This is a genomic window from Citrobacter sp. CK180 (assembly GCF_030333655.1).
In the GTDB taxonomy this organism is placed as follows: domain Bacteria; phylum Pseudomonadota; class Gammaproteobacteria; order Enterobacterales; family Enterobacteriaceae; genus Citrobacter_B; species Citrobacter_B koseri.
The window spans coordinates 1-57,671 of record NZ_JAOWFM010000022.1; the positions used below are offsets into that span (position 1 = coordinate 1).

The 57,671-nt window shown below is 51.9% G+C and carries 53 protein-coding genes and 2 riboswitches (1 of these 55 running past the window's edge); of the genes, 32 read left to right on the forward strand and 21 right to left on the reverse strand.

Annotated elements, in window-relative coordinates:
- The first annotated feature begins 327 nt into the window (after positions 1-327).
- The 6 genes from OGV50_RS00485 to urtE all read left to right on the forward strand — a co-directional run bounded on the left by OGV50_RS00485 (position 328) and on the right by urtE (position 7,163).
- Positions 328-1,431: a cobalamin-independent methionine synthase II family protein gene (locus OGV50_RS00485; RefSeq protein WP_200090605.1), complete on the forward strand. Its 1,104-nt coding sequence runs from the start codon at positions 328-330 to the stop codon at positions 1,429-1,431.
- A gap of 263 nt (positions 1,432-1,694) precedes the next feature.
- Complete coding sequence (urtA, locus tag OGV50_RS00490) at positions 1,695-2,966, forward strand: urea ABC transporter substrate-binding protein (RefSeq protein WP_199972401.1); 1,272 nt, start codon at positions 1,695-1,697, stop codon at positions 2,964-2,966.
- A 44-nt stretch (positions 2,967-3,010) separates the two neighbouring features.
- Positions 3,011-4,585, forward strand: coding sequence for an urea ABC transporter permease subunit UrtB (urtB, locus tag OGV50_RS00495; protein WP_012132434.1), 1,575 nt, complete (start codon positions 3,011-3,013; stop codon positions 4,583-4,585).
- Positions 4,585-5,658: an urea ABC transporter permease subunit UrtC gene (gene urtC, locus OGV50_RS00500; RefSeq protein ID WP_114847917.1), complete on the forward strand. Its 1,074-nt coding sequence runs from the start codon at positions 4,585-4,587 to the stop codon at positions 5,656-5,658. Before urtB ends, urtC begins: the two co-directional genes overlap by 1 nt.
- Positions 5,658-6,455, forward strand: a complete 798-nt coding sequence (gene urtD, locus OGV50_RS00505; protein WP_024130341.1) for an urea ABC transporter ATP-binding protein UrtD — start codon at positions 5,658-5,660, stop codon at positions 6,453-6,455. Before urtC ends, urtD begins: the two co-directional genes overlap by 1 nt.
- Before the next feature lie 9 nt (positions 6,456-6,464).
- Positions 6,465-7,163, forward strand: coding sequence for an urea ABC transporter ATP-binding subunit UrtE (gene urtE, locus OGV50_RS00510; protein WP_012132431.1), 699 nt, complete (start codon positions 6,465-6,467; stop codon positions 7,161-7,163).
- A gap of 46 nt (positions 7,164-7,209) precedes the next feature.
- On the opposite strand, the gene ydeE is transcribed toward urtE, so the two are convergent.
- Positions 7,210-8,397: an efflux MFS transporter YdeE gene (ydeE, locus tag OGV50_RS00515; RefSeq protein ID WP_286488217.1), complete on the reverse strand. Its 1,188-nt coding sequence runs from the start codon at positions 8,395-8,397 to the stop codon at positions 7,210-7,212.
- Between the two features lie 195 nt (positions 8,398-8,592).
- On the opposite strand from ydeE, the gene eamA reads away from it, so the two are divergent.
- The gene (eamA, locus tag OGV50_RS00520) at positions 8,593-9,492 is read left to right on the forward strand and encodes an O-acetylserine/cysteine exporter (RefSeq protein ID WP_047457143.1); all 900 of its coding nucleotides are present in this window, start codon (positions 8,593-8,595) and stop codon (positions 9,490-9,492) included.
- A 32-nt stretch (positions 9,493-9,524) separates the two neighbouring features.
- Here the strand turns inward: eamA and marB are convergent, their stop codons facing one another.
- Genes marB through marR form a run of 3 tightly spaced genes read right to left on the reverse strand, consistent with a single transcriptional unit; the run spans position 9,525 to position 10,610 of the window.
- A complete protein-coding gene (gene marB, locus OGV50_RS00525; RefSeq protein ID WP_110494266.1) occupies positions 9,525-9,743 on the reverse strand; it encodes a multiple antibiotic resistance protein MarB in 219 nt (72 codons plus the stop codon).
- Between the two features lie 30 nt (positions 9,744-9,773).
- A complete protein-coding gene (gene marA / locus OGV50_RS00530; protein WP_024130339.1) occupies positions 9,774-10,157 on the reverse strand; it encodes an MDR efflux pump AcrAB transcriptional activator MarA in 384 nt (127 codons plus the stop codon).
- A gap of 18 nt (positions 10,158-10,175) precedes the next feature.
- Positions 10,176-10,610 (reverse strand): multiple antibiotic resistance transcriptional regulator MarR, encoded by a 435-nt coding sequence (marR, locus tag OGV50_RS00535; RefSeq protein WP_012132424.1) that lies wholly within the window; start codon positions 10,608-10,610, stop codon positions 10,176-10,178.
- Positions 10,611-10,860: 250 nt separating this feature from the next.
- Between marR and OGV50_RS00540 the strand changes: the two genes are divergently transcribed.
- On the forward strand, positions 10,861-11,526 hold the full coding sequence (locus OGV50_RS00540) for a MarC family NAAT transporter (RefSeq protein WP_012132423.1): 666 nt from the start codon (positions 10,861-10,863) through the stop codon (positions 11,524-11,526).
- A gap of 53 nt (positions 11,527-11,579) precedes the next feature.
- Here the strand turns inward: OGV50_RS00540 and OGV50_RS00545 are convergent, their stop codons facing one another.
- The 3 genes from OGV50_RS00545 to ptrR form a co-directional block, all read right to left on the reverse strand.
- Complete coding sequence (locus tag OGV50_RS00545; protein WP_286488218.1) at positions 11,580-12,773, reverse strand: sugar transporter; 1,194 nt, start codon at positions 12,771-12,773, stop codon at positions 11,580-11,582.
- A 164-nt stretch (positions 12,774-12,937) separates the two neighbouring features.
- Entirely contained in the window at positions 12,938-13,882 is a 945-nt protein-coding gene (locus OGV50_RS00550; protein WP_200090607.1) for an L-lactate dehydrogenase, read from the reverse strand.
- 81 nt (positions 13,883-13,963) lie between these two features.
- A complete protein-coding gene (gene ptrR / locus OGV50_RS00555; RefSeq protein ID WP_047457132.1) occupies positions 13,964-14,830 on the reverse strand; it encodes a putrescine utilization regulator PtrR in 867 nt (288 codons plus the stop codon).
- 104 nt (positions 14,831-14,934) lie between these two features.
- Here ptrR and sad point away from each other — a divergent pair, with 104 nt between their 5' ends.
- From sad to OGV50_RS00580, 5 genes are all read left to right on the forward strand, one after another.
- The gene (gene sad, locus OGV50_RS00560; RefSeq protein ID WP_130028371.1) at positions 14,935-16,323 is read left to right on the forward strand and encodes a succinate-semialdehyde dehydrogenase; all 1,389 of its coding nucleotides are present in this window, start codon (positions 14,935-14,937) and stop codon (positions 16,321-16,323) included.
- 102 nt (positions 16,324-16,425) lie between these two features.
- On the forward strand, positions 16,426-18,015 hold the full coding sequence (locus OGV50_RS00565; protein WP_012132417.1) for a methyl-accepting chemotaxis protein: 1,590 nt from the start codon (positions 16,426-16,428) through the stop codon (positions 18,013-18,015).
- 63 nt (positions 18,016-18,078) lie between these two features.
- Positions 18,079-19,005, forward strand: a complete 927-nt coding sequence (gene glsB / locus OGV50_RS00570) for a glutaminase B (RefSeq protein WP_200090608.1) — start codon at positions 18,079-18,081, stop codon at positions 19,003-19,005.
- Positions 19,005-19,364: a DUF4186 domain-containing protein gene (locus tag OGV50_RS00575; protein WP_115609311.1), complete on the forward strand. Its 360-nt coding sequence runs from the start codon at positions 19,005-19,007 to the stop codon at positions 19,362-19,364. Before glsB ends, OGV50_RS00575 begins: the two co-directional genes overlap by 1 nt.
- A gap of 149 nt (positions 19,365-19,513) precedes the next feature.
- A complete protein-coding gene (locus OGV50_RS00580) occupies positions 19,514-20,965 on the forward strand; it encodes a tagaturonate reductase (protein ID WP_200090609.1) in 1,452 nt (483 codons plus the stop codon).
- Positions 20,966-21,124: 159 nt separating this feature from the next.
- Here the strand turns inward: OGV50_RS00580 and OGV50_RS00585 are convergent, their stop codons facing one another.
- Entirely contained in the window at positions 21,125-21,451 is a 327-nt protein-coding gene (locus tag OGV50_RS00585; protein ID WP_198448198.1) for a GFA family protein, read from the reverse strand.
- A 378-nt stretch (positions 21,452-21,829) separates the two neighbouring features.
- Between OGV50_RS00585 and OGV50_RS00590 the strand changes: the two genes are divergently transcribed.
- Positions 21,830-22,168, forward strand: a complete 339-nt coding sequence (locus OGV50_RS00590; protein WP_286488219.1) for a GNAT family N-acetyltransferase — start codon at positions 21,830-21,832, stop codon at positions 22,166-22,168.
- A 35-nt stretch (positions 22,169-22,203) separates the two neighbouring features.
- Here OGV50_RS00590 and OGV50_RS00595 read toward each other — a convergent pair whose 3' ends face one another.
- Positions 22,204-22,917 carry a GNAT family N-acetyltransferase gene (locus tag OGV50_RS00595; RefSeq protein WP_012132412.1) on the reverse strand — a complete coding sequence of 238 codons (714 nt, stop codon included), beginning with the start codon at positions 22,915-22,917 and terminating at the stop codon, positions 22,204-22,206.
- Positions 22,918-23,160: 243 nt separating this feature from the next.
- Here OGV50_RS00595 and OGV50_RS00600 point away from each other — a divergent pair, with 243 nt between their 5' ends.
- The 3 genes from OGV50_RS00600 to OGV50_RS00610 all read left to right on the forward strand — a co-directional run bounded on the left by OGV50_RS00600 (position 23,161) and on the right by OGV50_RS00610 (position 25,381).
- Positions 23,161-23,673 carry a GNAT family N-acetyltransferase gene (locus OGV50_RS00600; RefSeq protein ID WP_286488220.1) on the forward strand — a complete coding sequence of 171 codons (513 nt, stop codon included), beginning with the start codon at positions 23,161-23,163 and terminating at the stop codon, positions 23,671-23,673.
- Positions 23,674-23,945: 272 nt separating this feature from the next.
- The gene (locus OGV50_RS00605; RefSeq protein ID WP_286488221.1) at positions 23,946-24,500 is read left to right on the forward strand and encodes a TIR domain-containing protein; all 555 of its coding nucleotides are present in this window, start codon (positions 23,946-23,948) and stop codon (positions 24,498-24,500) included.
- A gap of 44 nt (positions 24,501-24,544) precedes the next feature.
- A complete protein-coding gene (locus OGV50_RS00610) occupies positions 24,545-25,381 on the forward strand; it encodes a macro domain-containing protein (RefSeq protein ID WP_286488222.1) in 837 nt (278 codons plus the stop codon).
- A 40-nt stretch (positions 25,382-25,421) separates the two neighbouring features.
- On the opposite strand, the gene OGV50_RS00615 is transcribed toward OGV50_RS00610, so the two are convergent.
- The 3 genes from OGV50_RS00615 to OGV50_RS00625 all read right to left on the reverse strand — a co-directional run bounded on the left by OGV50_RS00615 (position 25,422) and on the right by OGV50_RS00625 (position 28,731).
- Complete coding sequence (locus tag OGV50_RS00615) at positions 25,422-26,213, reverse strand: tetratricopeptide repeat protein (RefSeq protein WP_003032641.1); 792 nt, start codon at positions 26,211-26,213, stop codon at positions 25,422-25,424.
- Between the two features lie 58 nt (positions 26,214-26,271).
- The gene (locus tag OGV50_RS00620; RefSeq protein ID WP_231792158.1) at positions 26,272-27,618 is read right to left on the reverse strand and encodes an ISNCY family transposase; all 1,347 of its coding nucleotides are present in this window, start codon (positions 27,616-27,618) and stop codon (positions 26,272-26,274) included.
- A 333-nt stretch (positions 27,619-27,951) separates the two neighbouring features.
- Positions 27,952-28,731 carry an HAD-IIB family hydrolase gene (locus OGV50_RS00625; protein ID WP_200090611.1) on the reverse strand — a complete coding sequence of 260 codons (780 nt, stop codon included), beginning with the start codon at positions 28,729-28,731 and terminating at the stop codon, positions 27,952-27,954.
- A 202-nt stretch (positions 28,732-28,933) separates the two neighbouring features.
- Positions 28,934-29,008: riboswitch (Fluoride riboswitch) on the forward strand.
- 236 nt (positions 29,009-29,244) lie between these two features.
- On the opposite strand from OGV50_RS00625, the gene OGV50_RS00630 reads away from it, so the two are divergent.
- Both OGV50_RS00630 and eno read left to right on the forward strand, forming a co-directional pair.
- Positions 29,245-29,673 carry a universal stress protein gene (locus tag OGV50_RS00630; protein ID WP_012132409.1) on the forward strand — a complete coding sequence of 143 codons (429 nt, stop codon included), beginning with the start codon at positions 29,245-29,247 and terminating at the stop codon, positions 29,671-29,673.
- Positions 29,674-29,688: 15 nt separating this feature from the next.
- A complete protein-coding gene (eno, locus tag OGV50_RS00635) occupies positions 29,689-30,975 on the forward strand; it encodes a phosphopyruvate hydratase (RefSeq protein ID WP_199975779.1) in 1,287 nt (428 codons plus the stop codon).
- Here the strand turns inward: eno and OGV50_RS00640 are convergent.
- Together OGV50_RS00640 and OGV50_RS00645 are read right to left on the reverse strand one after the other, a co-directional pair.
- Entirely contained in the window at positions 30,972-32,507 is a 1,536-nt protein-coding gene (locus OGV50_RS00640) for a MutS-related protein (RefSeq protein ID WP_200090612.1), read from the reverse strand. The genes eno and OGV50_RS00640 overlap by 4 nt on opposite strands.
- Positions 32,504-34,063, reverse strand: a complete 1,560-nt coding sequence (locus tag OGV50_RS00645) for a MutS-related protein (RefSeq protein ID WP_077956899.1) — start codon at positions 34,061-34,063, stop codon at positions 32,504-32,506. The genes OGV50_RS00640 and OGV50_RS00645 overlap by 4 nt, the downstream gene beginning before the upstream one ends.
- 50 nt (positions 34,064-34,113) lie before the next feature.
- Positions 34,114-34,176: riboswitch (Fluoride riboswitch) on the reverse strand.
- A gap of 75 nt (positions 34,177-34,251) precedes the next feature.
- Between OGV50_RS00645 and OGV50_RS00650 the strand changes: the two genes are divergently transcribed.
- The gene (locus OGV50_RS00650; RefSeq protein ID WP_049011696.1) at positions 34,252-35,574 is read left to right on the forward strand and encodes a glycoside hydrolase family 10-like protein; all 1,323 of its coding nucleotides are present in this window, start codon (positions 34,252-34,254) and stop codon (positions 35,572-35,574) included.
- A 38-nt stretch (positions 35,575-35,612) separates the two neighbouring features.
- On the opposite strand, the gene OGV50_RS00655 is transcribed toward OGV50_RS00650, so the two are convergent.
- From OGV50_RS00655 to OGV50_RS00665, 3 genes are all read right to left on the reverse strand, one after another.
- Positions 35,613-36,881: a type II toxin-antitoxin system HipA family toxin gene (locus tag OGV50_RS00655; protein ID WP_049011697.1), complete on the reverse strand. Its 1,269-nt coding sequence runs from the start codon at positions 36,879-36,881 to the stop codon at positions 35,613-35,615.
- Positions 36,874-37,188 carry a helix-turn-helix domain-containing protein gene (locus tag OGV50_RS00660; RefSeq protein WP_047463672.1) on the reverse strand — a complete coding sequence of 105 codons (315 nt, stop codon included), beginning with the start codon at positions 37,186-37,188 and terminating at the stop codon, positions 36,874-36,876. The genes OGV50_RS00655 and OGV50_RS00660 overlap by 8 nt, the downstream gene beginning before the upstream one ends.
- Before the next feature lie 204 nt (positions 37,189-37,392).
- Positions 37,393-39,336 (reverse strand): methyl-accepting chemotaxis protein, encoded by a 1,944-nt coding sequence (locus OGV50_RS00665; RefSeq protein ID WP_012132402.1) that lies wholly within the window; start codon positions 39,334-39,336, stop codon positions 37,393-37,395.
- Between the two features lie 725 nt (positions 39,337-40,061).
- Between OGV50_RS00665 and OGV50_RS00670 the strand changes: the two genes are divergently transcribed.
- From OGV50_RS00670 to OGV50_RS00700, 7 genes are read left to right on the forward strand one after another with little or no spacing between them, the layout of a single operon-like run.
- On the forward strand, positions 40,062-40,928 hold the full coding sequence (locus OGV50_RS00670) for a MurR/RpiR family transcriptional regulator (protein WP_012132399.1): 867 nt from the start codon (positions 40,062-40,064) through the stop codon (positions 40,926-40,928).
- A 14-nt stretch (positions 40,929-40,942) separates the two neighbouring features.
- Positions 40,943-41,530: a D-alanyl-D-alanine dipeptidase gene (gene ddpX / locus OGV50_RS00675; protein ID WP_200090613.1), complete on the forward strand. Its 588-nt coding sequence runs from the start codon at positions 40,943-40,945 to the stop codon at positions 41,528-41,530.
- A gap of 12 nt (positions 41,531-41,542) precedes the next feature.
- Complete coding sequence (locus OGV50_RS00680) at positions 41,543-43,105, forward strand: ABC transporter substrate-binding protein (RefSeq protein WP_200090614.1); 1,563 nt, start codon at positions 41,543-41,545, stop codon at positions 43,103-43,105.
- Between the two features lie 44 nt (positions 43,106-43,149).
- Positions 43,150-44,172, forward strand: a complete 1,023-nt coding sequence (locus OGV50_RS00685; RefSeq protein ID WP_012132396.1) for an ABC transporter permease — start codon at positions 43,150-43,152, stop codon at positions 44,170-44,172.
- The gene (gene ddpC / locus OGV50_RS00690) at positions 44,169-45,065 is read left to right on the forward strand and encodes a D,D-dipeptide ABC transporter permease (RefSeq protein WP_012132395.1); all 897 of its coding nucleotides are present in this window, start codon (positions 44,169-44,171) and stop codon (positions 45,063-45,065) included. Before OGV50_RS00685 ends, ddpC begins: the two co-directional genes overlap by 4 nt.
- Positions 45,062-46,048 carry an ABC transporter ATP-binding protein gene (locus OGV50_RS00695; RefSeq protein ID WP_200090615.1) on the forward strand — a complete coding sequence of 329 codons (987 nt, stop codon included), beginning with the start codon at positions 45,062-45,064 and terminating at the stop codon, positions 46,046-46,048. Before ddpC ends, OGV50_RS00695 begins: the two co-directional genes overlap by 4 nt.
- Complete coding sequence (locus OGV50_RS00700; RefSeq protein ID WP_060816083.1) at positions 46,041-46,985, forward strand: oligopeptide/dipeptide ABC transporter ATP-binding protein; 945 nt, start codon at positions 46,041-46,043, stop codon at positions 46,983-46,985. Before OGV50_RS00695 ends, OGV50_RS00700 begins: the two co-directional genes overlap by 8 nt.
- A 102-nt stretch (positions 46,986-47,087) precedes the next feature.
- On the opposite strand, the gene osmC is transcribed toward OGV50_RS00700, so the two are convergent.
- Positions 47,088-47,519: a peroxiredoxin OsmC gene (gene osmC, locus OGV50_RS00705; RefSeq protein ID WP_200090616.1), complete on the reverse strand. Its 432-nt coding sequence runs from the start codon at positions 47,517-47,519 to the stop codon at positions 47,088-47,090.
- Between the two features lie 169 nt (positions 47,520-47,688).
- Between osmC and sra the strand changes: the two genes are divergently transcribed.
- Together sra and maeA are read left to right on the forward strand one after the other, a co-directional pair.
- Positions 47,689-47,832: a stationary-phase-induced ribosome-associated protein gene (gene sra, locus OGV50_RS00710; protein ID WP_024130331.1), complete on the forward strand. Its 144-nt coding sequence runs from the start codon at positions 47,689-47,691 to the stop codon at positions 47,830-47,832.
- 173 nt (positions 47,833-48,005) lie between these two features.
- The gene (gene maeA, locus OGV50_RS00715) at positions 48,006-49,703 is read left to right on the forward strand and encodes a malate dehydrogenase (protein ID WP_012132390.1); all 1,698 of its coding nucleotides are present in this window, start codon (positions 48,006-48,008) and stop codon (positions 49,701-49,703) included.
- A 137-nt stretch (positions 49,704-49,840) separates the two neighbouring features.
- Here maeA and fdnI read toward each other — a convergent pair whose 3' ends face one another.
- Genes fdnI through fdnG form a run of 3 tightly spaced genes read right to left on the reverse strand, consistent with a single transcriptional unit; the run spans position 49,841 to position 54,435 of the window.
- Positions 49,841-50,497 carry a formate dehydrogenase-N subunit gamma gene (fdnI, locus tag OGV50_RS00720; protein WP_012132388.1) on the reverse strand — a complete coding sequence of 219 codons (657 nt, stop codon included), beginning with the start codon at positions 50,495-50,497 and terminating at the stop codon, positions 49,841-49,843.
- Positions 50,490-51,374, reverse strand: a complete 885-nt coding sequence (fdxH, locus tag OGV50_RS00725; protein ID WP_012132387.1) for a formate dehydrogenase subunit beta — start codon at positions 51,372-51,374, stop codon at positions 50,490-50,492. The genes fdnI and fdxH overlap by 8 nt, the downstream gene beginning before the upstream one ends.
- A gap of 13 nt (positions 51,375-51,387) precedes the next feature.
- A complete protein-coding gene (fdnG, locus tag OGV50_RS00730; protein WP_077956900.1) occupies positions 51,388-54,435 on the reverse strand; it encodes a formate dehydrogenase-N subunit alpha in 3,048 nt (1,015 codons plus the stop codon).
- A gap of 234 nt (positions 54,436-54,669) precedes the next feature.
- Between fdnG and yddG the strand changes: the two genes are divergently transcribed.
- From yddG to OGV50_RS00745, 3 genes are all read left to right on the forward strand, one after another.
- Positions 54,670-55,551 (forward strand): aromatic amino acid efflux DMT transporter YddG, encoded by an 882-nt coding sequence (yddG, locus tag OGV50_RS00735; protein ID WP_200090617.1) that lies wholly within the window; start codon positions 54,670-54,672, stop codon positions 55,549-55,551.
- Between the two features lie 568 nt (positions 55,552-56,119).
- Complete coding sequence (ompC, locus tag OGV50_RS00740) at positions 56,120-57,220, forward strand: porin OmpC (RefSeq protein ID WP_047463657.1); 1,101 nt, start codon at positions 56,120-56,122, stop codon at positions 57,218-57,220.
- Between the two features lie 80 nt (positions 57,221-57,300).
- Positions 57,301-57,671, forward strand: partial view of a GFA family protein gene (locus OGV50_RS00745; RefSeq protein ID WP_024130326.1) — the 5' portion only. 70 nt of this gene lie beyond the right edge of the window; 371 of the gene's 441 nt are visible here — the first part of the coding sequence; its start codon is at positions 57,301-57,303; the stop codon falls past the right edge of the window.

Consider the following 57,671-nt stretch of genomic DNA (forward strand, 5'->3'; position numbering starts at 1 on the left):
AAATCGGCCCAGATCCGCGAAATTTTAATCAGCGAGTCAGCTTGGGAAGAAATGACCTGCTTATTCGCACCTTCCCTAAACAAATGCTGAATTAGGTGATTATTTCAACGTTAACGTCAGGATTTTTCCGGTACGGGATTTCAGACTATGAAAAAGCGTCACAAAACGATGAGGCAATGTGAATTTATTTCAAGGGTGATGAATTTTTCTCGGTTGTCAGTGAGCAGGTTGCATGTCATTTTTAGACGCATAGCCATCCAGAAGTCTAAACTTCAAATAATAAATTATCACGTCAGGCAACTAATGCCGGGTGAATGAGGAGATCACATGCAAAAACAACAGGCCCCGTTTCGCGCAGACATCGTCGGCAGTTTTTTACGCCCGGACACGATCAAACAAGCTCGTTTGCAATTTGCACGCGGTGAAATAACGGCGCAACAATTGCGTGCGGTGGAAGATGACGCTATCCGCACCGTTGTGGAACAGCAGTGTGCCTGCGGGCTGCATGTTGTCACGGATGGCGAGTTTCGCCGCGCCTGGTGGCATTTTGATTTCTTCGATGGACTGCAAGGCGTTGAACGCTATGACGCTGAGAAGGGGATCCAGTTTAATGGCGTGCAGACAAAAGCGCACGGCGTGCGCGTTACCGGAAAACTGGGGTTTGGCGATCACCCTATGCTGGAAGACTTCCGCTATCTGAAAAGCATTAGCGGTGCAGCCGAGCCCAAAATGACCATTCCATCCCCCAGCGTGCTGCATTTCCGTGGCGGGCGCAAAGATATCGATGCTACCGTTTATCCGCATCTGGATGCTTATTTCGATGATTTGGCTACCACCTGGCGCGATGCGATTTATGCTTTTTATGAAGCTGGCTGTCGTTATCTGCAATTGGATGACACCGTCTGGGCTTACTTGTGCTCCGACCAGCAACGTCAGCAGATTCGTGAGCGGGGTGACGATCCTGACGAGCTGGCGCAGATTTATGCCCGCGTGATTAACCGTGCGCTGGAGGATAAACCAGCCGATCTGACGGTCGGGCTGCATGTTTGCAGGGGAAATTTCCGTTCGACGTGGATCTCTGAAGGGGGCTATGAACCGGTGGCGGAAGTGTTGTTCGGCACGGTGAACGTTGATGCGTTTTTCCTGGAATATGATAACGATCGCTCCGGTGATTTCGCGCCGCTGCGCTTTGTTCGGCCCGGACGTCAGCAGGTGGTTCTGGGACTGGTGACCACGAAAAACGGCGAGCTGGAAAACCCGGAAGGGGTGAAAGCCCGCTTGCAGGAGGCAGAGCGCTATGTCGCAAAAGAGCAGATCTGCCTTAGCCCACAGTGCGGATTTGCCTCCACGGAAGAGGGGAATACGCTGACGGAAGCCCAACAATGGGGCAAAGTACGCCTCATCACCGAAATCGCCAGTCAGGTCTGGTAAGTTGCCTCTCTTTGTTACACAGCGTTGCACATTCGTAATGCAACGCTGTTTCATTCTGGATCATTTTCCTCGTTGTATTTCCCGCCTTGTGGTTTCCGATTTTCTTGTTTCAGCCCCGTTGTCGGTTAATAAATTGATATTTATAGACATTTAAAAATCTGGCATCGATTTTGCCTTATCACTTCTGAACATCCTTAATTTGCACCATTTGCCCGTCCGGTTGCACCGGGACTTCCAGCAAGCTTAATTTCAGGAGTGAAACTATGCAGCGTCGTACATTATTAAAAGCCTTTGCACTGTCCGCCTCGGTGGTTGCGATAGGGCTGAGCTTTAGCGTTCAGGCGGCCGATACGATTAAGGTCGGCATCATGCATTCGCTATCCGGCACGATGGCCATTTCGGAAACCCCGCTTAAAGATATGGCGTTGATGACGATTGATGAGATCAATGCTAAAGGCGGCGTGCTGGGCAAAAAGCTGGAACCGGTGGTGGTTGATCCGGCCTCAAACTGGCCGTTGTTTGCAGAGAAAGCGCGTCAGCTGCTGAGCCAGGATAAAGTCGCGGTCGTGTTTGGCTGCTGGACGTCGGTATCGCGTAAATCGGTGTTGCCGGTATTTGAAGAGTTAAACGGGCTGCTGTTTTACCCTGTGCAATACGAAGGGGAAGAGTTATCGCCGAATGTTTTCTATACCGGCGCAGCGCCAAATCAGCAGGCTATTCCGGCTGTCGAGTATCTGATGAGTGAAGACGGCGGCAGCGCGAAACGCTTTTTCCTGCTGGGAACCGATTATGTCTACCCTCGTACCACCAATAAGATCCTTCGCGCCTGGCTGCATGCCAAAGGCGTCGAGGATAAAGATATTGAAGAGGTGTATACCCCGTTCGGACACAGCGATTACCAGACTATCGTCGCCAATATCAAAAAATTCTCTGCGGGCGGCAAAACGGCGGTGGTCTCCACCATTAACGGCGACTCAAATGTTCCGTTCTACAAAGAACTGGCGAATCAGGGGATAAAAGCGACAGACGTGCCGGTCGTGGCATTCTCGGTCGGTGAAGAGGAGTTGCGCGGTATCGATACCAGACCGCTGGTGGGCAACCTGGCGGCGTGGAACTATTTTGAATCTGTCGACAACCCCACTAACCAGAAATTCGTTGCGGATTACCGGGCATACGCCAAAGCGCATAAGCTGCCGAATGCCGACACCGTCGTGACCAACGATCCGATGGAAGCGACCTATGTGGGCCTGCATATGTGGGCGCAGGCAGTAGAAAAAGCCGGTACGACCGACGTCGATAAAGTTCGCGAGGCGATGGCAGGGCAATCCTTCGCTGCGCCGTCTGGCTTTACCCTGACGATGGACGCCACCAACCACCATCTGCATAAACCCGTCATGATCGGCGAAATTGAAGATAACGGCCAGTTCAATGTGGTATGGCAAACCGACGAACCGGTTCGCGCCCAGCCCTGGAGCCCGTTTATCGCCGGTAACGATAAAAAATCAGACCAGCCTGTTAAAACCGCCAGCAACTGATCTTTTGCCCTCCTGCGGGAGGGCACATTCTGGAGAACACTTTCATGAAAGCCATGCGCTTTATTCGGGGTGTGTTGCTAATGACGTGGCTGGTGCCGTGGATCGTGCAGGCAACCGATGCCGATGTGTTTGTTGGCGCCAGCCGGGCGCAACAGGCGACGTTATTAGAACAATGGGCCATCACGCCTGAGGCGCAGCGTTTGCCTTTGTTGAACGCATTAGCGCGTGAGAATGTGCTGACTGATAGCGCAAAGCACGCTTTCATTCGGCAGGGTACGCAGGTTCTGCCGCTCGGCGCTGTCGCCGCGCCCGATGGCGAACTGAAAAAGGTTCGTCTGACTAACCGTCTGCGAAACCTGGTCAGCGGGGCGTTAGCCACGCATCAACTATTAAGTGACAATGTCACGGAAAGAGCCGCTGCCGCCAGCCTGTTACAGCGGGAGGCCACGCCCGCGATGCTGCCGCTTTTACAGCAGCGGCTGGCGCAGGAAACGGAAAGCGAAGTGACATCACGTCTGGAGATTGCGCTGGCTAACCTGCAACTGGTGAGTCCTTCCGCTGACGTCCGGCGTCAGGCGATTGTCTTACTGGGGCAGTCGGGCGACCCGGAAACGCAATCACGCCTGCAACCCTTTACGGATGCTGAACATGAACCGGATGCGCGTGTTCGCGAGGCCGCGACAGAAAGCCTGAACGCAATCGCGCAGCGGATGGTGATTGGCGATCTCCTGGGGCAGGCGTTTATGGGGCTGTCGCTGGGATCGATTCTGCTGCTGGCGGCCCTGGGGCTGGCGATCACCTATGGATTACTGGGCGTAATCAATATGGCGCACGGTGAAATGCTGATGCTTGGCGCGTACAGCACATGGATGGTTCAGCAATTTATGGGGCAGTTCATGCCACAGTGGCTGGCGTTTTATCCCGTTGTGGCGTTGCCGGTTGCCTTCCTGATCGCTGCCGGAACTGGAATGGCGCTGGAGCGCGGCATTATTCGCCATCTTTATGGTCGTCCTCTCGAAACGCTGCTGGCGACCTGGGGGATTAGCCTGATGCTGATCCAACTGGTACGCATGACCTTTGGCGCGCAAAACCTGGAGGTTGCCAACCCTGCGTGGCTTTCTGGCGGGGTGCAGGTCTATGCCAACCTGACGTTGCCCTGGAACCGTATCGTGGTGCTGGGGTTCGCCATGCTGGTGCTGTTTTTCACCTGGCTATTGCTGAATAAAACCCGCCTCGGGATGCGCGTTCGCGCGGTAACGCAGAACCGCAGTATGGCGGCGTGTTGCGGCGTGCCGACGGGGCGCGTGGACATGCTGGCGTTTGGCCTCGGGTCGGGTATCGCCGGATTGGGCGGCGTGGCCTTGTCGCAACTGGGCAACGTCGGGCCGGAACTGGGTCAGGGATACATTATTGATTCATTTTTAGTGGTGGTGCTCGGTGGCGTCGGACAACTGGCGGGAAGCGTGGCAGCCGCATTTGGGTTGGGTATCTTCAATAAGATTCTGGAACCGCAAATGGGCGCGGTGCTGGGCAAAATCGTCATTCTGATTGCGATCGTTCTGTTTATCCAGAAACGGCCTCAGGGATTGTTTGCGCTGAAAGGGAGGGTTATTGATTAATGACCATGCCAATGACATTAACACTGGCGCGTAGAGCGCCGCGTACTGTCCAGGTTTTTGGCCTTTGCCTGCTGGCGGCGCTGCTGATTCTGCCTTTTCTGGCGCTGCTGCCTGCGGAACACCCGCTGGCTGTCCCGGTCTGGGTGTTAACGCTGGCCGGGAAGATCCTCTGTTACGCCATTGTCGCTGTGGCGCTGGATCTGGTGTGGGGTTATGCCGGAATGCTGTCGCTGGGGCACGGTATTTTCTTTGCGCTGGGCGGGTATGCGATGGGAATGTATCTGATGCGTCAGGCTTCTGGCGACGGACTTCCCGCGTTTATGTCTTTCCTCTCCTGGAGTGAATTACCGTGGTTCTGGTGGGGAACGCAGCACTTCGCCTGGGCGATGCTGCTGGTCGTGCTGGTTCCGGGACTGCTGGCGCTGGTGTTCGGCTATTTTGCCTTTCGCTCAAAAATCAAAGGCGTCTATTTTTCCATTATGACCCAGGCGCTGACGTTCGCAGGCATGCTGCTGTTTTTCCGTAACGAAACCGGGTTTGGCGGCAATAACGGGTTTACGGGGTTTACCACGTTGCTGGGCTTTCCTGTTGCGGCGACCTCCACGCGCGTTGCGCTGTTTCTCGCGACCGTCATATTACTGGTGCTGGCGCTGTGGCTGGGGTATCTCCTTGCGCGCAGTAAGTTTGGCCGCGTTCTGACCGCCGTGCGCGATGCGGAAAATCGCCTGATGTTTTGTGGGTACGATCCGCGTGGCTTCAAACTGCTGGTATGGACGCTCTCCGCTGTTCTGTGCGGTCTGGCGGGCGCTCTGTACGTTCCTCAGGTCGGCATCATTAACCCCAGCGAAATGTCGCCGACCAACTCTATTGAAGCGGCCATCTGGGTCGCGCTGGGCGGGCGCGGCACCTTAATTGGCCCGGTGTTTGGCGCAGTGCTGGTGAACGGCGCTAAAAGTCTGTTTACGGTGATTATGCCGGAGTACTGGCAGCTGTTTCTCGGCCTGATCTTTATTGGCGTTACGCTGTTTTTACCGCGCGGCGTCATTGGTCTGTTTCGCAAAGGAGAAAAATGATGCAACCGGATGACGGACTTTTTACCCGCCAGTTGCCGGGGGATCGTTTTCGCGATCAAACAGACCCGGTTCTGCAACTGGAAGGGATCAACGTCAATTTTGACGGCTTCCAGGCGCTGACGGATTTAACCCTGAACATTGGCGTGGGGGAATTGCGCTGCGTTATTGGCCCTAATGGCGCCGGAAAAACCACCTTAATGGATGTGATTACCGGTAAAACCCGGCCGCAAAGCGGACGCGCGATTTACGATCAGTCCACGGACTTAACTTCGCTCGATCCTATCGCGATTGCCCGCCAGGGCATTGGGCGTAAATTTCAGAAACCGACCGTGTTTGAGGCCTTGACGGTGGAGGAGAATCTGGAACTGGCGATGAAAGAGGATAAATCCGTCTGGGCCACGTTAAGAGCGCGCCTCTCGGGCGAACAGCGGGATCGCATTGACGAGATGCTCGGGTTATTGCGTCTGGGCGCGGAGCGTGGGCGTCGCGCCGGGCTGCTTTCGCACGGACAAAAGCAGTTTCTGGAAATCGGTATGCTGCTGGTACAGGAGCCGCACCTGCTGTTACTGGATGAACCTGCGGCGGGAATGACGGACGCGGAAACGGAGTATACCGCCGAGCTGTTCCGCACTCTGGCGGGGAAACACTCGCTGATGGTGGTGGAGCATGACATGGGGTTTGTCGAAACCATTGCCGACCATGTCACCGTTTTGCATCAGGGGCGCGTGCTGGCGGAAGGAAGCCTGCGCGACGTCCAGGCCAATGAACAGGTTATTGAAGTTTACCTCGGGCGATAGGGAGGACGGATGTTACAGGTGAATGAACTGAATCAATATTACGGCGGCAGTCATATCCTGCGCGGGGTAAGTTTTGAGGCCCGCATTGGCGAAGTAACCTGTTTGCTTGGGCGTAACGGGGTGGGAAAAACCACCTTACTGAAGTGTCTGATGGGGTTAATCCCGGCACGCACCGGCAATGTGATCTGGCAGGGGAAGAACATCACCCAGCGTAAACCGCATCAGCGCGTGCGGGCCGGTGTCGCCTATGTGCCGCAAGGGCGGGAGATTTTTCCTCGCCTGACGGTAGAGGAAAACCTGCTGTTGGGGCTGTCGCGTTTTTCCGCCCGCGATGCAAAACAGGTGCCGGATGATATTTACGCGCTTTTTCCGGTGCTTAAAGAGATGAAGCACCGGCGAGGGGGCGATCTTTCCGGGGGGCAACAGCAGCAGCTGGCAATTGGCCGGGCGCTGGCCTGCCGTCCTCAGTTGTTAATTCTGGATGAACCGACTGAAGGGATACAGCCGTCGGTGATCAAAGAGATCGGGCAGGTGATTTCACATCTGGCGCGTCAGGGGGATATGGCGATTTTGCTGGTGGAGCAGTTCTATGATTTTGCTGCCCAACTGGCGGATCACTACTTATTGATGTCGCGGGGAAGCATTATTCAGAGCGGCAGGGGCGAGAATATGGAAGCAGAGGGCGTCCGCGGTCTGGTCGCGATCTGAGTTCCGGGACTGTACCGGACGTTATCCGGCACAGTCTGGCGTGCCGTCAGCACATTGCGGGCTGCCCCCAGGGTCTGGCCCGCATCCCTTTTAGCATCAGCGCCCAGGCAAGAATAATCGCGACGATCAGCACCGCAAACAGGGACCAGGCGGGCAAGGTGGTGAGGATCACGCCGCTGACCAGCGGGTTGGCCGCCGCGCCGAGCCAGCCAAGCGACTGCGCTGAGAAGTAGCTTGCTTTCATCCCCGCCGGAGCAATGTTATCGATCAGCATATATTCGCCCGGGGCGTAAATAACCTCGCCAATGGTAAATATGGCGGCGGAGAGCCCCCAGAGCAGCAGGCTGTTTCCTGAAATCATAAAACCAACCAGCCCAGCCACGAAACAGACTGTGCCGGCCGCCATCGAGGGTCTGATATTTGCGGTCGTTAACCGACGGCCTACGGCATATTGCAGACTAACAACAATCGCCGCGTTGACGGGGAGTACGACAGCAACCACTTTTTCGGCAAAATTACCGTTCGCGACGACCATGACATACTGGGAAATACATGAAGCGAACGCGCCGCTGACAAATGACGCCAGGAAGGCCGACAGGGTAAACCAGAGCAGGGCTTTATCGCGTAACAGCACCGATGGCGACCAGACTGACGCCGTTGTTCCTTCAACGGGCGTCTCTGCGCGCTTCACCCAGGTCTGGATAAACACCAGCGGGAAAGCAGAGCAAATGGCCGCAAGCCAGAACGGCAGGTTGATGCTTTGCATGACCAGCAGGGTGCCAAGCGGCGGCCCGACGGTCCAGCCAATATTGAGCACGGTATAGTTGAGGGAAAATATTTTGCTCCTGGTTGTGGCGGAAAGATTGTCGGCAAACCAGGCTTTCAACACGGTGGCAAAGACGGAGTAGGCGCAGTTTATCAGGGCGAAAAGCAGCACCACCAGCGTGACGCTGTGCACCAGGGGGATGGCGATAAAGCCCAGCAAGAACGCCGAAATTGCCAGAAGCATATAGCGCTTTTTATCGAATTTATCCGCGAGGATGCCGAAACCCAGGCTGAAAATCACGCCGATGGTTAACGCTACCGTCATGGCATAGCCGATCAGATCGACGCTCAGATCGTACTGGCGGTTAAGATAGATCGTCATGAAAGGAAGCGTGGCGCCGCGCCCAATGGTCAATAACAGTGATGAGGCGAGTAAAGCGAGGGTGGAGCGTCTCAGCGTTGTGTTCATTTTCCTGCCCGACAATGCGTTTCATTATATTTATTGGTGATTTAAAGCAATAGCACGGCAAAAGTGTGATGTATACCCGGGATGTTGTTCGAAAGTGCTCGTCCCGCCCTACCTGAATTAATGATCTGTTCCGGGGCGATGATTTCCGTTAACTTAACTTGTTTACAAAAATTTAATATTTGCAGGGGCCGTGGTATGTCGCGTAAAGACGGGTTATTGGCGTTACTGGTCGTGGTGGTGTGGGGGCTTAACTTTGTCGTCATCAAAGTCGGGCTGCACAATATGCCGCCGCTGATGCTGGCGGGATTACGTTTTTTGCTGGTCGCGTTTCCGGCTATCTTCTTCGTTGCGCGCCCGAAAATCCCGCTGTCGCTGTTACTCGGCTACGGCCTGACCATCAGTTTTGGTCAATTCGCGTTTCTCTTTTGTGCGATTAAATTCGGAATGCCTGCCGGGCTGGCGTCACTGGTGCTACAGGCGCAGGCGTTTTTTACCATCGTACTGGGCGCGTTTGCGTTCGGCGAGCGCTTGCAGGGCAAACAGGTGGCCGGTATCGCGCTGGCGGTGTTTGGCGTTCTGCTGCTGATAGAAGCCAGCCTCAATGGGCAACATATTGCGATGCTCGGGTTTATGTTAACGCTGGCGGCGGCGTTCTGCTGGGCGTGCGGGAATATTTTCAATAAGAAGATCATGCAACATGCCACTCGCCCGGCGGTGATGTCGCTGGTGGTCTGGAGTGCGCTGATCCCGATTATTCCCTTCTTTCTGGCCTCTTTGATTCTGGATGGTTCTGCGCAGATGGTTCAGAGCCTGATCGCGATTGATATGACGACGATTTTATCGCTGGTGTATCTGGCGTTTGTCGCCACGATTGTCGGTTACGGGATCTGGGGAACGTTGCTCGGACGCTATGAAACCTGGCGCGTGGCGCCGCTGTCTTTGCTGGTGCCGGTCGTGGGGTTGGCCAGCGCGGCCGTGTTGCTCAATGAGACGCTTACCGGGTTACAGTTTCTTGGCGCGGTGCTGATTATGGCGGGTTTGTACATCAACGTGTTTGGTTTTCGGCTGCGCAAAGCGGCGCAGGTAAGGGGATAAAAAAAGCCCCGCAGTGGCGGGGCAAAAACGAATTACAGGCTGTGTCCGTTGTAATACGGTACGCCTAATTCGTCGGATTTATCGCTTCCCGCACCCATATGATTGAAATCGAATGGCGACTGGTCATGCGCAGACGGCATGACCATCGCATCGCGATTATTTTGTGTTCCAGGTTGTGCGGTTTGCTCCGCAATGCTTGGGCCAGAGACGACAAGCAGCACAGCCAGCATTGCGGAAGACAGAGATTTCATGATTTCCTCGATTACGTCATTAACAGGCGATTAGCAATTACAATGGTTGAGTGGATGCAAATACCGGGATTCGCCATGCATATTGGTAATACGGTACTTATGCGGTGGAACGTCGAAATAGTTTTTAAATGTCCGGGTCAGCGTCTGCTGTGACTCAAAGCCATAACGTTCCGCCAGGTACAGGATCGGCTCGTTACTTTCTTTTAATTTCTGGGCTATTTCAGTCATTTTGCGACTGCGGATGTACTGGCCTAATGAGTGACCGGTCTCTTTTTTAAACATCCGTTGCAGGTGCCATTTGGAGTAACCTGAACGCTCTGACACTTTTTCCAGTGAGAGCGGCGATTCCAGGTTATCTTCGATCCAGTCCAAAATGCTATGAATGGTAATAGCGTCAGTATTGCGTCTGGACATCGTCATACCTCTTTCTGTTTACGGCAGGATTTTCTTAAGCAAAAGCTCAAGTGTTGCCACTTCATCCGCCGTTAAGTTTTTTGTTAGTTCCTGGTGCAGGTCTTGTCCTACTAACTGATGACATTGCTCACAAATTGCCGCGCCGTGTTCGGTGAGTTTCACCAGCACGCCGCGTTTGTCATGTGGATTTGGCAGTCTTTCGATCCAGCCTTTACAGACCAGCCGATCAAGCATGCGCGTCAATGCGCCGAGATCGACAGACAGCACTTTCTTCAGCTCGACCGGGGTAATGCATACCGCGCAACGGATAGAACAGAGCACCTTAAACTGCGATGCGGTGATATCCAGCGGCGACAGATAGTCGTTCAACAGACGATCTTTTTTCTGATTGACCATGTAGATCAAGCGACCCAGCGGGATGATTTCGTTGAATAGGTCACTGGTGCTTTTCACAATGGTTGCCCCGGCAAGTAGTTAGTCACGGCAGATACTATTGCCCAGGCAAATATAAGTCAATCGAATGAATAAGGGGATGCCACGATTTGCTAAAACGCGTCAGTGCAGGGGCTGTATCACAGGGTAATTTATTAATAATAATTACTGGTTATGCTTATTCGGCATAATGAATGCTTAATGGCGAAACGCCGCGTTTTCCCTTTATACTTGCCGCTTACAACGAGCTTGATGGGGAAGAGATGGCATTATGATGGATTTGTTTAAAGCGATAGGGCTTGGGCTGGTTGTCCTGCTGCCTTTGGCGAACCCGCTAACCACGGTGGCGTTGTTTTTAGGCCTGGCCGGTAATATGAACAGCGCGGAGCGTAACCGTCAGTCGCTGATGGCCTCCGTGTATGTGTTCGCCATCATGATGGTTGCGTATTACGCCGGTCAACTGGTGATGAACACCTTTGGAATTTCCATCCCCGGTTTGCGCATTGCGGGTGGGCTGATTGTCGCCTTTATCGGCTTTCGGATGTTGTTCCCGCAGCAGAAGGCGCACGAATCGCCGGAGGCGAAAAGCAAGTCAGAAGAGCTGGAGGATGAGCCTTCTGCCAATATCGCTTTTGTTCCGCTGGCGATGCCGAGCACCGCAGGGCCGGGGACGATCGCGATGATCATCAGTTCGGCCTCTACCGTACGTCACGGCGTCGATTTTCCCGGCTGGGTTATTCTGGTGGCACCACCGCTTATTTTTCTGGCGGTGTCAGTGATTCTGTGGGGTTCTCTGCGCAGTTCAGGGGCGATTATGCGCCTGGTCGGCAAGGGGGGAATTGAAGCTATTTCCCGCCTGATGGGCTTCTTACTGGTCTGTATGGGCGTGCAGTTTATCATTAACGGCGTGCTGGAAATTATTAAGACTTACCATTAAGTCAGGATTCCCCCCGAAAGTCTCAGTAGTATTCAGTCGGGGGGAACTTATCCTCAATGCTGCGGCTGCTCTTCCAGCGAAACAGGCCAGCGGCGAAAGATAATGATCGACCACACCAGCGCCGCCAGGGCTGGCACTGCGCCGACGTAGCCAATAGTGGACATCGACCAGTGTAAACTCACCTGATTCCCCACCAATGCGCCAGCGCCAATGCCAATATTAAAAATGCCTGAGAACAGCGCCATTGCCACATCGGTGGCGTCCGGCGCCAGTGCCAGGACTTTCACCTGCATCCCCAGGCCTATCACCATAATGGCGATGCCCCAGAAAATACTCAGCACGGCAAGATGGCTTTCGCTGTCTGCTGCGGGCAGCAGGAGCATCAGGCAAATCACCAGCAGCATAATGGCAATGCTGATAAGCGGCGAGGCGTACTGATTACCTAGTTTGCCGAATACCACGCTGCCGATAATCCCGGCGCCGCCGAGGATCAGCAGTAATACCGTGGCAAAGTTTGCGCTCAGACCCGCCACCGTTTGTACAAACGGTTCAATATAGCTGTATGCCGTATAGTGTGCGGTGACCACCACGACCGTCAGTAAATAAATACTCATTAGCGCCGGGCGACGGAACAGCAGCGGCAGACTTTTTAGTGACCCAGAATGTTCGCTGGGCAATTTCGGCAGCAGTTTGATCAGGCATACCAGCGTGATTAACGCCCCTATACCAATGGCGAAGAACGTTGTTCGCCAGCCGAAGTATTGACCAACGATACGCCCGATAGGCAGCCCCAGCACCATCGCCAGCGCGGTTCCGGTGGCGATCAGACTCAGTGCCTGCGCACGTTTGCCTGGCGGCGCAAGGCGAATGGCCAGCGAAGCGGTAATAGACCAGAAGACGGCGTGTGCAAACGCGATCCCGATGCGGCTGATTACCAGCACGGTAAAATTCCATGCCAGGAAGGAGAGCACATGGCTGGTAATGAAGAGAACAAACAGGCAGATTAGCAGCTTACGCCGCTCAACCTGACTGGTCAGCAACATAAAGGGCAACGACATCAGCGCCACAACCCAGGCATAGATCGTCAGCATAATCCCGACCTGCGCGGTCGGCATAGCAAAGCTCCGGGCGATGTCCGACAGTAAGCCAACAGGGACAAACTCTGTGGTATTGAAAATAAAAGCGGCAATAGCAAGCGTAACTACCCGTAGCCACGCGACCTTGCGGGAAACAGTGTTTGTTGTCATAAGAGTAAATCGGGTCAGTTGCGAAAAGGCGAGGTCACGATCTTAAAACGTTTGCTGGCGAAAATACAATCGTTTTGTGATGTATGTCTCATTATCGTTGATGAGCCGATTGATGAAACAAACGAAATAGCGTCCGGGTATGGAAATCATCCCGGACACCGTATTCAGGGGAGTTTTGCGATATTCGCTTTGATGACTTCGGCGGAGTATCTGAATTTCGCCAGTTCATCATCGGCTAACTGTAATTCGATAATTTGTTGAACACCGCTTTGAGTCAGCACCGCCGGTACGCCGATGGCGACGCCGTTAACGCCGTATTCCCCCTCCAGTACGCAGGAGATGGCCAGCGCCCGATGGCTTCCGGTGAAGACGTTCCGGCAAATTTCCGCAATGGTTCCGGCAATACCATATTCAGTGCAGCCTTTGCGGTTATAGATTTCAAACCCGTGTTTGCGCACTTTTTCCGCCATCGCCTCGACGTCCAGGATTTTACCCGTACGGCGTTGATAAACATCCGCAATCGGAGAACCGTAGACGGAGGAGTGGGACCAGACCGGGAATTGCGTATCGCCATGCTCTCCCAGAATAAAGGCATCGATGCTTTGCGCGCCGATATCCAGTTCCTGCGCCAGCGCGCGCCGTAAACGGGTGGTGTCCAGCCAGACGCCAGTGCCGATTACCTGGCTGCGCGGCAGGCCTGATAGCGTCCATACCTGCCAGGTAATGATATCGCAAGGATTGGTGGCAATAAGAAAGATGCCGTTAAAGCCGCCATCCATCATTTCCGGCACGATCTTTTGGACGATCCGCGCGGTGTTGTTCAGCTCATCAAGCCGTGTTTGCCCTGGTTTTAATGCGCCGCCGGAAACGGTAATCACGGCGATATCGACATCGGCGCATTCACGCGCCTCCCGGGTGGAAATGGTCATCATCCCCGGCATGTAGGCCGCTGCGTCGGCGAGATCCAAAGCATGGCCTTCCGAACGATCTCTGTTCAAATCGACCAGAATCAGTTCTTCACAAATATTCTGATTGAGCAGAGCGTAAGCTGCTGATGCGCCAACATTACCTGCCCCAATGATCATCACTTTACGCGCTTTGGTGTTCATGACTGTTCCATATCCGTTTTCGTCTTGCGCAGTATAAAACGCTTCTCCCGGCAGGCGTAGCCCCAAACCCATAGGATAATGCTATGGCTGCGAGGACGGATTCAGCAGGGCGATAAACGCGTCCAGTTGACGGGTCATTGCCCCGCGACGCCACACAAGCCAGGTGTCCAGCCATCGCCACTCTTCGCTCAACGGCCAGGCTTCAACCTGATGATGCCCGGGCATACTTTCCAGCATGGTACGAGGGATTAGCGCGATGCCCGCTCCGGCGATAACGCACGCCAGCATGCCGTGGTACGACTCCATTTCATGAATGGTGCCGGGCATCGCGCGATCGGCATGAAACCAGCTTTCAAAGTGACGGCGATAAGAGCAGTTTGCGCGAAAGGCGTAGATATTGCTGCCATTCACGTCTTTTGCCCGCCGTACGGGGGAATGCCCATGAGGGGCGACAATCATCATCTCTTCACGGTATACCGGCATACCTTCAAGACCCGGATGAGTAATCGGGCCATCAACAAACGCTGCGTTAAGTCTGCCTTCCAGAACGCCTTCGAGCATTGTCCCGGAAGGCCCGGTAGAGAGGGCGAACTGAATTTTGGGGTAACGCTGATTGTACCCGGCAAGTGTGGCCGGGATGCGTACCGCAGCGGTGCTTTCCAGCGCGCCGAGTGAAAACAGTCCCTGAGGTTCATCACCGGCGACCACCATTCGCGCTTCATCAACCAGCGCCAGGATCTGCTGGCTGTAGCGCAGAAAGTTATGTCCGGCGGGAGAAAGGCGCAGCCGCTGACTTTCACGAATAAACAGATCCACGCCAAGATCGGCCTCAAGCTGGCGGATTCGCGTAGTGAGGTTCGACGGGACGCGATGCACCTTCGCCGCCGCCTGCGTAATACTGCCGGTTTCGGCCACGGCATTGAACATTTCCAGCTGAGTCAGATCCATAGTTTTCTCTTTTTGTGAACGCAGTGCTTAATATTATTCATTTTTCAGAAAGAGTAAATGCGCCCATTATGCAGGCATATACCGCAACGTAGAGAGACAAACCGATGACGATGACACCTGCTACACATGCGATTTCCGTGGACCCGACAACCGGTGAAACGCTGGCGATGATGCCGTGGGCCAGCGCTGATGATATTGAAAATGCACTTACTCTGGCTGCCCGTGGATTTGAGGAATGGAAACGCACGACGGTGGCATACCGGGCGCAGAAACTTCGCGATATCGGGCAAGCGCTGCGTAACCGTACAGAAGAGATGGCGCACAGTATTTCCCGTGAGATGGGAAAACCGATCCGGCAGGCGCGCGCCGAGGTGGCGAAATCTGCGGCGCTCTGTGACTGGTATGCAGAACATGGCCCCGCGATGCTTAACCCGGAACCGACGCTGGTGGAAAATCAGCAGGCGGTGATTGCATATCGTCCGCTGGGGACAATACTGGCGGTCATGCCGTGGAACTTTCCGCTCTGGCAGGTATTACGTGGGGCGATTCCCATCCTGCTGGCGGGTAACGGCTATTTACTAAAACATGCGCCGAATGTGATCGGTTGCGCTGAACGTATTGCGCAGATCTTCGCCGATGCCGATATTCCGGCGGGCGTTTATGGCTGGGTAAATGCCAGTAACGACGGCGTTAGCCAGATGATTAACGATCCCCGTATTGCCGCCGTGACGGTAACGGGCAGCGTGCGTGCCGGGGCCGCGATTGGCGCGCAGGCCGGGGCTTCGCTGAAAAAATGCGTGCTTGAACTGGGCGGTTCCGATCCGTTTATCGTTCTTAACGATGCCGACCTGGATCTGGCTGTTAAAGCCGCTGTCGCCGGTCGCTATCAAAATACCGGGCAGGTATGCGCGGCGGCGAAGCGCTTTATTGTTGAAGAGGGGATTGCCGGGGAATTTACTGAACGGTTTGTTGCCGCCGCCAGCGCACTGAAAATGGGCGATCCGCTGGCGGAAGAGAACGATCTCGGCCCTATGGCGCGTTTTGATCTACGGGATGAGCTGCATCAGCAAGTGGAGGCATCAATAGCAGAAGGCGCGCGTTTATTACTGGGCGGTGAAAAGCTCGCCGGGGAAGGCAACTATTATGCCGTTACGGTTCTGGGCGATGTGACGCCTGAGATGACGGCGTTTCGTCAGGAGTTGTTTGGGCCCGTGGCGGCGATTACCGTGGCGAAGAACGCCGAACATGCCTTGCATCTGGCTAATGACAGCGACTTTGGGTTGTCGGCGACGCTGTTCACTGCGCGTGATGCACTGGCTCAGGAGATGGCATCGCGCCTGGAATGCGGCGGGGTATTTATCAATGGATACAGCGCCAGCGATCCGCGTGTGGCATTTGGCGGCGTGAAGAAAAGCGGCTTTGGTCGCGAGCTCTCCCATTTTGGCCTGCATGAGTTTTGCAACGTACAAACTGTCTGGAAAAACCGTCTGTGATCATTCCGGCGTCTTCTTGAGGCGCCATGTCACATTACTGCAATAGTTCTGTCATTTTCTCTCCGTACACTCGCGCATAACGCATTGATACAGAAGAATATCATGAACTTAACGCAAATTTTTCGAGGCTTAATTCGTCGTTTCACTCCCCGCCAGTTTGGTCTGTTAACGGGAATATTTTGCATTATCGCGCTGTTTTCTATTTTGCAGGTTGCGTCATCCCTGATGCTGTCGTTTTCCGTGCGAGACGCTCAGCGTAACGAACAACGTAACCAGCAGGCACTGTTGCAACAAACGAAGGTGGATGAGGCGAGGGTAGCGCTGTTGTCCGCAAGCGATCTGCTGAACCGGGCGGGCGTTTACTTTATGCAGGATGCCGCAACGGGATCAGAAGGCAGCTGGCGCCCGTTGATGGATGAAGCTCAGCAGGCGCTGGTACAGTCAAAAACGGCCTGGGATGCCTGGCTTGCAATGGCCCCTCATAAAGACGACGGCCTGATTGAGAGTTATCAGCGTTTTTATAGCGGTATTCAGGAACAGGCGGATGGTCTGAGCCAGACTAACGCCATCGACGCGTTCTTTGCAGTTCCTGTTCAGGCGTTTCAGACAGATTTCAATGAAAACTATGCCCGCTTTCAGCAAGAGAGCGGGCGTCAGACAGAGGGTGGCAGGCAGCAGCTGATTGCCAGCCTGGAAGGGTTGCAGCACCTCTTTTTGTTCATCCCGTTTGTGCTGGTGGTGATTGCCCTGCTGGTCTGGAGCGGCATGTCTCGTTGGGTTATTTCTCCGCTGCGCCGCCTGATCGCCCATATTAATATTCTGGCCGCAGGCGATCTGTCCGAACCGATGCCGAAGGTGAGCGGGTTTAACCGCGAGGTCGCGCAACTCAGTTCACGCATTGATGCGATGCAACAGGGGCTGAGGCAACTGGTGCAGCAGGTGAGCGATGCCACCACCGCAATGGTCGGCAACATCGATCAGCTTGCGCAGAGCAACAAACAGCTTTATCAGCAATCGGCGAAACAGAGCGAAGAGTTAAGTAGTGTCACCTCGCATATCTCGTTTCTGGAAACACATGTCGAGGACAATAGCGGCTTTGCCAGACTGGCTAATCAACGTGCAGCCGAGGCGCGTCAGGTAGCGGCTGGCGGCGATCGTATGATGGAGACCGTTAACCGTTCGATGCAGGCGATTGTTGAGCGATCGTCAGAAATGCGCGGGATCATCTCTCTGATTGACAGCGTCGCGTTCCAGACCAATATCCTGGCGCTGAACGCGGCTATCGAAGCGGCCCATGCCGGAGAACAAGGTCGCGGATTTGCCGTGGTGGCAAAAGAAGTGGGGCTGCTGGCCCGTAAAAGCAGTCAGTCCACGCAGAACATACAGGAACTTATCCACCACTCCTTGCAGGGAATCGAGGAGGGTTCACATGCGGTTAACCGGCTGGAAGAAAATTTACAGCAGGTGATTTCGTTAGTAGACAATCTGGGCATACTGTTGAATGACATCTCTGGCGCCACGTTAAGTCAGGGGGACAGCATCCACCAGATGACGGGGCAGCTACAGGCGCTTAACCGTGCGGCGCAAGAGACCAGCAGCCTGGTGAATACCGCATCGGCGTCATCGCTGCAACTGCATCATGAATCTCATCAGCTTCTGAACGCGGTGGCGCGATTTCGTCTTTCTGCCTGACGCCGCACATTCAGCTCTGTTATACTCGCAGGCCTTTTCAGACCTGCGAGCAAGGAGCACATTGTGGCCAGGGCCATGGACAATTCAATTTTAGAGACCATCCTTCAGCAGGTGCGCCCGTTGATTGGACAGGGGAAAGTGGCTGATTACATCCCTGCGCTGGCTTCTGTCGATGGGTCAAAACTGGGGATCGCCATTTGCACCGTTGACGGGCAATACTATCAGGCTGGCGATGCGCAGGAGCGCTTCTCAATACAATCCATATCAAAGGTGCTGAGTCTGGTGGTGGCGATGCGTCACTACCCGGAAGAGGAAATCTGGCAACGTGTCGGAAAAGATCCCTCCGGGTCGCCATTCAATTCCTTGGTGCAACTGGAACTGGAGCAAGGGATACCGCGTAACCCGTTCATTAATGCCGGCGCGCTGGTGGTCTGCGATATGCTGCAAGGGCGACTGAGTGCGCCGCGCCAGCGTATGCTGGAAGTGGTTCGGGCGCTTAGCGGCGTGTTGGATATTGCGTATGACGTCACGGTTGCCCGTTCTGAATTTGAGCACTCCGCACGCAATGCCGCTATTGCCTGGCTGATGAAGTCATTTGGTAATTTCCAGCATGATGTCACTACCGTTTTGCAAAATTACTTTCACTACTGCGCGTTGAAAATGAGCTGTGCGGAACTGGCGCGTACATTTGTTTTTCTGGCCAGACAGGGGCAGGCGTTTCACCTTGATGAACCGGTTGTCTCGCCGATGCAGGCCCGACAAATCAACGCGCTGATGGCGACCAGTGGAATGTACCAGAACGCAGGCGAATTTGCCTGGCGAGTAGGATTACCTGCCAAGTCAGGCGTCGGCGGCGGGATTGTGGCGATTGTCCCGCACGAAATGGCGATTGCGGTATGGAGCCCTGAACTGGACCCGGCGGGCAACTCCCTGGCGGGTATTGCGGTACTCGAACAACTCACCCAACAATTAGGTCGTTCGGTTTACTGATGAACGCGCTTGATCCACTTTTTTCTCGCCTGTCATGTTCGCCATTTCGCGCGCGGTTTCGTCTTGGCGCAAAAGAAAGGCAGTATTGCTGGGATAAAGGCGCGCAGGTTATTGATCAACATGCCGCCGAGTTTATTGCTAAGCGGCTGGCCCCGGCTTTCCCGCGCAACGATGGTAAACAAACGCCGATGCGCGGTCACCCCGTATTTATTGCCCAACACGCGACGGCGACCTGCTGCCGTGGTTGTCTGGCGAAATGGCACAACATTCCTCAGGGAGAATCGCTGAGTGAAGAACAGCAGCAGTATGTTGTCGCCGTCATTCACCACTGGCTGGTTATCCAGATGAATCAGCCGTAAATCTCCGCGTCGTGAGAGATGTTAAAGCATAAAACAGTTTTGATTAATCGTGACTACTTGATCAAAACAGGGTTTCAATATCATAAAATTTGCTAACCTGTTCTACCAATTCAAACAGGTTGTATGACTAATTAAGAAGGGAACCCATTGTGAAAACTCTAAACCGTCGCGATTTTCCCGGTGCCTGCTATCCTGAGCGCATCATTCAGTTTGGTGAGGGAAACTTCCTGCGCGCCTTTGTTGACTGGCAAGTTGATCTGCTGAATGAACATACCGATTTGAACGCCGGAGTGGTCATTGTTCGCCCGATCAAAAGCACGTTTCCGCCGTCATTGAGTACCCAGGACGGGCTCTATACCACGATTATTCGTGGTTTGAATGAAAAGGGCGAGGCGGTTAGCGACGCGCGTTTGATCCGTTCTGTTAACCGTGAAATCAGTGTCTATGATGATTACGATGAATTCCTGAAACTGGCGCATAACCCGGACATGCGTTTTGTTTTCTCTAATACCACAGAAGCCGGTATTAGCTACCATGCCGGTGACGCATTTGATGACGCGCCCGCGGTCAGCTACCCCGCGAAGCTGACGCGGCTGCTGTTTGAACGTTATACCTGTTTTGACGGCGCGCTTGATAAAGGCTGGATTATCATTCCTTGTGAACTGATTGATTACAATGGCGAGGCGTTGCGCGAGCTGGTACTGCGTTACGCTCAGGAGTGGAACTTGTCCGCTGCGTTTGTGCAGTGGCTGGATCAGGCGAACACCTTTTGTTCCACGCTGGTTGACCGGATTGTGACCGGATATCCGCGTGATGAAGTGACGCAACTTGAAGCGGAACTTGGCTATCACGATGCTTTTCTCGATACTGCGGAGCATTTTTATCTGTTTGTGATTCAGGGGCCAAAAAAGGTAGCGTCTGAGCTGCGTCTTGATAAGTATCCGCTCAACGTGCTGATTGTTGATGACATCAAGCCGTACAAAGAGCGTAAGGTCGCGATCCTGAATGGTGCGCATACGGCGCTGGTGCCCGTTGCGTTCCAGGCCGGGCTGGATACCGTTGGTGAAGCCATGAATGACCGCGACATTTGCGCCTTTGTTGAAAAAGCCATCTATGAAGAGATTATTCCGGTGCTGGATTTACCTCGCGACGAGCTAATGTCGTTCGCCAGTGCGGTGACGGGGCGTTTCCAGAATCCGTATATTAAACACCAGTTGTTGTCGATTGCGTTAAATGGCATGACTAAATTTCGCACCCGTATTTTACCGCAGCTACTGGCAGGGCAGCAGGTCAGCGGCGTTTTACCGGCGCGCCTGACGTTTGCGCTTGCGGCGCTGATCGCATTTTATCGTGGTGAACGTCGCGGCGAGACGTATCCGCTCCAGGATGATGCGCACTGGATTGAGCGCTATCAACAGTGGTGGCATCAACATAGCGACGGTCTTATCAGCACACAGGATTTGGTTCATACCGTGCTGGCCGTGGACGCGCATTGGGAGCAGGATCTGACGCACGTTGCAGGTCTGGTCGAACAGGTTACGACCGACCTGGATGCAATCCTGACGAAAGGGATGCGTGAAGCGGTAAAACCGCTGTGCTAATCATCTGACCCGGCTGCGGCCGGGTTTTGTTTTCATGTTATTTAGTTACAACATACTTTTGAGGGGAAATTAATCGCTGTCTGAAACTTCCGTGCGTTTACCCGTCAGGCAGAAAAGGGAGGGCTGGCGAAACAGGCAGACAGGGTGAGGGCGATGCGCTCAATGCGCATGAAGATCTTCATCCTGAGGCTCGTCAAATACGCCAGTTAACAACGCAACGGTAGGCGCATCATCAATTGCGCCTACTGAACTTCCGCAGTGAGAACAAAATGCCCGACTGGAGATATTCGAAGAGCGCCAGACCGCAGGCTTGTCTCCTTGTCCTGTCCACGTCACATCCTGAGCGTCGAACTCGACCCAACTGACAGAATATGCACCTGTATGTTTTTGGCAAATCGAGCAGGAACAGGTATGTGGATTTTTCGGCGCTACCGCCGAAAAACGGATAAAACCGCACAGACAGCCGCCAGTATAGACTTTGCTCATCGTCATTTCCGTTAAACATTCATTTCCCGACACTATCAGATGATCCCACACTCAACCAGTGATGAATGGCAGAAAGGAGAACAGACGCAGGATCATAATGACAAAGCGGGATCTGTGTTACAACGGAGGCTAAACAGATATCTCAATGGCTGGAAAACCGTGTCTATCTGTCTATTGGAATTTGCCAGCGACAGCGCATTTGTTGCATTTTTCCGTCAACACACGGGATTAACGCCAACGCGTTATCCACAGAAAGTTTTGGACGGAATGAGTGGATAACTCAGTTACAATAGAAGCAACGTAAGCATAATGAGTGGAAAATAATGTCTGCTATCGTCACAGAAAGATTCATTTTGCGCCCTCAAGCCATCACAGATTATGATGTATGGTATCCGATGTATTCAGACCCTAAAATATTTCATCTGGTTAATGCCCCAGGCTTTTCATCGTGGCATTGATGAAAACTTTGAGAACTGTGTCGAGGCATCATGGGTTATTTCACGTTCAGCTCAGGGGGCTGGCGTAGCAAAGGAAGCCGCCGTCGCTGCGCATCAGTGGTTTGTCCATTCGTTTTCACCTTCGAAGACAATTTGTCTTATCGCAAAGAATAACATTCCGTCCATTCGTGTTGCTGAGCATGTGGGCTACCGTATTTATGATGAATGCTTATACAAAGGCGCTGAGTGTTTAAAACTTGAATGCTTATGGGATAAATAAAAGCATGGGCCGTCGTCACGGCCCCGTATTCCTGATTACACTTCAGGCTCCGCCAGATAGTGCCGTAAAGGGTGGATCTGATGTCCACGTTCGTCGAGATTTTCCGTTCTTAGCCAGACAGATATCGCACTGGATATCTTCGGCCACTCGGCGCTAATAATTGAATATGTTGCGATATCCACGCTCCTTGATTTTATGATTTGCTTATCACGTAAGATGCCTTCTTTCCGAAACCCAATTCTTTCAGCAGCATTCATTCCAGCATGATTAAGCGTGTCTGTTTGCCACTCACAACGACGATATTTAAGGACATCAAAAACATACATCAGTAAAAGATAAATTGCTTCCGTGCTTAAAAAGGTGCGTTTTATCGCTGGCGTGAGATGTACATATCCGATTTCCGCAACGCCATTATTCTTGTCTATATTAAAAAGGGCGAGGGTGCCTCGGGCTTTCGCAGATTTATTTTCTATTATGGCATAATATGAAATTCCGCCCTGACTGATGATGCGTTTGATATAGTCAAAGGTTGCTTGCCTTGTCTCGGGGCGTTCATCAGGAAGATAAGTCCAGTCCCGTGGGTCCTCTATGCTATGCCAGCCCTGATAAAGATCATCACAGTGGTAAGTCGCAAGGGGTTGTAAGTGACAGTAACGGCCTGACAACTGGCGCGTGTCAGGTAAAATAAAATCAAGGTTACCCTCAAGATGTCTGCCTACATATTGACCGAAGATATTAAGCTCTTTCATACTCTTCTCCTTAAAATAATAACGACAAGGATTTAAACGAGTAATATCGGTATGTTTATGTGAGTAAGCGACAGGTTCCTTAGTATGTTAACAATAACTGATGGATGTACTCGATGAAAACATTATATATTAACCATAGCATATTTTAATCTTGCTACAGCACTTCTGAGCGCTTTGTGATAAATATCATATTCAGCATTATGTTGTGCGTTAACTTAAATTTAAGCCGTTTCAGGAGAGTGTATGAACTTGACCATACGTTATGCTGTACCTGCCGATACCCCGATATTACAAACACTGGGGAAGTCAAGTTATTACTATCATTTCAAAGAGTTATGGGATTGTCCTGTAGAGCTTCGACAATTTATTGACAGTGAGTACGCGCCGGATCAACTTGAAAATAGTTTAAGTGATCCGTCAGTTACCTGGCTCATTGCGGAAAGCGATAAGCCAGTAGGTTTTGCAAAGATAAGCTGGGACCGTCCAGTTAGCGGTGGTAATCACTCAGGAGCGCTCTTAAACAAACTGTATTTTGCACCCGGAGAAACCGGTAAAGGATATGGCCGAATTCTTTTCGAAAAAGCTATCGAGATAGCAAGGCATAAGGAGCAGCATTTTTTCTGGTTGCAGGTTCTTAAGGGTAACGACAGCGGGCGTCGGTTTTATGAATCCCTGGGGATGCAGCATCTTGCGGATGAGGAATTCACAACGCCTAAGCAAAAAAGCGTGTTACATGTATTTGGAAAATGTATTTAGACATCGCGGGAAGTGCCGGAGATGTGAAACAGAGCCCCAGAATCAACGGAGTCGTGCTGGAGAAAGTGCTTCAGAGACTATAGCGGCCAGCACAAGGATGACTACAAAACCACAGATTCTCCCTTTATCCTCTTTTGTCAATGCAGTTTTAAAGTGTCACCTTGGCCTGCAAGATAGAAAGGGCACTTAAAGCTCATGTTTTGGTTGCGGTTCGACTTGCAAGGAGGTGTATAATTTTCTTGGAATTTTTCTAACTAAGAAGGATTGCAGGAATGAATGGGAATTATTGTGCTTTTTATGTTGCAGAGCCTTTCAATGAAGGTGCTTTGGGTGCTCATGCAACGAAAGACTTTGTCTACTATAACACTTTGAGAATGTGGAAGGGGGCTGATTCCGGATTCCCTTTTAGTAACTCGCACGACACTACATATAATGTTCGTGACGGCAGTAACTGGGAACAAACGTTAATGCCTCGCTTGAGACAGCGTTTGCGGAATTCTAAAAATATAATTTTATTCCTAAGTGAAAGAACTGTAAACTCTCGAGCCTTAAGAGAAGAGATTGATTATGGTATTAATTCATTAGGGTTGCCTGTAATTGTTATTTATCCAGACTATGACACAAAAGAAAGCTTACTAACAAATAACGTGCTTAAGCAATCTGTTAAGAACTTATGGGCTAAAATCCCTACTTGTAGAGATTCCATGCACTTAGTTCCGACTCTGCACATCCCTATGAATAAAGCACTTATTAGAAAATCGCTCGCAGATAGTGATTTTATGGTGAGAACCAAAACTTCTCCGGATATATATAGATACTCTGCATAATAGAACCGAAGCGCCAGTCATGGTGCTTCGCTTAGGAAAATAAAATGGCTAAGGTTAGTCTTTTCGATAAACAAGTTTTCAACGAGTTTAAGGGATATGCATCTCTACTATTTGGTTTTATTTGTGCCGTAGTTATTTTTGTTGATATTCCTGCAAAGCAAAAAATTGCAGCGGGCATAGCTTGTATCCTAGTGCTTTTCGTCGGCTATCTTTGGTTGTGGTTCAGAGCAAATGGCTTGAGGGAAATCAATCTGACTATAGAGGAAAGTACAGTTGTTATTAAAACAGGGGATATCTTTAAGCAGGAAGGTTTGAAAGTTATAGCTTTTAATGAATACTTTGACACTCAAGTTGATGAACGAATCATTGCTCAAGTCAGCCTTAATGGTAAATTCATTAGAGAATACTGTGATTGCTCTGTTAGTGAATTAGATGCATATATAGAAAATTATCGATTTGATTCGGATGAAATAAAAGAAATCAATGCGGATCGGCCTGAAGGTAAAAAACAAAAATTTGAAATTGGTACCATATGCGTCTACCATGATTACATACTTACCGCGCTATCTAAATTCAACAGACACAATGAAGCGTATCTCACCATGCCCGAGTATCTTGGGTTTTTAATAAATTTTTGGGACAAAGTGAATCGTGTTTACGCTCAGAAAAGCGTTTCTGTACCAATCTTTGGGTCCGGGCTCACCAGAATTAAAGGTCATAAAATTATCGATGAGCAAGATCTCCTAAAGATCATGCTTTGGACTTTTAGGATAAGCGAGATGCGATTTAAACACCCTGCGAAATTGACAATAATGATCCATGAAGGGAAGATTGATAAAGTCAATCTTTTAGAATTAAAGACTGCAAGAAATGGCTTGTAGTTAAATTAATGATGGAGGCCTAAGTAATGGCCTTCATCATTTAAATGCGATTGACAATCCATTCAATTGCACCAGAAGTACGAATCCATGGTTTTATATTGCTATTGACATAATCAATGGCCTCGTCCATTCCACCTAACGTAATATATCCACTGTTAGACTTAGGTTGCAATCTGCACTTTGATAACAAGCCGGGAATGTGTTTATTAGAATCAATCGCAGTTCTAGCGATATCATCGGCATCAGGGGATGACTGTCTGTAGGCGAGGAGGGCGCGTGTATACTGGAGATACGGGCGCACATCTTCTGAATAATCATCCAGTAGTAAGGTCAGCTCATCCACCATTTCCAGTTCGAGATAATAACCAGTTAATAAATGGCGAATCCCCTGGTTGTCGTTCGGGTTGAGCTTGAGCATTTCGCGGCAATGAGCCATGGCTGGGTAGAAATTACCGGACTCCCATAAGGCATCAGCCAAAGCTGCTTTTGCTCTCATATATGGACGTGTTTCGACAAATCCCCAGAAACGTCCTGCGAACTCCTGAAAATCCTCGCCAAGAGCAATGCTGGCTGCGTACAAAGCCGTCTCCAGATTCCCAATTTTTGACTCAGGAGGTTCTTGAGATATCTCGCAGTAGAATGAGTATGCGTCAGCACAGAGCGGGGATTTCTTGATAGCTTTTCTGATGAGTTTCAGCACAACGTCCAAGTCATCAGTTTCCCAGGCATCAAACATAAACTCCTGAGCCGCAGCCAGATCCAGATGTAATTGCTCAGAACTGACAGCATTTTTATACAAATCAACGCGTTTTTTAGTCGGGAATTTAATCATCTCAAGTATCCTTTTGGGTGCTCACTGTTCCGGTACTTTGCAGCACTGATGGTCGATTCTATCGCTTTGAACTTGCCACAAACAAGCTCGGGTCTACCAGAACGGGATTGATAGCCCGGAGCTGTTCCTGGACGCGCACCTGAGCCTTACGGCTGGGCGATTTTTTGCTTCGTTCCCGTTTACCTTCGCTTTCCCGCTCATCCTGCTTTACCTGAGCCAGTCTGAGTACTGTCCCGAGACGTTTGTTATCAACAATCTGCCCCTGGTCGACACAGGCCAGCTTATCAAATGCCTGGCACTTAAGGCTCCGGTGCCCATAGTGGAAGGCGAGGGTGCCATCGGGATAATCCAGTACTTTAATTTTTTCACCGGCAAGACGGCTATTTTCTTCTGTTGGGTCCATGAGATAAAGGATCTTATCGTACTGGAAGGTCAGTGATTTCGACACGGTACGAACATCATGCCAGGCAAAGATGTCTCTTAATTCATCGGGGCTTTCCTGCACCGGACGATGTAAATCTTTGGGGAACCTGGCCGGACGTGAGAATCGGCGGTTAAAGTCTGCAATGAAAGTGGCAAGCCAGGCATTTGCTGCCTCAATGCCGGTAATACCTTCCAGACGCATTTCTTTGATCAGTCGATCCTGAAGAGTCTGATTCGCACGTTCCACGCGGCCTTTAGCTTCAGAGCTGTTGGCACAGATAAGCTCGATTGCCAGGTCATAAAGCACACGTCCGAACTGGGTAACAGTGGTATTGCGATTCTCTGGACCACTGACGCGAAATATTGCGTGTTTGTCACTGTACAGTGATACCGGCTTCCCATGCTGCTCAATGTATTCCCGGGTAGCCAGCATGTAGTCAAAGGCTGTTTCTGATTCGCTGAACCGCAAATGCATCAGACGGCCGGTGGCATCATCGATAAAGACCAGCAGGCAGCATTTTGGTGCACGGCCTTCAAACCAGTCATGGTGGGAGCCGTCGATCTGGATCAGTTCCCCCAGGCAATCACGTCGATGCCGGGGTTGATAAACCCGTGACTTGCGTCGGGCATGTGGGATCCAGATTCCGTCAGACGTCATCCAGTTGCGGACGGTCTCGATTGAAAGCCGGATATTATGGCGCTCTCTGAGCTTTTCTGCGGCCAGTGTGGGTCCAAAGTCACTGTAGTTTTCACGTATCAGCGTGAGTACACGCATTTTGAGAGATTCGGTCAGCCGACGGTTGCTGGGTTTACCGCGTTTGCGGCTGACAAGTCCTTCAGCACCTGAAACCCGGTAACGATTAATAAGCCGTTGCGCCTGACGTTCTGAAATGCCAAGCTGTGATGCTGCATCACGACGGCGCAGACGCTTTTCACAAACTGCCTGTATCACCGGTAAACGGTGGATCTCTTTATCTGACATGGTCACCAACATGCGTTGAGTCCCTTAGAATTGCATTCAGTTTAGCTTACTCTAAGGTGACATTTCTATCTGGATAAAAAGTGACATTACTAAATGGTTATAACATCTTTAGTGCGCATAATGTATATTATGTTAAATTGAATTTATGACGCCCAATACAGGCTTACTCCCTTGACTCATAATGCATCCCTCGCCTTTTCTGCACGCCTTCCATCGTGCCCTGTGTGAATTCTGCAAACTGTTGGCGGTTATCCTGCGTCAGATTTCACGTAGCGCACGCATTAAAAACCCGGCCACTGTGACCGGATAAGCCGACGGGACCTGCGTTTTTCACTATCTGGCGGCAATTACCGCATCTGCAATTTCCACAAAACCAGCACCTCCCGGGCCACGGGTAATCCACTGCGGAGGTTTCGGGATTTGATCAAGGTAATCTGATACCGTGCTCACTCCAACCGTATGTTCAAAGAATGAAAACATCGGCGCATCATTCGTCGAGTCGCCGCTATACAATACGGCAGAACGTTCGGCATCAATGTCGAGATCGTAAAAATCCCTGAGCACTCGTCGGGCCATAGATAACTTGTCATATTCTCCAGACCAGCCAAGAATCCAGAGATTGTTTACGGTGGTTGTAGCACCTGCTTGCGTCAATGCGTTAAGTATTAATGAACACTGATGGGCTTCTGGCGGTTTAGCAAAGGCAATGGACGTCATCCTGAAAGGTTGATCGTCGGCAAAATGAGCGGCAGGAATTTCCCTTTTTATCTGTTCCCCAATTTGCGTCAGGCGCTCAGCGACGTCAGGATATTTTTCTGTGCCGTGCCAGAAGAAACGCTCAATGCCATGACAGTCATTTCGCCTTCTGAAAAACACACCGCCATTTTCACCAATGACGCCATCAACTGGCCACATCCGTGCCATCTGGTCGCACCAGCCTGCGGGCGCGGCTGTGACCGGTATCACTTTTACTCCTGCATTCTGCAACCGTTCCAGCGCCATATAGGTTTCAGCCGCAAGGCGCCCCTTGTAAGTCAGCGTTTCATCCATGTCTGTGAGAACAAAACGCACATGTTTAAATGTTGACGAATCTGCGGAACAGATCTCTTTCATAAGCACACTCGAAGACTTGTAGATACAATAACTGTCTATAATTAAACGACTTATGGAATTGTTAAAGTCAAAATCGTACTAAGTTATAATTTTTATTGCGTTATTTCCGCCGCAGATTTCGTTGACTACCCTCTCCTTCTTCGCGATCCATGCGTAACAGACTTACTTCTCATTGATTTCCGCCTGAACCTGCTATACGCTTAGTTCACAAGGTGATGGTGTTCCACCTTTCCCAACCGCCGGTTCGCTCGAATCGGATGATGACGCCTGATATACAACTGTTGCTGTTTTTCTTAGGCATGTATGTCGGGTATCGCTATGAATAGTAAAACAACCACTTCATTACTTCCTGAATCTCATCTTTTTGAAAAGAAAGATGTTATCCATGCCTTTGACTATCACAACATCAGCAACAACGTAGCGCTCACCGGCTCTTGTTATGTCCATCGGCCCGTCTGCAACACATTGTTCATTTGCGATGCTGAACGTTTCTCATTACTTGAGAGGTGGCGTATGCATATGTACAAACACGCATTATTACTGGTCCAGAATGAAATCGATGGTGTGCTGTTGCTGCACCATGCTGAACGTCTGGCAAAAGAAATGGGGACTCAGATCACCCTCGGGCATATCAGTTCTGATTACCGGGAGCTGGATTACACGAGTGATGCTTTAACCCGGGATCGGCAATCACATGAAGTGATCGAGGCCAAAGCGATGCTCAGTCGCCTGGCGGAATCCAGCAGTATTCATGTGCAAGTGAAATCAATTATCAGCATTCAACGTTTCAAAGATGTTGAAGCGGTTATCCAACATGAGGATATCGACCTGGTCATGCTGGGTCATAAGAATCGCCTGTTTGGGGTTTTTTCCTCGTTCTCTTTTGAGTTCATCAATCATCTCTCGGTTGATGTGCTGATTAAACATATATCCACTCCATAAAATAAGGTCATTTCTATGAGCTATGAAATTGAACGTGTGATCGCAAGAGAAATTCTGGACTCCCGAGGTAATCCGACCGTTGAAGTCGAAGTCTCCGCCATCGGCGGCGGTGTTGCGCGCGCGTCAGTCCCTTCCGGTGCCAGTACCGGTTCGCGCGAAGCCATTGAGCTCCGTGATGGAGATAAGTCGCGTTTTGGCGGCAAAGGTGTATTGGGCGCGGTTCAGAGTATCAATACTGAGATCGATAATGCGCTGCGGGGATATGATGTCCGCCGCCAGAAAGATATCGATAACCGCCTGATAACTCTTGATGGTACGGAAAATAAAAGTCGTCTCGGGGCCAATGCTATTCTCGGGGTATCGCTTGCCGTGGCGCGTCTGGCCGCGCAGCTATCAAACATTCCGCTGTATCGTTACCTCGGCGGCGTTGGTGCTAACCTCCTCCCGGTTCCTTGTATGAATATCATCAATGGCGGCGTTCACGCTCGCTGGCAAGGCGCCGATTTTCAGGAGTTCATGATTGCCCCCTGGGGCGCAAGCTCTGTTCGGGAAGCCATTCGCTGGGGTAGCGAGGTGTATCAGAATTTACGTCAGGTCTTACTGGAGAAAGGCTTGTCTACTGGCGTGGGTGATGAAGGTGGATTCGCGCCAGCCGTCTCGTCAAACCGGCAACCGCTGGAATTGATTGTCGAAGCGATCGAAAAAGCCGGTTATAAACCCGGCGAGGATATTGTTATTTGCATGGACCCTGCATCCAGCGAATTTTACTCAGACGGAAAATACACCCTGCGCAGCGAAAATGCGCAATTCAGTGCGGAAGAGATGACGCGCTATTATGAGCGGCTGGTCAACGAATTCCCCATTGTTCTGATCGAAGATGGCCTGGCCGAAGATGACTGGGCTGGCTGGCGAATTCTGAGCGATACGCTTGGCAATAAGATTGAACTGGTGGGTGACGATCTTTTTGTGACTAACGTAAAATATATCCAGCGAGGAATTGATGAAAATCTGGCGAATGCCGCACTGATCAAATTGAACCAGATTGGTACGTTAAGCGAGACAATCGAAGCGGTTCAATTGTGTCATGATCATCACTGGGGCAGCTTTATCTCACACCGTAGCGGAGAAACAATAGACAGTTTCATTGCTGATATGACGGTAGGCTTACGCGCCGGACACCTCAAAACGGGAGCGCCAAGCCGTGGAGAACGCATCGAAAAATACAATCAGCTAATGCGTATTGAAGATGAACTTGGCGATGCCGCCGTTTTCGCCGGTAAATCTGCCTTCAGAAAAGGTTAACGCTCTGAAACCTCTCCCGTATTCCGGTATGCGGGAGAGGCATCAAAAACATCCCGGTACAGATCTTCGCCATAACTGATATCCAGAGGCACGCCTTCTGCTATTTTGTATGTCCTTTCTCCATCGTCGCGTCGTTCGGCGCACAAGTATACCGTGTCCTGGCGATCCTCCTGATAAAACGAACATGCAAATTCCGCAGTATGTGTAACAAAAAAGAGCTTCACGTTGCTTTCTGCCAGTGCGGTTACCACGCCTCTGATGATTTCGGCCCCTTCCCGACTGTTTGTCGCAGAGAACGATTCGTTAAACAGCACCAGGTCATCACGTTGTAGAGCATCAACAATGTCACTCATTCGTCGGAGCTCTTCATCCAGCTTTCCGCTGACCATATGGCTGTCTTCTTCACATTTGTAATGCGTGAATATCTGCCGACAAAGATCTGCGCTATAACATTCAGCAGAAACGAACATCCCTGTCTGCATCATTATCTGCGCCAGCCCGATACTGCGTAAAAACGTGGATTTCCCTCCCTGGTTTGCGCCAGTGATAATAAAAGTATTTTTATTATCTGTTCTTAATGTGTTGCTAACGATTTCCCGATCCGATGTCAGTGCAAGGCAGGGATCAAAGAGTGCCTCAAACACATGATGGCGTTCTCTTTGATATATCGGGACAGGAAAGCACAGCGGAATATTGCGTTTGTTTAAGGCCTGCGCAAGATTAAGGCATGAAATATAAAATCCTAATTCAGTGCGCAGTGACTTTAGAAAATTAAGCAAATGCGCGGTGGATTGCGCCATTGCGTTGGCGATCAATACGAGCCCTTCATCCTTTAAGTCGCTTAATGCCCTGAAGCCATTTTCATCACGCGCGGCTAGCTGTACGGTGTAATGCGCTGGCCTTTTTGTCCAAAGACGCCGAAACCATCCTTTTTGCGGGGGATTGGGCCGCCTGAGTACATAGTCTTTGCCCTGATTACCCTGCCCTAATCGTGCGCTGATTAATACGCCTTTTTTGAAAGTCATCTGCTTCAGATGTCTTTCAATAGTGCTCATATAATCATCGTTTAACTCCTGAACAAGCATCGAGAAAAGACGAACCATCCCCGGAGATTCAACGTGATGGATGTTTTCTTGTGCGATAATTTTTATTTTCTGTAAATAGGTCATCAGGAATTGGGTAAACGAAAGAGACTGATGCAGCACAGCGGAAGGATAATGACCAAAAACGCCGTAGTGAAGTTTTTCTTTTTCCATTTGCAGACATTCAACCACCACGCTATAGAATGTTCTGATAACGTCCTCATTATACAGGCAATCCCGCAGAATAGCCTGCCTGTACTCAATGTCAGGAATGCCCGATAGCAGCACAGAACATGCCTTCCTGACGACGGAATAAAGAAAATCATCTCCATCAGACAACGCATGAAACAACACCGCCAGCTCCAGATCTTTCATGGCAAATTTGATGTTCTCTGGGATATTATCGTCAACGATAAAATCGTTATCTTTATACATCAGATACGCGTTCATCCGTTTAACCTCGTTTTTATCTGCTCATATGTCAGCCCATGCTTTATCACCAGCGTCGTTGACCATGCGATACCATCGGCCGGTTTCCTGGTGATTTTATAGGTTCTTAATGCCGCATTATTATGCTCAACCGTACTCATTAAGCTGACGATGGACGGATCTAATGCCGTAAGCTCGTCGATAAACGTTACGCAGACACAAAGCGCATCGAGCATGACTATTTTCTTGATTACCCGTGTTCCCAGATAAATAGCGTCCCGCGATGTGGTTGACGTAAAAATCTCATTCATGATAATCAAACTGTGTGATGTGGCAGCATCAAGGATCGCTTTTATTCTCACCAGGTCGTCATACAGTTTTCCCCGAAGGTTATAAATATTTTCGCTTTTCTCAAAATGCGTAAAAATAGTGTCTGTCAGAAAGAGCTTTGCCTGCCTGGCAGGGACATAAATGCCCAGCAAGGCAAGAAAATGCAGTTGCCCTATCATGCGGGCAAAGGTGGTTTTCCCGCCCTGGTTGGGGCCCGATATGACGAAAATACGTTCATGCTTCTGGAAGCTGAAATCATTGCAGACAACCTTCTCCTTTTTCTCAAGGATGACCTCTGAAAGCGCGAGATCGAAAGCCGCAACAACCGAAATAGCTTTTTTATCTCGTTGTATCTCCGGGATACAAAACGGCAGCCCTTTCTGCCGAAATTTTTCAATGTATTCCACAACAGCCAGATAAAACTGCACTTCACGTTCAAAAAGATCCAGCGTGTTATCTCTGTAGCGCCTGTTGGCATCTATAAACACATCAAGTTGATGAAACTCGGCGGGAAATAGTCTGGCAACACAATCCAGAACTTGTGCTTCAATATGGTTCATCCCGAAGCTGTGATGTCTACTCTCCACCTCGACATTCACATCATGCTGCTTAAACTTTGAGAACACATCGAGGATCTCATCGCTATAGTTTTTCTCCTGGTGATACAGTTCAACAATAATGGTGTCGCCTTTAATTTTCAGACCGTACTGAACCGCCTCCAGACTTTTTCTTATCATAGTGGCGGTTGAATATAACCCGGTAAAATTTTCACTCTCGATATACTGACGAAGATAATGCCTGAAATTAATCATACCGTCGGAAGACAAAGACAGCGGCGCTATACGCTCATACAGCGCCGTAACGGCCTGGCAATACAACAAAATGCACTCAAGCTCCCAGCGCCGCTGTTGATAGAAGTAAAACCGGTTTGTTTTTTCTTCTGAAATCTCCCTGATATTCTTCATCTCTGCGGAATATGCCATTAGCGCCTTATAGAGCGCATGTATTGTCACATCCTGAATAATTTCCTGTCGATAGAGGATATCCTCCAGACATTCGAGCGGTGAATAAAAGAAAGCGCTGATGCCGTACTCTTCCCGCCCCTGAACAATGCGATCGACGATTTTATCAAGATTCAGATCGACAAAATATGCAGGAGCACGATCGCCCGAAGGGGGTGTATGACGACGACCAGAGGCATACAAAACGGTAATAAATTGCAGCGATGTTGTTGAGGTACGGCGCATAATGACTCCTACACAATACACGTTGACTTGTCCACGCGGGGTAACGTCCAGAATGTGCAGGCATCATCAGCCAGAGGGCGGTTATGAGGAGGAATGCCATCTCCTGTAAAAAACGTAGCAATGAACTCTGTAATTAGCCAGATCTCGTGTAAGATTTTTTGGATTAACCAAACGGAAAATTGGCAAATATGATCATCAGCTCTCGTCACGCTCGTCTTGTCAGCAAAGTAAAAAAACGGGCTACGCTTGTCGCCACCGCGTTTTTACTTGCCAGTTGCGCCTCAAAACCTCCCGTTTCGCTGGTTACGCCCCCTTCTTCCGCGACGCCAGCCCCATCCCAGAAAAATCAGCAGCCGGTTCGTGGTATCTGGCTGGCAACCGTTTCGCGCCTTGACTGGCCTCCGGTCAGTTCCGTGAATACGAGTAATGCGGCGGTTCGGGTACGTCAACAACAGAACGCGTTGATCGAAAAGCTGGATAAACTAAAAAGTCTGGGAATTAATACCGTGTTTTTCCAGGTCAAGCCGGATGGAACGGCGCTCTGGCCGTCAAAAATTTTACCGTGGTCAGATATGCTGACCGGAAAGATTGGTGAAGATCCGGGCTACGATCCGCTACAGTTTATGCTTGATGAAGCGCATAAGCGGGGAATGAAAGTACACGCCTGGTTTAACCCCTACCGCGTATCAGTAAACACCAAACCGGCAACGGTGGCGCAGTTAAACGCGACGGTGACGTCAAATCCGGCGAGCGTGTTTGTGCTGCATCGCGACTGGGTGCGCATCTCTGGAGACCGTTTTGTTCTTGATCCCGGCATTCCTGACGTCCGGGACTGGATCACCAGTATCGTGGCGGAAGTGGTCACACGTTATCCCATCGATGGCGTACAGTTTGATGACTATTTCTATACCGAAACGCCTGGCTCCACGCTTAACGACAATTCCACCTTTGCCCGATATGGTCAGGCGTTTGCCTCAAAAGCGGACTGGCGGCGACACAATACGCAACTGCTGATTGAGCAGGTGTCCCGCACGGTCAAAAACCTGAAACCGGATGTTGAATTTGGCGTCAGCCCCGCTGGTGTATGGCGTAACCGCTCGCATGATCCGGCAGGTTCGGATACGAGGGGCGCGGCGGCGTATGATGAATCCTATGCTGATACTCGCCGCTGGGTGCAACTGGGATTACTGGATTACATTGCGCCGCAGCTCTACTGGCCCTTTGCGCGTGACGCGGCACGTTATGATGTGCTGGCGAAATGGTGGGCGGATGTGGTGAAACCCACGAATACCCATCTCTATATTGGCGTGGCGTTGTATAAAGTCGGCGAACCGTCAAAGAATGAACCGGACTGGATGATCAATGGCGGCGTCCCGGAGCTTAAGAAGCAACTGGATCTGAATGAATCCGTCTCACAAATCAAAGGCACAATCCTGTTCAGAGAAAGCTATCTTGATCGGCCGCAAACCCAGCAAGCGGTGAACTATCTGAAAAGTCGGTGGGGAAGCTAACCTCCCCACACCCTCTTTCCGTGAGACTGACTCAGCCGTCATCCCTTCAGGCGGCTGATATTCCCATCAATTTGCTTTTGGATATAGTTCAGCGTGTCGCTCGTGATTTGCCCCGGGTAGAGGTCGGTAGCAATTGCGCTGAACGTCGCCGCAACGTCGCAAATAGTCGCGATGATCTCCGCGACTCTGGGGGCTGGCAATTCGGCTTCCTGTTCGCCCAGCGCCTGAAGATGCTTTCTTTCAATATCCAGAGCTTCACCCATCACATCCATCTGGTGATAGCCGCCAGGCCCATCGCAATAGGTCACATCATAGGCGGGCGCCAGGGTCCATTGTCCATCTGCGGACATCAGATAAGCGAAGTTCTTAGGATGATCGTCCCGGTTGTTGAACACGACATTAAAGACCACTCGCTCGAAGGCAAGCGCTTTTTCCCGAATATCGTTGGTGCATATTTGCGTCGCACGTAAAAAACTTCGGTAGTCGAGCGAACCCGGCGTCTGGTAATTCGCGCCAGTGAAGGCGGCCAGACTTTGCATGGGCACACGCATCCCTTGTTCACGATCAAAACGGCGGGTGGCGAATGCCGCTTGCCCTTCCGGCAAGGCGAAATACGTAACGTCAGGCGTCTGGATGCCGCATTTGCGCAGACACGCTGAATAGACGGCTTCAATGGCGCAGACCTCGGCATGTTCCTGTCTGGCCGGGAATTTGACCAGCCAGCTTTCCGCGCCGGCTAACGGCGAGGTTGTGAATTTTGACGTGACAGTGTCACGGTAGAGTAATGCTTTTGGCCGTGCCCCCTGTGGTGAACCGCCCATCTGCAATAATTTTTGCAGGAACTCCCCGCCTTCTCCGCTCAGAACCTCCTGCACCTCTGCGGCCAGCTGCACCAGCGGGATCTCTTCTTGCGAGGTGAGTTCTGCCTCAGCCTGTACCGGCTGGAATGTCATTGCCCCCATTGCGTTGCCGCCCACCCAGGTGAGCCGCTCCAGGGGGCCAATCCGGGCGGCATTGAGTCCTCTGCGTTTGAATAAGCGATCCATCAGCAGCATTCCCCAGCCATCAGGCAGAGCGTCGTAAACCGGCCCCGGAAGATGTAATTGATGAGCCGGAAAGTCCCTGCGTAATCGCGGCCCCTCAAGCGGTAATGTTAAGCGGGATAGCTCAAAACCTTTGCGAACGGCCTCGTCACTGTATTCAAAGGCGATGACTGGCCGACCGGTCAATGCCGTTGATGAGACCAGCTTGCCCCAGAGCCATCGTTCCCCCCATCCTTCATAGAAGACGTCTATCTGCTCAGGCATCGCTATTTTTCCTCTTCACCCGCTGACGCGTCGCGCTCTTCTCATAACGTAAGATATCATCCAGGCTATCAATTTTGGGCTTGAACAGCGCTTTCAACGCGTCGCCATAACCTAATACCACCGCCACTCTGACCAGATTCTCGAAGCCCACATTTTTGCCTGCTTCAAGGTTTGAAACCGTATTGACGCCAACCCCCGCCCGGGCGGCCACGTCAGCCTGAGTCATCTGTTTTGCCAGGCGTTCTTTGCGTAACCGGTCGCACAGTAGCGTAACAATCTCGGCTGGAGAACTAAGGGTTAAATCCATCATAGTGTCCCTTATCGCAATATTTCTGACGTAATGCACAATATTATAGAGTTAATGTGCAACGAAGGCAAAAAGCATAAACCACTATATAATGGAGTTATTGGCTATTCATGGAGATAAAACACTAAATAATGGATTTAGTTATCTGACTGACACAAGCAGAACGTCTGCAATTTGCAGACGTTCTGTGAGGGAGAGAGAAAATTATGCCGCTGTGGGTTCAGGCAATCTGAATGAAGAGACCAGCAGCGCCAGTTGTTCAGCCTCTTCTTTCAGGACCTGGGTTCGCGCAGCGGCATCATCAATCAGCGACGCGTTCTGCTGAACCGTACTGTCCATTTCGGTTACTGCCAGCGTAACCTCAGAGACACCTTTACGCTGTTCTTCACCCGCCACGCGAATTTCACCCATCAATTGTCTGACCTGACGCACGTTGCCGACCAACTCGCCAAGACGATCCCCGGCGTTATGGATCTGCTGACTGCTGCTGTCTACGTGTGAAACCGACTCATCGATTAACGCCTTGATCTCCTGCGCGGCAGTGGCGCTGCGTTGTGCCAACGTGCGCACTTCAGAGGCGACGACGGCAAATCCGCGACCGGCATCACCTGCTCGTGCGGCTTCCACCGCCGCATTCAGCGCGAGAATGTTGGTCTGAAACGCGATGCTGTCGATAACGGCGACAATTTCCACCATCCTGCCGGACGACGCGCTGACGTTATCCATCGTGGAAATCACGCCCTGCATGACATCGCCACAGCGGTTAGCCGTTTGCGCCGTGTTTTCGGAAAGCTCATCGGCTAACTGTGTATTCCCGGTATTTTGATGAACGGTCGCATTTAATTGCTCCATCGCCGACGCGCTTTCCTCCAGCGCGGCAGCCTGCTGCGTTACGCGGGAGGATAACTCCATATTACTGTCAGCCAGACTGACGGCGTTATTCGCAACCACCACGCTACTGCTGCGAACGGTAATCAGGATCGCGGATATTTTGTCCACAAAGAGGTTAAAGGCCTGAGCAATATCGGAAATCTCATCTTTACCCCGGACGTCCAGGCGGCGAGTCAGGTCGCCTTCGCCCTGGGCGATATCATCCAGCGCGCGACGCGTATCGTCCAGACGAGAGATAAGACGGCGCACCACCAGCCAGGAGCCCACCAGCAGAATGGCCATGATCGGAATCAGCACTTCCAGTACATCCTTCATCATCACTTTTGCCAGTCCGACAACGCGTTCTTCAGGCGTCACCAGACCAACGATCCACCCGGTATCCGCCATCGGGAAAAGCATCACCCGGGAAGGCCCGTCCAGTATGCCGTCGTGTGCAAGAGGAATGGTGGCGACATCGGCCGAGGCATTCAGCGTTTTCAGCGATCCGGCTACCGGGGCGAGCCAGTCAGAGGCTTTGACCAGGTCAGTAAACGTTTTAAACTGCGCGTGATCGGCCTGCGGGAAATAGAGGATTTGCCCCTGTTTATCCACCACAAAGGCGTAACCGCCCGTGCTGTTCCCCTGCTGTTGCATAAAGGTGGCGACGTTATCCAGTCGGATATCGGTTGTGGCGACGCCGGCAAATTTCCCTGCCAGTTGATAAGGAATGCTACAGGTCACCATGTTAACCCCGGAAATCGTATCCTGGTAAACATCAGACCAGACGCAACTGTTCTGTGAGTGCCCTTTCGCCTGGAGATACCAGCTTTCGTTATGATAACCGCTTCCTCCGGCAACGTTGTAGTCGTCGGAAAAGATCAATTTCCCTTCTGCATCACGCGCCCAGAAGAAACTGCGTCGCTCAATGCCGGGCGTAAAGGCATCCGGCTCCGGCCAGATGCCGCCGCCGGTAATGATGGAATCATTCTGTTCGCCAATAAGATGCGGAACGACATGCTGGTATAGCGATTCGTCGTTTGGCAGCACTTCGGCAAGGCGCGACAGGCTTACCGTTTCACCTTCAATACGCGATAAAACAGTACCTAACTGGCGAGTCAGTCCTTGCCCTGTCTCCTCTATCAGGGCGGAGTTGATCTCAACAACGCGCGGCTGACCGCGCCAGAGCATAATGGCAACAATAACCAGCGTGGTCACTGCAAGCAGCGCAATCCCCCCAATCGTCAGACGGGTGGAAATGCGTGATGGATACCAGACCATACAAACCCCTTATGTAAACGACTCTCTTTTATTCAGTATCGGCACACAAATTTATATCTTTATGCGGTTTTATGGTTCGTTAAGAAATATTAACACGCTCTTAAATGTGACGTTGTCACTAATAACAAAATCCTGCACTTTCAGATGATTTAAATAGCATGATAAGTTTATTTTGAATATTATTTTTAATGCGTTGCTTTAATCACTTACGCGCCAGGCCTTGTGTTCTCCTGGTTGTAGCGCACTTCACAAGTCAGGGAGTTTTACGCTTCACCGCCTTCATACGTTGCTACAAACCTGTCTGTTATAAAAGAATAATTAATATCGTGTTGTATTTTAATGCGTAAAATGAACAGATTACTTGCCTGCTGAATATTTATTAAATCTACAAAAATAATACACTTTTCTTTCCGCCGATAAATAATGTGTCTCGCGCTTTTATATTTTTCTGCTATCTACGCTGGCGTTTGTCATTTTTGACCCTGCAATTTCTGGCATCACAATGTGATCCCTGCGACGGATTCGACACATTCATGCCCTCTCTGACGATCGCTGCACCAAAAGTGAACTAATCTGCACAAATGTTGATAATTCGTTAATTAAATATCACTTTAATTTAACAAAAAAGACGGCGATGCCGTGGTTTCCAGGTTGGCATGCGTCCTGCATTGTTAATTCAGTAACAGCGGAATGCTCTCTGACAGCTCACTAACAGCGAGACGGTAATGACATCAAAACCTGAGTTATTTGCCCGAATTGAGAAGAGCTTTAGCCAGCATACGCCCAGCGAAAAGCGCGTTGCAGGCTGGCTGTTAGCGCACGCGGCGCAGATACCGTTTGAAACGGCAGACGGTATCGCCAGAGCGACAGGCACCAGCGGCATCACGGTGGGACGTTATTTACGGAAGCTTGGTTTTCGTAATCTTGAGGACGCCAAGGCCAGCCTGCGGGAACTGCCATCCGTGCCCTATCAGCCCTGGGGGATGAATGAACGCCTTGACTCCTGGCAACAGCAGCAGCGGCTGCCCGACAGAGCGCGTCAGTCGCTGTCGCTGGAAATTGATGCCATCACCCACGTCTATCAGCTGGCGCAAAGTGAAACGTTCTTGCGAATCGCTCAGCAACTGGCGCATGCGGAGGCCGTGTATGTTCTGGGGATTCAGTCCACGCGCGGCATTGCTAACGCCTTTTTCAGCCATCTGGAATATCTGCGGCCCAAAGTCAGTTATTCCGAAGGGTTATCCGGGAGCTGGGTTGAGTCGCTGAATTCCGGGTTCGCACGGCCATATGTGGTGATCACGGATACCCGCGCCTATTCCGCCGCTGCCCGTCAGTATTGTCGCGTTGCCAGCGAGCGGCGCATTCCGCTGGCGTTAATCACTGATGTCTGGTGTCCGTGGGCCAGAGATTACGCCATCGACTTATTGCAGGTAAAAACCGACACCGGGCACTTCTGGGATTCACTCGCCCCCGTGAGCTGCCTGTTCAACTTATTGCTGTCAGGCGTGGTGGATCAACTGGGCGATACGCTTGCTGAACGGCTGCGAACCAATCGCCAGCTGCAACAAGAGTTTGGTCAATTCGAACAATAAACAGGAAACGTGCTATGTCAGAAACCCCTGAACTGGTCGATCTGTCAGTGATTTTCCCCTCGCTGCATATCGATCTCAAATACGCCACCGCCGATAACCTCACCGGCGCGCCCATTTACCGGGAGGCCCGTTGCCTGTTGCATACGGATGCCGTCACCGCGCTGGCGAAAAGTATCAGCATCGCGCAGCTGGCAGGGCTGTCTCTGGTGGTATACGACGCCTATCGTCCGCAGCAGGCGCAGTCGGTTCTGTGGCATGTCTGTCCCGATCCGCAATACGTGGTGGATGTGGCCATCGGTTCAAACCATAGCCGTGGTACGGCAATTGACGTCACTCTGATGGATGAGCATGGCAACGTGCTTGATATGGGGGCCGGTTTTGATGAAATGCACGATCGCTCGCACTCGTATCACCCTTCTGTTCCACCCGCAGCGCAACGTAATCGATTGTTATTGAACGCTATTATGTTTGGCGGTGGTTTTGTCGGCATCCGCAGTGAATGGTGGCATTTCGAATTGCCGGACGCGGCCAGCTACCCCTTGCTCGACGACTGCATTGCCTGTTTCCCGGCATCACGCACAACAACACAACCCTCCCTGTAATGGAGCACGGTCATGAAGACAACACACGCTTTAACTTCGCTGTTTCGTCCCGCCCTGATTGCCGTGGCACTGGCTGTTGCCCTGCCCGCCGCTCAGGCGGCTGTACCCAAAGATATGCTGGTGATTGGTAAAGCGGCCGATCCGCAAACGCTTGATCCTGCCGTCACTATTGATAACAACGACTGGACGGTGACCTACCCGTCTTATCAACGCCTTGTGCAGTACAAAACCGAGGGAGGTAAAGGTTCCACGGAGGTTGAAGGCGATCTGGCGAGCGACTGGAAGGCCTCAGACGATCAGAAAGAGTGGACGTTTACCCTTAATAAAGATGCCCGATTCGCTGATGGCTCGCCCGTTACGGCAGATGCGGTGCAACAATCTTTTGCGCGTCTGCTGAAAATTGGGCAAGGCCCGGCAGAAGCCTTTCCAAAAGATTTGAAAGTCGAAGCCGTCGATGACTATACGGTGAAATTTACGCTGAGCCAGCCGTTTGCGCCCTTCCTGTACACGCTGGCGAATGACGGCGCCTCCATTATTAACCCGGCGGTTCTGAAAGAACATGCCGCAGATGATGCGCGCGGTTTTCTGGCGCAGAATACCGCAGGTTCCGGCCCGTTTATGCTGAAAAGCTGGCAGAAAGGACAGCAGCTGATTCTGGTGCCGAATCCGCATTATGCGGGAGCCAAACCTGCCTTTAAGCGCGTGTCGGTAAAAATTATTGGTGAGAGCGCTTCCCGCCGCCTGCAATTGTCGCGGGGAGACATCGACATTGCCGATGCTCTCCCGGTAGACCAGCTCAACGCGTTAAAACAGGAAGGGAAAGTCAACGTGGCGGATTACCCTTCGCTGCGCGTGACTTATCTCTATCTGAACAACAGTAAAGCGCCGCTGAATCAGGTGGATTTGCGCCGGGCCATCTCATGGTCAACGGACTATCAGGGCATGGTGACGGGTATCCTCAGCGGTAACGGCAAGCAGATGCGCGGCCCGATTCCTGAAGGTATGTGGGGCTATGACGCGAAGGCAATGCAGTACAGTTTTGATGAAGCGAAAGCCAAAGCCGCCTGGGAGCAAGTCGCGACCAAGCCCGATGGCCTGAGCTTCCTCTACTCTGATAACGATCCAAACTGGGAGCCGATTGCGCTTTCCACGCAGGCCAGCCTCAGCAAGCTGGGCATTAAGGTGAAGCTGGAAAAACTGGCGAATGCCACCATGCGCGACCGGATCGGCAAAGGTGATTACGACATTGCCATCGGCAACTGGAGCCCGGACTTCGCCGACCCGTACATGTTCATGAACTACTGGTTTGAGTCTGATAAGAAAGGCCTGCCGGGTAACCGTTCGTTTTATGACAACGCCGGGGTCGATAAACTTCTGCGCAGCGCGCTGACCACCACCGATCAGGCGGCCAGAACGAAGGATTACCAGCAGGCGCAAACCATCGTGATTGATGAGGCCGCCTACGTCTATCTCTTCCAGAAAAACTACCAGCTGGCGATGAACAAAGAGGTCAAAGGCTTTGTTTTCAACCCCATGCTGGAACAGGTCTTTAACATTGGCGCCATGAGTAAATAAGCCACGTTGATGCGGGGCCGTTATGGCTCCGCAAGGGGAAGCCTATGACGTTCTGGAGCATTTTACGCCAGCGATGCTGGGGACTAATTCTGGTGGTCGCCGGTGTTTGCGTAATTACGTTTATTATTTCTCACCTGATTCCTGGCGACCCTGCGCGACTGCTGGCCGGCGATCGCGCCAGCGATGAGATTGTCGAAAACATTCGCCAGCAGCTGGGGCTGGATCAGCCGCTGTATGTGCAATTTTTTCGCTATGTCAGCGACGTTTTTCACGGTGATCTGGGCACGTCTATACGCACTGGCCGCCCGGTAATGGAAGAGTTGCGCGTGTTTTTCCCCGCCACGCTTGAACTGGCCTTCTGTTCCCTGCTGCTGGCGTTGGTGATCGGAATTCCGCTGGGGATTTTATCCGCCGTATGGCGAAACCGCTGGCTGGACCATCTGGTGCGGCTGATGGCGATAACCGGCATTTCCACCCCGGCGTTCTGGCTGGGGCTGGGCGTTATTGTTCTGTTTTACGGGCATCTGCAAATTCTGCCCGGCGGTGGAAGGCTTGATGACTGGCTGGACCCGCCCGCCCACGTCACCGGGTTCTACCTGATTGACGCGCTGCTGGAGGGGAATGGCGAGGTCTTTTTCAACGCGTTACAACACCTTATTTTACCGGCGCTGACCCTGGCGTTTGTCCACCTGGGAATTGTCGCCCGTCAGATTCGTTCCGCCATGCTGGAGCAACTCAGCGAGGACTACATTCGCACCGCGCGTGCCAGCGGTCTGCCTGGCTGGTACATCGTGCTCTGCTATGCCTTACCTAACGCCCTGATTCCGTCGATTACCGTTCTGGGGCTGGCGCTGGGGGATTTGCTGTATGGCGCCGTGCTTACCGAGACGGTCTTTGCCTGGCCGGGAATGGGGGCCTGGGTGGTCACCTCTATTCAGGCGCTGGATTTTCCGGCGGTGATGGGGTTCGCCGTAGTGGTCTCTTTGGCTTATGTGCTGGTAAACCTGGTCGTCGATTTACTCTATTTGTGGATCGATCCCCGAATCGGTCGCGGAGGTGCTGAATGATGTTAACGCAAGAGACGCCCGCCCCGTCGCAGACCGCCCGCCGCCGGATCGACTGGGCAAAACTCTTCTGGCTGATGAAAAGCAGCCCGCTGACGCTGACCGGCGGCGTGATTATCATCCTGATGTTGCTACTGATGGTGCTGTCGCCCTGGATAACGCCTTACGATCCCAATGCCATCGATTTGACCGCACGCCTGCTTGCGCCCTCTGCGACGCACTGGTTCGGCACTGACGAAGTGGGACGCGATCTGTTCAGCCGCGTACTGGTCGGCAGCCAGCAATCCATTGTCGCCGGGCTGGTCGTCGTAGGGATTGCCGGTGGAATCGGCTCCTTGCTTGGCTGTCTGTCCGGCGTCATGGGCGGGCGCGCCGACGCTATTATTATGCGCCTGATGGATATTATGCTGTCGATTCCTTCGCTGGTGCTGACGATGGCGCTGGCCGCCGCGCTGGGGCCGAGCCTGTTTAACGCCATGATGGCGATCGCCATTGTCCGTATTCCTTTTTATGTGCGCCTGGCGCGAGGGCAAACGCTGGTCGTGCGCCAGTTTACCTATGTACAGGCTGCCCGAACGTATGGCGCTTCCCGCTGGCACCTTATCAGCTGGCATATCTTACGTAATTCGCTGCCGCCGCTTATCGTGCAGGCGTCGCTGGATATTGGCAGCGCGATCCTGATGGCCGCCACGCTGGGCTTTATTGGCCTTGGCGCACAACAGCCCTCCGCTGAATGGGGCGCAATGGTGGCTATTGGTCGTAACTATGTCCTAGACCAGTGGTGGTATTGCGCCTTTCCTGGGGCGGCGATCCTGATTACCGCTGTCGGGTTTAACCTGTTTGGCGATGGTATTCGCGATCTGCTTGACCCTAAAGCCGGAGGAAAACAGTCATGACCCAACCCGTGCTGGAAATTGAGGATTTACACCTGAGCTTTCCGGGTTACAAAGCCGATGTTCACGCCCTTAACCACGTATCGTTGCGTATCGACCGGGGCGAAATCGTCGGCGTGGTCGGCGAGTCCGGGTCAGGTAAATCCGTCACCGCCATGCTGGCAATGCGGCTGCTGCCGGAAGGCAGCTATCACATTCATCAGGGCCGCGTATCGCTGCTGGGCGAGGACGTGCTGAATGCCAGCGAAAAGCAGATGCGTAAATGGCGCGGCGCGCGCGTGTCGATGATCTTCCAGGAGCCAATGACGGCGCTGAATCCCACCCGGCGCATTGGGCAACAAATGGTGGAAGTCATTCGCTATCATCAGGCGGTGAGCCGCCAGGCGGCGCGGGAAAAAGCCATCGCCCTGCTGGAAGAGATGCAAATTCCCGATGCGGCGCAGGTTATGGCGCGATTTCCGTTTGAGCTTTCCGGCGGGATGCGCCAGCGGGTGATGATCGCGCTGGCATTCTCCTGCGAGCCGGAGCTGATTATTGCCGACGAACCCACTACCGCGCTGGACGTCACGGTGCAGCTACAGGTTCTGCGTTTGCTGAAACTAAAAGCGCGAGCCAGCGGTACTGCGGTGCTGTTTATCAGTCATGATATGGCGGTGGTATCGCAGTTGTGCGATCGGCTGTATGTCATGTACGCCGGAAGCGTGATTGAGAGCGGCCCCACGCAGACGGTTATTCACCGCCCCACGCATCCCTATTCCATTGGTTTGTTGAAATGCGCGCCGGAACACGGCGAACCTCGCGCGCCGCTGCCCGCGATTCCAGGGACGGTGCCTAACCTGACCTGCCTGCCAACCGGATGCGCCTTCCGCGAACGCTGTTTTGCCGCCGGGACGCTGTGCGAGGCTGTCCCGGCGCTGGAGAATCATGGCGAACCTGAACAACAATCCGCCTGCTGGTATCCACAACAGGAGATGACGCATGCCTGACATATTGCTCTCGTTACGGGATGTCCATATCACCTTCCCCGCCCGTAAAAACTGGTTGGGGCGGGTGACGGAACGCGTACATGCCCTGAACGGTATGGATTTGCAGATTCGCCAGGGAGAAACGCTCGGCATCGTGGGGGAATCCGGCTGCGGGAAAAGTACGCTGGCGCAACTGCTGATGGGAATGTTAAAACCCAGCCACGGCGAGTGCTCGCGGCCTGGCGTTGCTCGCACCGGCGCCAACAGCGGGATGCAGATGGTCTTTCAGGACCCGCTCTCTTCGCTGGACCCCCGATTACCCGTCTGGCGGATTATCACTGAGCCCGTCTGGCTCCAGAAGCATAACAGCGAACGTGAACGGCGGACGCTGGCGGAAGAACTGGCCTTACAGGTTGGCATCCGGCCTGAGTACCTCGACAGGCTTCCCCATGCGTTTTCCGGCGGACAACGCCAGCGCATCGCCATTGCTCGCGCCTTATCGTCAGAGCCGGACGTTATCGTGCTTGATGAACCGACTTCCGCGCTGGATATCTCCGTGCAGGCGCAGATCCTGAATCTGCTGGTTGCGCTACAGACGCGCCGTAAACTGACGTATGTGTTGATTTCACACAACGTGTCGGTTGTGCGATATATGAGCGATCGGGTTGCGGTGATGTATCTCGGGCAAATTGTTGAACTGGGCGACGCGCAACAGGTGTTAACCACGCCTGCGCATCCCTATACCCGGCTGTTGCTGGATTCCGTGCCGAAAACAGGTGCGCCACTGGCAGAAGACCTGGTGCTGCGCAAAACGGAACTACCGGGGAACCGCCACCTGCCGCAAGGGTGTTATTTTCGCGATCGCTGTCCGCTGGCAACCCGTGGCTGTGAAAAACCGCAGGCATTATTGACGCGGGGATCGGAGAGCGACGTTCGCTGCTGGCGAGCGGTGGAGTAAGAGCCAGACAATCGCCCGGTGGCGCTGTCGCTTACCGGGCCTACAGAGTGTTTTGTGGAGCCGACCCGACGCTCAATCACCGGGCCGTCGAGATTGATGCCGTTATGACGTCAACTGATAATCCAGCGTGATTTCTGCTTTCAGCACCTGCGAAACCGGGCATCCGGCTTTCGCTTTCTGAATAATGCCGTCAAAGGTGGACGCATCAATGCCAGGTACGGCAACTTTACTGTGCAACGCAATTTTCGTGATCGCAAAACCCGCGTCGACTTTATCCAGCGAGACATCGGCTGTCGTGTCGATTGACGATGGGGTAAAACCCGCCTCGCCCAGCATCAGCGAAAGCGCCATCGAGAAACAGGCCGCGTGGGCCGCGCCGATCAACTCTTCCGGGTTGGTTCCTTTTACGCCTTCAAAGCGTGTATTAAAGCCATAGGGTTGTTGATTCAACACGCCGCTTTCGGTCGATACCGTACCTTTTCCACCTTTAATATCGCCTTCCCAGTGTGCCTGACCTTTCTTATGGATTGTCATTCTTGCTCTCCTGTTGGCTCAAAACAGAAAGTATAGACCAACTCTGTTACACGCGTTCGGTCGCCTTCCGGGGAAAACCTGCTATGCTGTACCAGCAACCTAAGGGGTTACGTTTCTTTCGCAATTGCGAATTTGTCCTTAAAACTAGCAACAGGATTGAGGAGTTAAAATGAAATCGAACCGTCAGGCCCGTCATATTCTTGGACTGGACCATAAAATTTCCAACCAACGCAAACTCGTGACCGAAGGCGACAAAGTCAGCGTGGTCAACAACCCTACTGGCAGAAAACGTCACGCTGACAGCCAAAAGTAAGCGCCCCGTTCTGATATGACGATAAACACCATTGCAACCGCAATGGTGTTTTTGCTTACAAAAGCCTGGATTCATTCACAATGCTTTATACTCTTTGCCCGACGCCCTGGTGAAAACCTAAGTACGCCCATAAAACAGCACCAGGAACGGATATTCGAAAAAGAGTGAGTGACATGGAAACCAAAATCAAGAAACAGCGTTCCCTTTATATTCCTTACGCTGGCCCTGTGCTGCTGGAATTTCCTCTCCTGAATAAAGGAAGCGCTTTCAGTATAGAAGAACGCCGTAACTTCAACCTGCTGGGGTTACTGCCGGAAGTGGTCGAATCGATTGAAGAACAGGCGGAGCGCGCCTGGATCCAGTATCAGGGATTCAAAACGGAAATCGATAAACATATCTATCTGCGCAACATTCAGGATACCAACGAAACCCTGTTCTACCGACTGGTGCAAAACCATCTCGATGAGATGATGCCGGTTATCTATACCCCAACGGTGGGCGCCGCCTGTGAGCGCTTCTCTGAGATCTACCGTCGCGCGCGCGGCGTGTTCATCTCTTATCAGAACCGCCACAACATGGACGATATCCTGCAAAATGTGCCTAACCACAATATCAAAGTGATTGTGGTGACGGACGGGGAACGCATCCTCGGTCTTGGCGACCAGGGCATTGGCGGAATGGGGATTCCAATCGGTAAACTGTCGCTGTACACCGCCTGTGGCGGCATCAGCCCGGCCTATACCCTGCCGGTGGTGCTGGACGTCGGCACCAACAATCAGCAGTTGCTGAACGATCCGCTCTATATGGGCTGGCGTAACCCGCGCATCACCGATGACGAATACTATGAATTCGTCGATGAGTTTATTCAGGCGGTGAAACAGCGCTGGCCGGACGTCTTGCTGCAATTCGAAGATTTCGCGCAGAAAAACGCGATGCCGCTGCTTAATCGCTATCGCGATGAAATCTGCTCTTTCAACGATGATATTCAGGGAACGGCAGCCGTGACCGTCGGTACTCTGATTGCCGCCAGCCGTGCGGCGGGCAGCCAGTTGAGCGAGCAGAAAATCGTCTTCCTTGGCGCAGGTTCTGCCGGTTGCGGGATCGCTGAACAGATCATCGCGCAGACCCAACGCGAAGGGCTCAGCGAAGAAGCCGCTCGCCAGAAAGTGTTTATGGTGGATCGCTTTGGTCTGTTGACGGACCAGATGCCTAACCTGCTCTCATTCCAGACGAAGCTGGTGCAAAAACGCGAGAACCTGCAACACTGGGACAGCGAAAGCGAAGTGCTCTCCCTGCTTGATGTCGTGCGCAACGTGAAGCCGGACATTCTGATTGGCGTGTCGGGGCAAACCGGGCTCTTTACTGAAGAGATCATTCGCGAGATGCACAAGCACTGCCCACGTCCGATCGTGATGCCGCTGTCTAACCCGACGTCCCGCGTTGAAGCCACGCCTCAGGACATCATCGCCTGGACCGAAGGCAATGCGCTGGTCGCGACCGGCAGTCCTTTCGCGCCGGTGGCCTGGAAAGATAAAATTTACCCTATTGCGCAATGTAATAACGCCTACATCTTCCCGGGGATCGGCCTGGGCGTGATTGCGTCCGGCGCGTCGCGTATTACCGACGAAATGCTGATGTCGGCAAGCGAAACGCTGGCGAAATACTCTCCGCTGGTGCTCAACGGCGAAGGTCTGGTATTGCCGGAGCTGAAAGATATTCAGACCGTGTCGCGAGCGATTGCCTTTGCCGTGGGTAAAATGGCGCAGCAACAGGGCGTGGCGGTAAAAACGTCCGCAGAAGCGCTACAGCAAGCCATCGACGAGAATTTCTGGCAAGCGGAATACCGCGATTACCGCCGTACCTCTATCTGAGTGTTTGCCCGGTGGCGCTACGCTTACCGGGCCTGCGTTTTATACGGTTGTCGGCCGGATAAGCGCAGCGCCATCCGGCATTCTGTTGGCAAAAAAAAAGCGCTACAGACGTAGCGCTTTTGTCTTTTGAAAGCGGGTTATTGTAATCCCTCTTTGCTTTCCTTTTTCGCTTCGACCTTCTCGACGTCGCGATACCAGCGCGGGTGGTGTTTCTTCGCCCAGCGGCGACTCACCTTACCTTCGATCATCCCTTTAATCGATCCTTTCACCCAGAATGCCATATACATATGGATGAGGATGGCGTGCATCAGGATGATGCCTGCCGCCGCATGGATCAGCAGGCTGTAACGCACGACCTGCATCGGGAAGAACTGCGCAAAGTACGGACGCCAGATAATCACGCCCGTCACCAGCAGCACGAAAATCATGCTCATGATCGACCAGAACATCATTTTCTGCCCGGCATTGTACTTACCGACATCGGCGACTTTGTGTTCATTGCCCTTCAGTACTTCCACAATATTCTTCAGCCACGGAAGATCTTTCTTGTCCGGGATGTTGTGGTGTACAAAGCGCACAAACATGAACATCAGTGCGACAAAAATCGCTACGCCGAAGAACGGGTGCAAAATACGCCCCATCTGCGGCGTCCCGAAGGTTTGCGTCAGCCATTGCAGCGTCGGGAAGAAAAACGCAATTCCCGACAGCGACACCAGGAAGAAGCAAATCACCACCGTCCAGTGACAGGCGCGATCGATAAATTTCGTGCGCACAATCATTTTCGACTTACTCATGATGGTCCTCCTCTTCATCGTCCACTTCCTTGTTCGGGCCAATACCAATGTAGTGATAGATAAGCCCGGCGAAGGTGGCGATAAACCCGGCGGCAGCCAGAGGTTTCAGCGCCCCTTTCCACAAGTTGATAGAGGTATCGATCTGTGGATCTTTCGGTAAGCCGTGATACAGCTCCGGCTGGTTCGCGTGATGCAGAACGTACATGACGTGCGTACCGCCCACACCTTGTGGGTTGTAAACACCGGCATGTTCGAAACCGCGCGCTTTGAGTTTCTCCACGCGCTGCTCCCCCATCTCCAGCATCTCTTTCTTGGTGCCGAAATGGATTGCCCCGGTCGGGCAAGTTTTCACGCAAGCCGGTTCCTGACCGATACTGACGCGATCCACACACAGCGTACATTTATAGACGCGGTTGTCCTCTTTATTGAGGCGCGGAACATTAAATGGACACCCGGCGATGCAGTAGCCGCAGCCAATACAATGTTCGGACTGGAAATCAACAATCCCGTTAGCGTACTGGATGATCGCGCCGGCAGACGGGCATGCTTTCAGGCAGCCCGGATCTTCACAGTGCATACAGCCGTCTTTACGAATCAGCCATTCCAGCTTGCCGTTCTGTTCGGTTTCGCTAAAACGCATCACCGTCCAGGATTTCGCGCTGAGATCGGCCGGGTTGTCATACACCCCGACGCAATGACCTACCTCGTCACGAATGTCATTCCACTCGGAACAAGCCACCTGGCAGGCTTTACAGCCTACGCAGGAGGAGACGTCGATCAGTTTTGCGACTTCCGCTTTATAATCACGCGCCTGGGGAGGCGGCGTGATCGGGTTTGTTGCAGACCGTTTGATGATGTCCTGCGTTTCCAAAGACATATGTTCGCCTCCCTTACGCCTTCTCGATGTTAACTAAAAACGCTTTATATTCCGGCGTTTGCGAGTTGGAATCACCGACATTTGGCGTCAGGGTGTTCGCGATATAGCCTTTCCGCGCAACCCCTTCAAAGCCCCAGTGCAGCGGAATACCCACGGTTTCAACCTGCTGACCATTGACGTTCAGCGTTTGCAGACGTCGGGTCACCACGGCAACCGCCCGGATGAATCCACGTTTGCTGCTGACTTTCACTGCGTCGCCGTTGGCAATCCCTTTCGAGGCCGCCAGGTTTTCGCTGATTTCCACAAACTGCTCTGGCTGAGCAATCGCGTTCAGCAGTGCATGCTTGGTCCAGGTGTGGAAATGTTCGGTCAGACGATAGGTTGTACCGACATACGGGAACTGATCTTTCTTGCCCATACGCCGCGCATCTTCTTCGTACAGACGAACGACCGGGCTGGAGATCACGTTCGGGTGCAGCGGGTTGGTGCCCAGCGGCGTTTCCATCGGCTCGTAGTGTTCCGGGAACGGCCCTTCCGCCAGCTTATCGATGGCGAACAGACGTCCCAGCCCTTCCGGCTGCATGATAAACGGCCCGGTTGCGCTACCCGGTGCGGCGGTGTTGAAGTCCGGGATATCGTTCCCCGTCCACTTCGACCCGTTCCACTGAATCAGCATCCGTTTCGGGTCCCACGGTTTACCCTGTGGATCTGCCGAGGCGCGGTTATACAGTACGCGGCGGTTCAGCGGCCATGCCCATGCCCAACCCAACGTATTGCCGAGACCTGACGGGTCGGCGTTGTCACGGTTAGCCATCTGGTTGCCCTGCTCGGTCCAGCTGCCGGTATAAATCCAGCAGGAGGACGACGTCGTTCCGTCATCGCGTAACTGGGCAAAACTGCTCAGCAACTGGCCTTTCTTCGCCAGCAGGACGCCGTTGGCGTCATAGAGATCTTCCAGCGCGTAGCCGTTGTTCTCTTTCGCAATCTCTTCAGATTCAGGATGATCCGGCTGTTTGTAGTCCCAGCTCATCTTCAGCAGCGGTTCAACGCCTTTACCCCCTTCGCTGCGATACATCTCGCGCAGACGGTGGTAAATACCGGCCAGAATTTGGCCGTCGTTGCGGGCTTCGCCCGGCGCATCCTGACCTTTCCAGTGCCACTGCAACCAGCGGCCAGAGTTGGCGATAGAGCCATCTTCTTCGGCAAAACAGGTTGACGGCAGACGGAAGACTTCAGTCTGGATCGACGCCGGATCGACGTCGTTAGACTCGCCGTGGTTCTGCCAGAACGTGGAGGTTTCCGTCACCAGCGGATCAATGACCACCATGTACTTCAGCTTGCTCAGCGACTGCACCACTTTGTTTTTGTCCGGGAAGGACGCAACCGGGTTAAAGCCCTGACAGATGTAGCCGGTCACTTTACCGCTATCCATCATGTTGAAGTATTTAATGACGTCGTAGGCCTGATCCCACTTCGGCAGCCATTCAAAGCCCCAGTCATTCTCTTTCTGCGCCGCATCGCCGTAGAATGATTTCATCAGACTGACGAAGAACTTCGGATAGTTGCCCCAGTAGTTCACCTGGTCAGCCAGCGTGGCTTTCGGCGTGTTTGCGCTCAGATAGGTTTGCAGATCCGCCTGCTTCTCAGACGGCAGGGTCAGATAACCGCTCAGGCTGGTGGAAAGCAGACCTAAATCCGTTAACCCCTGGATGTTAGAGTGGCCGCGTAAGGCGTTGACGCCACCGCCTGCCATCCCCATGTTGCCGAGCAGCAACTGGATCATCGCCATCGTACGGATGTTCTGCGCGCCAACGGTATGTTGCGTCCAGCCCAGCGCGTACAGGAAGGTAGTGGTACGATCGGCAGCGCTGGTGGAGGCCAGCACTTCACACACTTTCAGGAAATCGGCTTTTGGCGTACCGCAGATGTTTTCGACAACATCTGGCGTATAGCGGGAAACGTGTTGTTTCAGCAGATTCCATACGCAGCGCGGATGGCTCAGCGTCTCATCACGTTTTGCATAGCCGTTTTCGTCGAACTGATAATTCCAGGATGACTTGTCATACTGGCGTTTTTTGGCGTCATAGCCGCTAAACAGACCATCATCGAAAGCAAAATCGTCCCGCACCAGCAGGCTGGCGTTGGTGTAATGCTTAACGTATTCGGCATTTATTTTATTGTTTTCAATCAGATACAGCAGTACGCCGGACAGGAAGGTAATGTCTGTACCGGAACGAATAGGCGCGTAAATATCCGCGACCGAGGCTGTACGTGTAAAACGTGGATCGACGACAATCAGCGTGGCGTCGTTGTTGTTTTTCGCTTCTATCGCCCAGCGGAATCCCACCGGATGTGCTTCAGCGGCGTTACCGCCCATCACCATAACGACGTTGGCGTTTTTGATATCAACCCAGTGGTTGGTCATCGCACCGCGACCAAATGTTGGAGCAAGACTTGCTACCGTTGGTCCGTGTCAGACGCGTGCCTGGTTGTCTACTGCCAGCATGCCGAGGGAACGCGCGAACTTCTGCGTCAACATGCCTGTTTCGTTACTGGCGGCGGAGGCGCAAAGCATCCCCGTGGAAAGCCAGCGGTTTACCGTTACGCCCTGTTCGTTCTTTTCAATAAAGTTGGCGTCACGGTCGGCTTTCATCAGCTTTGCGATGCGGGTGAACGCGTCATCCCAGCTAATGCGTTGCCATTTATCTGAACCGGGCGCGCGATACTCCGGGTAACGCAAGCGGTTTTCACTGTGTACATAGTCCAGCAAACCTGCGCCCTTCGGACACAATGCGCCACGGCTGACCGGATGATCCGGGTCCCCTTCGATGTGATAAATTGCTTCTTTTGCGTTTTTTGCTCCATCGCCCAGGCTATACATTAATAGCCCGCAACCTACGGAACAGTATGTGCAGGTGTTTCGGATCTCTTTAGCGCGTAACAGCTTATAATTTCGCGCTTGAGCCAGTGCCATTTTGGGTGCAAAACCCAGAGCAGCGACTGTTGTTCCCGCCATACCGCCCGCGCAGATTTTAAAAAATTGTCTGCGGCTGACGTCCATTGCTTTCCTCTTTTTTCCAGGGATGTAACTTCGCGAGGAAACTAACAGCAATATCCATAACTTTTTTGCGTCAAATCAATAACGAATCGGTTCCGCTACTAAATAGTTCTTTTTGTCGAGTTTATATACCACCAAAGGAGTATCAGAAAGACAATGAATTAGCGCGGGAAGGTGTAAAAGTGCTATAAATTTCAGCGATATTTTTTTGACCAGGAATGGGGATAAACGGAGAGAATGACGACACAAAAAGCAACGTTAATTGGACTTATTGCCATCGTACTCTGGAGCACGATGGTCGGGCTTATTCGTGGGGTAAGTGAAGGACTTGGGCCTGTTGGCGGCGCCGCCGCTATTTATTCGCTAAGCGGATTATTGCTCATCTTTACCGTTGGGTTCCCCAATATTCGTCGTTTTCCTGTTCGTTATTTAATCGCTGGCAGCGTACTGTTTGTCAGTTATGAAATATGTCTGGCGCTCTCGCTGGGATATGCAGCAACGCGTCACCAGGCGATTGAAGTCGGCATGGTCAACTATTTATGGCCCAGTCTGACGATTCTTTTTGCTATTTTGTTCAATGGACAAAAAACAACCTGGCTGGTTGTTCCAGGATTAATTGTCGCGTTAACCGGCGTCTGTTGGGTTTTAGGCGGTGAACATGGACTCCATGCTGATGAAATTATCAGCAATATTTCAACCAGCCCATTAAGCTATTTTCTCGCTTTTCTCGGCGCATTTATCTGGGCAACCTACTGTACCGTCACTAACAAATATGCCAGAGGGTTTAATGGCATTACGATATTTGTCCTCCTCACTGCTGCAAGTTTATGGGTACATTATTTTCTGACGCCGCAGCCGGAGATGATTTTTAGCACGCCTGTCGTTATCAAACTGTTTTCTGCTGCCCTGACGTTAGGATTTGCTTATGCAGCATGGAACGTGGGTATTTTGCATGGCAACGTCACGATTATGGCTGTGGGGTCCTATTTTACCCCGGTGCTGTCATCTGCGCTGGCCGCTGTCCTGTTAAGCGCGCCGCTGTCATTTTCATTCTGGCAAGGTGCGGTTATGGTGTGTGCGGGTTCCCTGCTTTGTTGGTTAGCGACGCGTCGCGCCTGAAGTCAGTGGTTGGGGCGGATTATCTTTCGAGTTCTGTGGCTGCCCCGACTCTCTTCCTGCTGTATTAATTTCGGTTAAATGAATATTGCGATCGGCGTTATTTCTTCGAAAATTCTTATTTGCTTTTTTTCTGGCTTCTTGCCATATAGTTATTTAAATGAAAATTTGTTGTTGCTGATGAATGGCGAACGGAGTGTATAATACTTCATCACTTGTTTTGTTTTTGTTAAAATTATGATATTCAATTGATAAAATAAAGCATTTTATGTTCATTTGTAACTGTATTTTCGTATATAGTCAGCACGCGTGACTAGAGACAATAAAACCATCACCCGCAAAACAATTCCTTTTGAAAATATATTATCTCAGGATATACCCATCTAAAATTAATACCATGAGATCTATTATGTAGATCTGGATCACACAACTTCAAATAATTTGTAATCTTATGAAACTTATTATTGAATTAGTACCATGACGTCTATTAAAAATAGTCTGCCATTGACAAGCGGCCTCGTTTAGAAATGGTTTAGGAAACACGCTAAGAAAATTATAAGGATTAATTAAAATGAAACTTAAATTAGTTGCAGTGGCAGTGACTACCCTGTTGGCAGCAGGTGCGGTAAACGCAGCTGAGGTATATAACAAAGACGGCAACAAACTGGACCTGTACGGTAAAGTAACCGCTCTTCATTATTTCTCTGACGACAAGGGTGATGATGGCGATAAAACTTATGCGCGTCTGGGCTTCAAAGGCGAAACTCAGATCAATGACCAACTGACCGGTTTCGGCCAGTGGGAATATGAATTCAAAGGCAACAACGACGAGTCCAACGGCACCAAAGGCAACAAAACGCGTCTGGCGTTCGCTGGTCTGAAATTTGATCAGTTCGGTTCTCTGGACTACGGCCGTAACTACGGCGTCGTTTACGACATCGGCGCATGGACTGACGTTCTGCCTGAGTTCGGTGGCGATACCTGGACCCAGAGCGATGTGTTCATGACTGGCCGTACTACCGGCGTTGCAACCTACCGTAACACCGACTTCTTCGGTCTGGTTGAAGGTCTGAACTTCGCTGCTCAGTATCAGGGTAAAAACGAACGTAGTAACAGCGATAAAATCTACGGCGCTGACATCACTAAAGCGAATGGCGACGGTTTCGGTATCTCCTCTACCTATGAGTTCGACGGTTTCGGCGTGGGTGCATCTTATGCAAAATCTGACCGTACTGACGCGCAGGTGAATTCTGCTGCGAACGAACTGAACGCAGGCGGTAAAAACGCAGAAGTTTGGGCTGCTGGTCTGAAATACGATGCGAACAACATCTACCTGGCGACCACCTACTCTGAAACCCGCAATATGACTGCTTACGGCAGCGATCACATTGCGAACAAAGCGCAGAACTTCGAAGCTGTTGCTCAGTACCAGTTCGACTTCGGTCTGCGTCCGTCCATCGCTTACCTGAAATCCAAAGGTAAAGACATCGGTAGCTGGGGCGACCAGGATCTGGTTGAGTACATCGATGTGGGCGCGACCTACTACTTCAACAAAAACATGTCTACCTACGTTGATTACAAAATCAACCTGGTTGACGACAGCCGCTTCACCGAAGCAGCTGGCGTTAGCACTGACAACATCGTTGCTGTTGGTCTGACCTACCAGTTCTAATCTTTCCTGATTTGAACATAAGCCAGCCCATGATGGGCTGGCTTTTCTCCAGATGTTGATCCGGTCATAAGGAGTATGCCGTGCAAACGTTCACAGGACGTTGCCTCTGTGGGCAGAGTCATTTTACCGTTGACGTTGAAATGCTCGATGTTTATGCCTGTCACTGCACGCTGTGTCAAAAATGGTCTGGTGGTATTGCGATGTACCTGGAAGCCTGCGGTCGTCCGCTTATGGCTCCCCATTCACCAGAGCCCTCTCACTTCTCTTCTTCTTTGCGTGGCGAACGCTACTTCTGTTCAGGTTGTGGGTGTCCGCTGTGGTTCCGGCTGACGGAAAGCGACCGCTATTTTATGCCCTGGACGCTGTTGGAATTAACCGAAGATGAGCGGCGTCGTCTGATCCTGGCAGCCGAAATCTATACCGAAACGCAACCTGCGTTCTGGCGGTTGAC

Bases quoted from the DNA above. Each gene is read 5' to 3' on its own strand.
- OGV50_RS00485 (WP_200090605.1), top strand. From the start codon at position 328: ATGCAAAAACAACAGGCCCCGTTTCGCGCAGACATCGTCGGCAGTTTT.
- urtA (WP_199972401.1), top strand. From the start codon at position 1,695: ATGCAGCGTCGTACATTATTAAAAGCCTTTGCACTGTCCGCCTCGGTG.
- urtB (WP_012132434.1), top strand. From the start codon at position 3,011: ATGAAAGCCATGCGCTTTATTCGGGGTGTGTTGCTAATGACGTGGCTG.
- urtC (WP_114847917.1), top strand. From the start codon at position 4,585: ATGACCATGCCAATGACATTAACACTGGCGCGTAGAGCGCCGCGTACT.
- urtD (WP_024130341.1), top strand. From the start codon at position 5,658: ATGCAACCGGATGACGGACTTTTTACCCGCCAGTTGCCGGGGGATCGT.
- urtE (WP_012132431.1), top strand. From the start codon at position 6,465: ATGTTACAGGTGAATGAACTGAATCAATATTACGGCGGCAGTCATATC.
- ydeE (WP_286488217.1), bottom strand. From the start codon at position 8,397: ATGAACACAACGCTGAGACGCTCCACCCTCGCTTTACTCGCCTCATCA.
- eamA (WP_047457143.1), top strand. From the start codon at position 8,593: ATGTCGCGTAAAGACGGGTTATTGGCGTTACTGGTCGTGGTGGTGTGG.
- marB (WP_110494266.1), bottom strand. From the start codon at position 9,743: ATGAAATCTCTGTCTTCCGCAATGCTGGCTGTGCTGCTTGTCGTCTCT.
- marA (WP_024130339.1), bottom strand. From the start codon at position 10,157: ATGTCCAGACGCAATACTGACGCTATTACCATTCATAGCATTTTGGAC.
- OGV50_RS00540 (WP_012132423.1), top strand. From the start codon at position 10,861: ATGATGGATTTGTTTAAAGCGATAGGGCTTGGGCTGGTTGTCCTGCTG.
- OGV50_RS00545 (WP_286488218.1), bottom strand. From the start codon at position 12,773: ATGACAACAAACACTGTTTCCCGCAAGGTCGCGTGGCTACGGGTAGTT.
- OGV50_RS00550 (WP_200090607.1), bottom strand. From the start codon at position 13,882: ATGAACACCAAAGCGCGTAAAGTGATGATCATTGGGGCAGGTAATGTT.
- ptrR (WP_047457132.1), bottom strand. From the start codon at position 14,830: ATGGATCTGACTCAGCTGGAAATGTTCAATGCCGTGGCCGAAACCGGC.
- sad (WP_130028371.1), top strand. From the start codon at position 14,935: ATGACGATGACACCTGCTACACATGCGATTTCCGTGGACCCGACAACC.
- OGV50_RS00565 (WP_012132417.1), top strand. From the start codon at position 16,426: ATGAACTTAACGCAAATTTTTCGAGGCTTAATTCGTCGTTTCACTCCC.
- OGV50_RS00575 (WP_115609311.1), top strand. From the start codon at position 19,005: ATGAACGCGCTTGATCCACTTTTTTCTCGCCTGTCATGTTCGCCATTT.
- OGV50_RS00585 (WP_198448198.1), bottom strand. From the start codon at position 21,451: ATGAGCAAAGTCTATACTGGCGGCTGTCTGTGCGGTTTTATCCGTTTT.
- OGV50_RS00590 (WP_286488219.1), top strand. From the start codon at position 21,830: ATGATGTATGGTATCCGATGTATTCAGACCCTAAAATATTTCATCTGG.
- OGV50_RS00595 (WP_012132412.1), bottom strand. From the start codon at position 22,917: ATGAAAGAGCTTAATATCTTCGGTCAATATGTAGGCAGACATCTTGAG.
- OGV50_RS00600 (WP_286488220.1), top strand. From the start codon at position 23,161: ATGAACTTGACCATACGTTATGCTGTACCTGCCGATACCCCGATATTA.
- OGV50_RS00605 (WP_286488221.1), top strand. From the start codon at position 23,946: ATGAATGGGAATTATTGTGCTTTTTATGTTGCAGAGCCTTTCAATGAA.
- OGV50_RS00610 (WP_286488222.1), top strand. From the start codon at position 24,545: ATGGCTAAGGTTAGTCTTTTCGATAAACAAGTTTTCAACGAGTTTAAG.
- OGV50_RS00615 (WP_003032641.1), bottom strand. From the start codon at position 26,213: ATGATTAAATTCCCGACTAAAAAACGCGTTGATTTGTATAAAAATGCT.
- OGV50_RS00620 (WP_231792158.1), bottom strand. From the start codon at position 27,618: ATGTCAGATAAAGAGATCCACCGTTTACCGGTGATACAGGCAGTTTGT.
- OGV50_RS00625 (WP_200090611.1), bottom strand. From the start codon at position 28,731: ATGAAAGAGATCTGTTCCGCAGATTCGTCAACATTTAAACATGTGCGT.
- OGV50_RS00630 (WP_012132409.1), top strand. From the start codon at position 29,245: ATGCATATGTACAAACACGCATTATTACTGGTCCAGAATGAAATCGAT.
- eno (WP_199975779.1), top strand. From the start codon at position 29,689: ATGAGCTATGAAATTGAACGTGTGATCGCAAGAGAAATTCTGGACTCC.
- OGV50_RS00640 (WP_200090612.1), bottom strand. From the start codon at position 32,507: ATGAACGCGTATCTGATGTATAAAGATAACGATTTTATCGTTGACGAT.
- OGV50_RS00645 (WP_077956899.1), bottom strand. From the start codon at position 34,063: ATGCGCCGTACCTCAACAACATCGCTGCAATTTATTACCGTTTTGTAT.
- OGV50_RS00650 (WP_049011696.1), top strand. From the start codon at position 34,252: ATGATCATCAGCTCTCGTCACGCTCGTCTTGTCAGCAAAGTAAAAAAA.
- OGV50_RS00655 (WP_049011697.1), bottom strand. From the start codon at position 36,881: ATGCCTGAGCAGATAGACGTCTTCTATGAAGGATGGGGGGAACGATGG.
- OGV50_RS00660 (WP_047463672.1), bottom strand. From the start codon at position 37,188: ATGGATTTAACCCTTAGTTCTCCAGCCGAGATTGTTACGCTACTGTGC.
- OGV50_RS00665 (WP_012132402.1), bottom strand. From the start codon at position 39,336: ATGGTCTGGTATCCATCACGCATTTCCACCCGTCTGACGATTGGGGGG.
- OGV50_RS00670 (WP_012132399.1), top strand. From the start codon at position 40,062: ATGACATCAAAACCTGAGTTATTTGCCCGAATTGAGAAGAGCTTTAGC.
- ddpX (WP_200090613.1), top strand. From the start codon at position 40,943: ATGTCAGAAACCCCTGAACTGGTCGATCTGTCAGTGATTTTCCCCTCG.
- OGV50_RS00680 (WP_200090614.1), top strand. From the start codon at position 41,543: ATGAAGACAACACACGCTTTAACTTCGCTGTTTCGTCCCGCCCTGATT.
- OGV50_RS00685 (WP_012132396.1), top strand. From the start codon at position 43,150: ATGACGTTCTGGAGCATTTTACGCCAGCGATGCTGGGGACTAATTCTG.
- ddpC (WP_012132395.1), top strand. From the start codon at position 44,169: ATGATGTTAACGCAAGAGACGCCCGCCCCGTCGCAGACCGCCCGCCGC.
- OGV50_RS00695 (WP_200090615.1), top strand. From the start codon at position 45,062: ATGACCCAACCCGTGCTGGAAATTGAGGATTTACACCTGAGCTTTCCG.
- OGV50_RS00700 (WP_060816083.1), top strand. From the start codon at position 46,041: ATGCCTGACATATTGCTCTCGTTACGGGATGTCCATATCACCTTCCCC.
- osmC (WP_200090616.1), bottom strand. From the start codon at position 47,519: ATGACAATCCATAAGAAAGGTCAGGCACACTGGGAAGGCGATATTAAA.
- sra (WP_024130331.1), top strand. From the start codon at position 47,689: ATGAAATCGAACCGTCAGGCCCGTCATATTCTTGGACTGGACCATAAA.
- maeA (WP_012132390.1), top strand. From the start codon at position 48,006: ATGGAAACCAAAATCAAGAAACAGCGTTCCCTTTATATTCCTTACGCT.
- fdnI (WP_012132388.1), bottom strand. From the start codon at position 50,497: ATGAGTAAGTCGAAAATGATTGTGCGCACGAAATTTATCGATCGCGCC.
- fdxH (WP_012132387.1), bottom strand. From the start codon at position 51,374: ATGTCTTTGGAAACGCAGGACATCATCAAACGGTCTGCAACAAACCCG.
- yddG (WP_200090617.1), top strand. From the start codon at position 54,670: ATGACGACACAAAAAGCAACGTTAATTGGACTTATTGCCATCGTACTC.
- ompC (WP_047463657.1), top strand. From the start codon at position 56,120: ATGAAACTTAAATTAGTTGCAGTGGCAGTGACTACCCTGTTGGCAGCA.